Consider the following 57671-nt stretch of genomic DNA (forward strand, 5'->3'; position numbering starts at 1 on the left):
GGGGACGCCGCGCCGGTCTTGAATTCCAGCGTCTGCACCCGGGCGAACACCGGGTTGGCCTGCTGATGCTCGGCCAGGATCTGTTTGACGATGTCCGGCACCGACAGGTCCTGGAACACCCGCGAGCTGACGCGGTGACGCAGCAGCGCGAACGGCGGTTCGATGGTGAGCTGATAACGGCTGAAACCGCCGTCCGAGCCCAGGCTTTCCACTTTGGATACCACGCCGCAGCGCAAGGACTCGGCGCCGGCGGCGTCGAGGATGCCGATGCGGGCCGGCAGGCCGAGCAGGGTCTTGAGTTCGATGGCCCCGTCCGGCGACAGACAGGTGAGCTGATAGGCGTAAGGCCGGGACACGCCTTCTTCGCCGGCCAGGCTCAGGGGCAGCAGTTGCTCGGCCGCCACGCTGCCGTCGCCCAGGCTGAGGGTGAGCAGGCGTTGGTCTTGATTGAAGGCGGAGGCGAAGCTGGCGAGCAGGGTGCTGAGGTCCATGGGACGGTCCTTCGAACTATCCAAAATCAAAACACCCCCAAACCGGCCTTATGCAAAGCCCCCCATGGCGACGGGCTTCGACCTGGTCTGCGGATGGGGGCCGTGAGGCGTAATGGGGGTGGAGATGACAAAATTTGAGCCAAAACATTTTAGATAACCGGTACTTAGCGGGCAATCCAAGAAAATTGCCATTTTCACAAAACTGGCCAAAAGGACAGGTTTAAACTCTTAATCAATCAACTAAAGCGGCTTAAACCTTGTTTGCCGACATTAATAAAGTCAAAACAAGGAAAGTTATGGCTTGGTAAGAAAAGGTAAGAGGCGTTCAAAACCACGCTAAAGACCTGAATTAAATGTGTTTTTATCATGCCGTCTCCACCCAAGGCCCAGGCCAAGCACCTGCGCGCCGCAACCACTGGAGACCACAATGAAACAAAAGCACGCCCTCCTCACCCTGGCGGCCGTCTTTGCCGCAGCGCTGCCGCTGACGTCTCAGGCCGCCGCCGTCACCCGAACCGGCACCATCAAGTTCACTGGCAAAGTCACTGCGCCCAGTTGCTCGGTAAACGGCAGTGCGGCGATGGCGATTCCCGATATCAACGTGACTCTGGACGAGATCTCCATGGAAAAGGTGCAAGCCTTGGCGAGCAAACCCAGTCATCCCAAATCGCACTCAATAACCATTACCTGCACGGGCGCTAAGAATTTGACCGTGTCCCTCAAGGCTCTAGACAGCACCAACACGCTCACAGGCCAAACCAACATCCTGAAGAACATCGCCAGCGGCTCACCGGCGGCTGGCATTGGCATCGCGCTGTATCAGACGGGAACTGACACAAGCTACAACCTTGTGTCTGGACAACTGCTGAACAAGCCCACTCCAAGTACAAGCGAAACCATAAAGTTTGATGCCGCTTACGTTAAGGACCCGGCAGTTACCGCGATGACCGCAGGCAACGTACAAGCCGACCTCCCCTTCGAACTGAGCTACGACTAAGCCCTAGTTTCTTCCACCCACAGCGGCGGGCTTCCCGCCGTTGTCTATTTTCAGGGCCCCCATCATGAAAACCCTGCTGCACGCCGCCAGCTTGGCGGCCTGGCTGGCCATGTCCCAGGCCAGCGCCGGCATCAGCCTCAACGGCACCCGCATCATTTTCGACGGCGCGCATCCGGAAGCCTCCGTCACAGTGCGCAATCACGGCGCGGACATCCTGGTGCAATCCTGGCTGGAAGCGCAGGACGGCGACAAGGCCGAACTGCCCTTCGCCATCACTCCGCCGCTGACGCGGCTGCCGGCCGGGCAGGAGCAATTGCTGCGCATCCTCTACGCCGGCGCCGGCGCGTCCGATCAACAGGAAACCGCCTTCTGGCTCAATGTGCAGGAAATCCCTCAGGCCGCCGGAAAAGGCAATGTGCTGCAATTGGCGGTGCGCCAGCGCGTCAAGGTGTTCTACCGTCCGCCGGGCCTGGACGGCCACGCGCTGCAAGCGCCGGAACGCCTGCGTTGGCGGCTGCGGCGCGAGCGCGGCAACAGCTGGCTGCAAGCGGACAACCCCAGCCGCTACCACGTGACCGTGACCGGCCTGACCCTGCTCTCCGGCGGAAAATCCAAGGAAATCAGCCGCGCCCAAATGCTGGCACCCGGCTCCGGCGGACAATGGCCGCTGCCCGCCGACACCACAAACGATGCGCGCTTGCGCTACCAGATCATCAACGACTTTGGCGCCAGCCAGGCTTTTGAAGCCCAGCTGCAAGGCGTAGCGCCCGCTCAGCCGCGCCGGCTGGAGCCCTGAGCCGACCGTTGTACCGTGAGACGATGAGAAGCAAGCCGCTGATGCCCCATGCCCGCCGCAACGCCGCGCCTTCGCTGGCCTGCGCCTGCTGGCTGCTCGCCTGCGCGCAAGCGCTGGCGGCGGACGCACCGGCCTTCAACACCCGTTTTCTGAAGCTGGACGGACAAGCGGCGGATCTCAAAGCGGTACTGAACGCGGGCAACGACATCCTGCCCGGCAGTTATCGCGTGGACATCCTGCTCAACCATCAACTGGCCGACCGCCGCGACATCCTGTTCCGCCTGGAGCCGGACGGCAAAGTGCGCCCCTGCCTGGACCCCGCGCTGCTGCGCAAGCTGGGCGTCAAACTGCCCGCGTCCCGTGCCGGCGACGAGGTCTGCGTGGATCTGCCCCGGCGCCTGGAGCATGCGCAAGTACGCTACGACTCCACCCGGCTGCAACTTGAGCTGAGCGTGCCTCAGGCCCATCTACTGCGCCGCGCCGACGGCTATGTCGACCCGGCGCTATGGGACGCCGGCGTCAACGCCGCTTACGCCAATTATCAATTGAGCAGCCAATACAGCCGTGGCCAGGACGGCCGCGCCAGCCGTCAGTTTTATCTCGGCCTGCAAAACGGGCTCAACCTGGGCGACTGGCGCCTGCGCAACGACGCCACCCTCAGTTGGAATACGGGCCAAGCCGCAGAGATACGCAGCAACCGCACCCTGCTGCAACGCGACATCACCGCCCTGCGCAGCCAACTGACGCTGGGCGAGCAATACACCGACGCCGTTTTGTTCGACAGCGTGCGCATTCGCGGCGCGCAACTGAGCCAGGACGAGGCCATGCTGCCGGACAGCGAGCGCGGCTACCGACCGGTGGTCCGCGGCCAGGCACAGAGCCAGGCCACGGTGGAAGTGCGTCAGAACGGCTATGTGCTGCACCGCGCCGACGTGCCTCCCGGCCCGTTCGAATTCACCGACATCACCCCTTCCGGCTCCAACGGCGAACTGGAAATCACAGTGACCGAAGCCGACGGTAGCCGCCGCGTCAGCCATCAAAGCTTCTCCAGCCTGCCGCTGATGCAGGCCCGAGGCCGCTGGAAATACCACGCCGCGCTGGGCCAGTACCAGGGCGGCGAAGCGGCCCGCCCCGGGCTGGCCGCCGGCGCGCTGGTTTACGGCCTCAGCGACGACAGCACGGTGGCCGCCGGCTTCCAGCTTTCGCCGCGCTTCCAGGCAGCCAACCTGGGCTTGGGCGCCAACACGCCGCTGGGAGCGCTGTCGCTGGACCTAAGCCAATCCCTCAGCCGCGCCCAAGGCCCGCGCAGCCAGGGACAAAGCCTGCGTCTGCTGTACCACAAGGCCCTGCCCAGCACCCAGACCCAGTTCACCCTGGCGGCTTACCGCTACTCCACCGCCGGCTACCGCAGCTTCAACGACCACGCGGCGGACCTGGCCCGGCGCGCCAACCAACACCGCGCTCGCGCCCGGATAGACCTCAGCGCCCAACAAACCCTGGGCCGGGATGGCCGCCGCGGCAGCCTTTATCTCAGCCTCGGCCGCCAGAACTATTGGGGCCGGCCCGGCGCCAGCCACAGCCTCAACCTGGCTTACAGCCATCGCTGGAAACAGTTTCACTACCACCTCAGCCTCAGCCGGAGCCGCGACGGCCGCGGCCAAGGCGACAAGCAGATCATGCTGGGCTTCAGCCTGCCGCTGGACACAGGGAGACGCGCCCCGCAGCTCAGCGCCCAGCTTGGCCGCAACGCGCTGCACACCAGCCTCAGCGGCCAGTTGGGCGAGGCCGACAGCTACACCGTCTCCGTGAGCCGCGACAGCCAGGGCGGCGCCAGCCTGAGCGCCAGCGGCGTCCATCAGGGCGATGTCGCGCAGCTGAGCGCCGCTTACAGCACAGCGCGCAACCATCAATCCGCCAGCCTGGGCGCCAGCGGCGCCGTCGTCGTCCACGCCGGCGGCGTCAACCTCAGCCGCGCCGTCGGCGACACCTTCGCCCTGCTGCAAGTGGACGGCGCCGCCGGCCTGGGCGGCAACGGCTACACCGTACGCGCGGACGCCCAGCCATACCGCACCAACAGCCTGAGCCTGGACAGCCGCAAGCTGGGCGCCGCGCTGGAACTGGAAGACAGCGTCAAGCAAGTGGTGCCGCGCCGCGGCGCGGTGGTGAAGGCCGTGTTCAAGGCGCGCAGCGGACGCCGCATTCAATTCAGTCTGCGTCGCCGCGACGGCAGCGCGGTGCCGTTTGGCGCCAGCGTAGAAGATGTCACCGGCCAGCCGTTAGGCATCGCGGACCCGCAAGGCCGGACGCTGCTCTTGCTCCAGCAGCCGCAAGGCCTACTGGCCGTGAAATGGAGCGACGGCGGCTGCACCGCTCGCTATAAGCTGCCGCCCGCCAAGCCTGGGCGACATTACCAGCGGCTGGAGCTGCCCTGCCTCTAAGAAGCTGTTTACGATCTGCTGCGCGTCGGCGATACGGCGTTGGAAACCGCCTCGAAATGCTCATGTACCACGCGTACATTCCGCTTTCTCAGCTGTTTTCGCCTTGTCTCGCTCTAGCTCGCAAGATCGTAAATAGGTTCTACGCGCCGCGCTTAATCAAAGAAAGGATACCCAGATGCACACTCCGCCTACCCGCCGCCCGCTGCTGACCTGCCTCGTCTTGCTATTGACGCTGGGAAGCTGCAGCCGCCCAAGCCATGCCGATTGCATTGCAAGCTCGCAAATCATCACTTTTCCTGACCCATTACTCATTCCTTACGATGCCAAGCCCGGCTACCTCATCGCCGAGGTGACGATGCAAACCAAGGTCCAATGCAACGCCCAAAAAGCGAACAAGAAACTCAGTTGGGCCGTTTATCAAGCCTCTAGCAACACCGACCACGGCAAGGCGCCGGGAGACAATGTCAGACACAGCGGCACACAGGGCATTGGTATCCGCTGGCTCAATCGAAATGACCACAGCCACAAATCGCAGACCTTTAGCGCGACAGCCTTGAACAATGACAGCACCAATCTGCGCGGAATTAAACTCAGCGGACAGATCACCATCACGGATACGATTCAGCTCATCAAAACCGGCGACATCACCTCCAATGTATTGCTGGCTCAGCGCTACCTCATGCGCTACAAGAATGACAAACGCAATCCAACCATCGACGCCGAGTTGTTCAGCTACACCTTCAATCAGCCCGCCATCAGGGTGATCGGCTGCTCGTTCCGCAACGCCAGCCAGACTGTCCGCCTGCCCGACGTCAGCACCCTCGACTTCGCCGGCACCGGCCGCGCCGGCGATAAGCAGTTCAACATCGATCTGGACTGCGCGCCCGGCACCAGCATCAGCGCCAAATTGAGCGACGCCAACGCGCGAGGGAACACCGGCACGCTGCTGAGCATTGCCGGCGGGCGAAACAACGCCCAGGGCATTGGGCTGGAGCTGCAACGCCAGGGCGAAACCGGCGCGTATGTACTGGGCACCGAGTTCACCAGCCTGGCGGCCAGGCAACAGCACGCGCTGCCCATGGTGGTGCGCTATGCCGTCAACGGCGCCGCCATCCGGCCCGGTGAGGTCAATGCCGCCGCCACCGTGGAGCTGAGCTTTGATTGAACCGCCAGTTGACGCGACAAGGCCGGGCATGCCGCCCGGCCTTGAAACGCGACGCGGCGGCTTCAGTCCTCCACGCCCCAGCGGATGCTGCCCGGTTCCGGGCATTGCCAAGAAGCCATCAGCCGCTGCCGGATCTCCGCCAGCGATTGCCGCGCCAGCAGCTGGCCATCGCGGAACACCGGCCGCAACTCGCCGCCTTCCGCCTGCTCCGCCGTCTGTTGCTGATACAGCACGTAATGATCGCCCTCACGCTCCACCCGCAGCAGGCCCTTGGCGGATTTTTTGGTGCCGTCGTCGGTTGCCGGGTCCTTGTAGATATCCACCGCCTCACCCTCCACCTCCGCGTAAATCGCCTTCAGCGCGTAGCCGAAGGTGTCCCGCGAGTTCATGCCGTAGACAAAGCTGCCGATGCCGAACACCACATTGCCGGAGGCGAAACCCTTGGCCGCCAGCCGGCGCAGGATGGCACGGGCACGCGGCAGGGTGATGGAGTCGCCATAGATCAGACCCACGTGGCTGTCCAGCAGCCGGTAGCCGGCGGCGCTGACCGTGCCGCCGTAAATCTCCCACAAGCACTCCACCGCGCCCTTGCGCTCCGCCTCCGTCACCCGCAGGCCGCCGATCAGCGCTGTGTACGCGCCGTCCGCGTCCCGCACCGGCAGGCCGTCAACGCGGACCAGCTCGTCGTCGCGGTAGCCGGTGAGGATTTTCACCGGATCGCCGGAGTCCGGGCGGAACACCACCTTGGCGTTGCCCAGCGCGTCCGGCCGCCGCGCCAGGATATCGCCCTTCAGCTCGCGGGCAATCACCGTGACCACGTTCCAGAAATCAAAGGTGTCGCTGACAATGGACACCATGCCCTGCGGATAATCCTGGCTAACGAACTCGCGCACCACTTCCCGTTCCGCCAGCCGGCGCAGCGCTCCCTCCCCCAGCCCAGCGTGGGCCGGGTCGCGGCGTAGCCGCTGCAGCGTCAACAGGATGCGCAGCGCCATCACGCTGTGTTCCGACGCCGGGATGGAGCCGCCCACCAGTTCCCGTTCTGCGTCCGCGTCGTAAAAGTCCTCCAGATAGTCCAGCGCCGGAATGGTGTCGGTGCCGGTGAAGGACAGCAGATGGCCGGCGCCGCAGCGCATGGCGTCGTGCACCCCGCTCATGCCGCGCATGGAAAAATCGTGCCCCTGCCAATTGACGAACTCCAGGGCGCTGCCGGTGAGGCGGGCGAAGTAATCCAGCAGTTTGCGGAATTCAAACGCGATGGTGGCCACTGTGGACGGCTTCCAGGATTCGCAGCTGAACAGGGTTTCAAAATAGGTGGCCACCCAGGGGAAGTCCGGATGCGTGTTGCTGAAGATCACCGGCGGCACCTTGATATCCACCCGCGCGCCTTCCGGCAGGGAGCGAATCTCCAGCGGCAGATGACCCAGCGCGTGCAGTGCTTCCAGCCGGCTTGCTGGCACCGCGCCCGCACCCAACGCCGTGTCCATGCGGCGCTGGTATTTGCGCACCGCCTTGTCCCGCGGTTGGCGGAAGAACTCCTGGTCGAACAAGTCGATCAGGTATTGCTGAATGAAGCCCTGCAGGCCGAACCACACCACCTTGTTGTCGAACAGCTCCGGCAGCACCGGCGCGTACTTGGCCGAGCGTGGGGTGAAATTGGCCACCAGCTTGGTGGTGGCCGCCGGATACATGGATGGATGGCCGGTTTTGTAGAAGTCCGCCAGATTGAACGGCTGCAGTTGGTTCAGTTCACGGGCCAGGGGGCGAATGGGGGCGTTCATGATGTATTCCCTATCTAATGTGTAAGTCAAACCAGCTGGCAGCGGGTATCCGCAGTCCAGTTATTGCGGCTGAACACCTGCTGGTAATGCGCCAGCAGCGGTTCCAGGCCATGGCTGAAAATGCCGTGGGTCACGTACAGGTGCAGCGGCGCGTCCAGCCCCTGTTCCCGCTGGCGTTCGCGCAGCGCCTTGGCCAGCTCGGTGAAGGTGCGGCCGCCGTCGCAGATATCGTCCACCACCAATAGCGGCAGCACCGGCAAGGGGCCGGTCACCTGGGTGCCGCTGATGCGGCCGCTTTGGGTATCCCGCACCTTGTCAGCCAACACCGCCTCGCAGCCCAACTCCCGCGCCAGCTTCAGCACCCGCTTGCGCGCGCCGGCATCCGGCGCCACCAGCGCCGCCGGGCCTACCCGCTCCAGCACCCGACGTAGCGCCGGCAACGGGTCCTCCACTTCCACCCGGTCCAGCAAAGCGGTCACCACATCGCTGTGCGGATCCTGGATCACCACCCTGCTGTAGCCTTGGGCGTTGATCAACTGACAAAACACTTTGGCGCTCAACGCCTCGCCGGGATTGGCTACCCGGTCCTGACGCGCATACGGCACATAAGGCAGATGCAGCGCCAGCGGCCGGCCCGGATAAGCGCGGCGCAACGCGTCGCTCAGCATCAACAAGGTCATCACCGCTTGCGCGTCGGGCAGGTGGGCATGCAGCCGCAAGGCTTCCGCCGACGCGTCCAGTTCCACCGACACCTGAACCTCCCCACCGGGAAAGACCGTGCTTTGAAAAGCCAGCTGCTGGCTGACGCCCTGCTGCGAAACCGCGAAAACCTTGAACATGATGCCGACTCCTGCGCTGTGTTGGCTTACTTAGTTGATAATTTCAACTAACATGCGCGCAGTATAAATGCACTTAGTTGAGTTTTGCAACTATATGGCGGAAAATATCGAAAAACCAAACCGGAGACTGCATATGAGCACCTCTCGCCCCGCGCCCGCCGTCAGCGTGGACATCGTCCTGCTCACCCTGGGCGCCACCGGCCTGCAAGTGGCGCTGCACCGTCGCCGACATGCCCCCTGCCAACACCAGCTGGCGCTGCCCGGCGGCTATGTGCATGTGGACGAGGACGAAAGCTGCGAAGCCACCGCCATGCGCGTGTTGCGCGACAAGACCGGGCTGGAGCCACGCTACCTGGAACAGCTGCGCACCTTCGCCGGCCCGCGACGCGATCCGCGCGGCTGGTCGGTGGCCATCGCCCACGTGGCGCTGATCCCCTTGCAGCAGCTGCGGGACGCCGGCGACGGCGTGTTCCACTTTTACGATGTGGACCAGTTGCCGGAGCTGGCCTTCGACCACGCGGAGCAGGTGCGGGAAGCGGTACAGCGGGTACGCAACAAGGCCAGCTACTCCACCCTGCCCTGCTGGCTGCTGCCGGAGCTGTTCACCCTCACCCAGCTTCAGCGCACTTACGAGCAGATCTTTGGCGAAACCGTGTCCCGCGGCACCTTCCGCTCGCGGCTGGGCATCAAGGTGGCGGACGCCAAGCCCGGCGAATACGCGGACGAGGCCGCCATACTGGAGGCCACCGAAGAATTCCTGGGCGGCAAGCAGCGCCCGGCGCGTCTGTTCCGCATCAACCGGCTCAGCCTGTTCAAGCGAGCGCGCTGGTAAGCCGGCATCAGACGCGACAACGCCGCGGCCGAAGCCGCGGCGTTGACTCGCTTCCCTGCGCGCTTAGCGCCGGCTCACGCTCTCGCGAGCCAAGACGGCCCAAGGCGGAAACCACCGCGCAAGCGAAATCCCGCGACGCGCAGCGGATCGCAAGCAGGGCCTCAGAACGACAAAGTGCCGGACAGCAGCAAGGTCCGCGGCGCGCCCAGCCCCCCGGACAAGCCGCTGCCGTCGCCGCCGCTCCACGACCCTACCCAGTAAGCTCGGTTGGCGACGTTCTGCACCGTCGCACGCAGGGTGATTTCCTTGGCCGCCACTTTGGTGGTGTAACGCGCGCCCAGGTCAAACAGGGTGTAGGACGGCAAGGACAGTTGGTTGTTGTCGCGGACAAAGCGCTCGCCCACGTACTGGGCGTTGCCGGTGGCGGTCAGGCCCGGTAGAGCGGCGATATCGTATTCCACGCCCAACTTGGCCATCACCTTGGGCACGCCGGTGGCCTGCTTGCCCAGATGGGCCGGGTCCAGCGCCTTGGTCAGCTCGGCCTTGGTGTAAGACGCGCCGCCCATCAGGCGCAGGCCGCGGCTGGCCTCGCCCCAGAAGCTCCACTCCAAACCTCGGTTGCGCTGCTCGCCGTACACGCCAAAGACATTGCTGTCCGGGCTGGTGTAAGCGCTGGGCCGGGCGATCTGGAACAGGCTCAGGTTATGGGTGAGGCCGCCCCAATCCAGCTTGGCGCCCAGTTCATACTGCTCGGTCTGATACGGCTGCAGGCTTTCGCCGGCGTTCTTGGCCGTGTCCGGCGCCACGCCGCCCTGGTTCAGACCCTGGATGTAGTTGCCGTAAACCGAGAGCTGGTCCGATAGCTTGACCAGCAAGGCAGTGGCCGGGGACCAGCGGCTTTGGTCGTAGTTGGAGGTTTGCGCGCCGGCGGCGTTGTAGTTGCTGCTCTGCACATTCTGACGCCGCGTGCCCACTGTCCACTGCACCTTGCCGTCCATGAAGGAGAGGGTGTCCACCAGGGCGATGCTGCCCAGCTTGTCCTCAACGCTCCTGCCCATATACCGGAACGTCGGCTTGGGCCCGAAGGACGGCGCATAGTAATTGGTGGTGAAGCTTGGGCCCATTCCATCACGGTAGCTGCGCTCGGAGGTGAAGCGCGTGGCCGCCAGCGACCACTTATGCTGAATCTTGCCGGTGTCGAAATGACCGCGCACGCCGGCCTCGCCAGATTTCTGCGTGCCCTCGTTCACTAGGCGGTACACGCCCCCGCTGAGGTCGCCGGCGTTGTTGAGCAGGGTGGCGCGCGTGATCGTGGCGTCGAAGTCCGCCTTGCGATGGCCATAAGCGCCGTATAGGGTCAGCGCGTCGCTCAGCTCGTACTCCCCGCGCAGCACGGCCACCTGGGTGGTGTTGGTATTGGTGGCCCAATCCGGCGCAAACTGGTAATCGCCCTTCTTGGGCGTGGGCACTTGGGTCACTCCCGGGGCGATGGAGAAGATGCCGAAGTAGTTGATGCCGTCCATCTTCTCGCGCTGGCGGTAGAGGTCCAGCGAGACGCGGGCACGCTCTCCGCGCCAGTCCAGGCCCAGCGAGGCCAGGTTCATGCCCTGTTTCTGCTTGTCCACCGCGGTGTCGCCGTTGCGGTAAACACCGTTGAAGCGCACGCCCCATTGCTGCTTGTCGCCAAAGCGCCGGCCCACATCCACGTGCACGCCGGGCATATTGTCGGATTCATAAGTCGCGGTGATGGAAGTCAGCGGCGTGTTGCCCGCGCGCTTGGGCACGATGTTGACGCTGCCGCCCAGGCTCCCTTCAGGCGGCATGCCGTTGAGCAGGGTGGACGGCCCCTTGAGCACTTCCACCCGCGCCGCCATTTCGGTGGAGCCGCGCAGATTGGGCGCCATGCCGATCAGGCCGTTGAAGGTGATGTCGTTGGCGGAGGTGGGGAAGCCGCGGATATTGAATTTCTCGAGGATGGTGCCCTTGCTGGCCACGTGGACCGAGGGATCGGCGGCGCCGATCAGCGCGCCTATCTCGCGCGCTTGCTGATTGGCCACATAGTCCTCGGTGTAGCTGATGGTGCTGAACGGCGTGTCCATCACGTCCAGATTGCCCAGTACGCCCACTCGGCTATCGGTGGCCAATTGGCCGCCGGCGTAGACGCGGCGGCCTTGCACCACCACCGGCTCCAGCCGTTCCGGCGCGCCGTTGCCGGCTTGGGCCTTGGCCGGCGCGGCGTCCGTGCCTTGCGCCAGCGCCGCCGGCACCACGGCCATGCCGCCAAAGCCCACCAACAGGGCCAGGCGGGTGGCGGAGAGAAGTTTATTCAGCGGGAAGGCGGATTGCGGCGCGAGTCGGCGTGTAGTTGATATGGGGGAAGCCGACCGTTTCTGACTCAACATCCAAGTTCCTTTCTACGTGAGGAGATTGTTTCACTTCACTATGTATTCCGAAGCAAAGTGAGAAACCCTCAAATAGAAATGAAAATCATTTTTGATAGCACATCGTCAAGCCGCCCGCGCCGCGTCCGGTTTAGAGCCGCTAACAAAACCGCGCAGCGTACCTGAGCCAAGGCGCGCCGACGCAGAAAACGAAGTTTCTGCGAAGCTACAGTACAAGTCGTACGACAAGGAGGCGCAACGCAGGATCAGGGGTTTTGTTAGCGGGTCTTAACTACGGTAGCCCTTGATCACCTCATCCCCAATCCGGTTCAGGCAGCTCAGGCTGGCCGTGCACAGATACCAGGTTTCGGCGTCGGCAAAGATCACCTTGCCCTTGCGCCAGGCCTTGGTTTGCCGCAACAGCGGGTTGTCCAGGGTTTTCAGATTCAAGGCCGGACGCCGCTCCATTACCGCGGTGCGGTCTATCACGTAAAGGATGTCCGGGTCCGCCTGCTGGATGAATTCATTGGAGATGGGCTGGCCGTGCAAGCCGCTGCTGGTTTCGTTGCTGGCCGGCGTCACCCCCAGGGTGTCGAAGATGTAACCGTAGCGCGAACGCACGCCGTAGGAGGTAAAGGCCCCGTTGTTGTGCAGCACAATCAACGCCTTTTCCGGACGGCCGGCGGTCACCTCGCGCACCTGCTTGATCTTGGCGTCGATCTCGCCGGCTTTCTCGCGCGCCAGCGCCTCCTTGCCCAAAATCCGGCCCAGGGTCAGCAAATGCTCCTTGGCCGTGTCCAGGGTATGGCCGGGGCGGTTATTGAGGTCGATGTCGTAATGCAGCGTCGGCGCGATGCGGCTCAGCTCCGGGTAGCTTTGCGCCTGCAGCGGGGAGATCAGGATCAGGTCCGGCTTGAGGGCGTGCAGCCGCTCCAGATTGGGCTGGATGGTGGTGCCCACGTCCATCACCTTGGGGTCCTGCTCGTACTTCTTCAGGAAGCCTGCCACGTAATCTTTGGAGATGCCCGCCACCGGCGCGCCCAGCTGATCCAGCGCGTCCAGCTCGCTCATGTCGAAGGCCACCACCCGCTCCGGCCGCTTGTTGATCTGCGTGGTGCCCAGTTCGTGCTTGACGGTGACCGGGGCGTAAGCGGCCTGGGCCGTCGGCGCGGCGGCGGTTTCGGATGTCGCCTGACGGGCGTCGCAGCCCAGCAGGCCGCCGGCCACGGCCAGCGCCAGCAGGGCCGCGCGCGCGCGCGGCTTCTTATCGTTGCTCATACGGGTTCTCCAGTGGGGGTAGGGTTGAAGTAATTACAGACGAAGCCGCGCTCGCTGGGCAGGATGTCCACGGCCAGGCCGTAGAGGTCGCGCAGCCGCGCCTGGGTGACCACCTCCGCCACCGGGCCGCTGCCGTGCACCGCGCCCGCCTTCATGGCGACGATGTGGTCCGAGTAATTGGCCGCGAAGTTGATGTCGTGCACCACCAGGATCACGGTGCGGCCTTGTTCCTCGCTCAGCCGGCGTATGGCCTGCATGATGTGCACCGCGTGCTTCATGTCCAGGTTGTTGAGCGGCTCGTCCAGCAGCAGATAATCGGACTGCTGGGCGATGCACATCGCCAAAAAAGCCATCTGCCGCTGGCCGCCGCTAAGCTCGTCCAGATAACGGACGCGCAGCGGTTCCAGCTCCAGGAAGGCCAGCGCCTCGTCCACCGCGCGGCGGTCGTCCCGGCTCAGCAGGCCCTGGCTGTAGGGAAAGCGGCCGAAGCCCACCAGCTCCTCCACCGTCAGGCGCAGGCCGATATTGGGGTGCTGACGCAGCGTGGCCACGCGCTTGGCGTAACTGCGCAGCGGGATCCGCTCTATCTCCTCCCCGTCCATCAGGATGCGTCCGGCGCTGGGCTTCAACAGCCGGGCGATGGACATCAGCAGCGTGCTCTTGCCGGCCCCGTTGGGGCCGATCAGCGAGGTGACTTGCCGGGAGGGAAAACTGAGATTGACGTCGCGCAGCACCTGTTTGTCGCCATAGGCCTTGTAGACGCGCTCAAGCGTGATCATGCATGTCCTCTGCTACGCACCATCAGCGCCAGGAAATAGGCGCCGCACACCAGGTTGACCAGGATGCTGACGGTGGTTTTGTAATTGAACAGCTGCTCCACCAGCAGTTGGGCAGCAATAAAAATGGCGATGGCGATGGCGCAGGCCATGGGCAGCGTGACCCGGTGCCGGAAAGTCCGCGCCAGCGCGTAAGTGATGTTGGCCACGAAGACGCCCATGAAGGCGGTGGGCCCCACCAGGCTGGTGGACACCGCCGCCAGCACCACAATCAGCGCCAGCTGCATGCGCACATTGCCGGGGTAATCCACGCCCAGGGAGATCGCCTGCTCGCGCCCCAGCAGCAGCACGTCCAGCACCGCCAGCCGCCGGCTCACCAGCCAGGCCGCGGCCGCGGTCAGCAGCGCGGCGAACAGCAACGCCCCTGGCTGAACCCGGTTGAAGGAGGCGTAGCTGAAGCCCTGCAGAATGGCGAACTCGCCCGGGCTGGTCTTGAGCTGGATGAACTGGGTAAAGGTGCCCAGCACCATGGTCAGCACCAGGCCGGTCAGCAGCAGCAGATAGAGATCATTGCGCTCCTTGCGGAACAGCGCGCGGTGTATGGCCCAGGAATAAGCCAGCATCACCGCGATGGACAGCAGCGCGTTGCCGTGGCGGCCCAGCAGCGCCAGGCTGTGCGCGCCCAGCGCCATCACCAGCAGGGACTGCAGCAGCAGGTAGATCGCCTCGTAGCCCATGATGGCCGGGGTGAGGATGCGGTTGCCGGTCAGCGTCTGAAAGGTGAGCGCGGACACGGCGATGCAGACCCCGGCCACCACCATCGCCGCCAGGCGGATCAGCCGGTTGGGAATCACGTAATCAAAATCCAGGCCGGAGCCCAGCAGCAGGAACACGAGCGCCAGCGCCGCCGCCAGCGCCCAGACGCCGCGGCGGATCAGGGCGTCCCTCATTTGTGCTTCCATAGAATCATCATCAGGAACAGGACGCCGCCCACGCTGCCCGCGGTCAGGCCGATGGGCACTTCAAACGGGTAGATCAGCAGGCGGCCCATGATGTCGCAAACCAACATCAACAAGGCGCCGCAAGCGGCGACGATGGGCAGCGTGCGCTGCAGGTTCTCGCCCCAGCGCAGCGCCACCAGATTGGGAATGACCAGGCCGACAAAGGGAATCGCGCCCACGGTGATAACGGTGGCGGCCACCGTCACCGCCACCAGCACCAGGCCTAGCGCCGCGGTGGCCGCGTAGCTCAGGCCCAGGCTGGCGGCCATCTCCTCGCCCATGCCCAGCACGGTGAAGCGGTGGGCGTAGCAATAAGCCAGCGCGACGATGGGCAGGATCAGGTAGACGATCTCGTAATTGCCTTCGACGATCTTGGAAAAATCGCCCAGCAGCCAGCCCTGCATGCTTTGCAGGATGTTGTGGCGGTAGGCGTAGAACTCGGCCACGGCGCTGAGCACGCTGCCGTACATCAGCCCTATCACCGGCACCAGCACGGTGTTCTTGAACTGGATGCGGCGGATGATGGCGATGAAGACCAGGCTGGACGCAAAACAGAAAGCCAGCGCAAACAGCATCCGTCCCAGGTTGTCGGCCTCCGGGACCAGGCTCAGCCCCACCAGAATGCCCAGCTTGGCCGCGTCCAGCCCGCCTGAGGTGGCCGGCTCCACAAAACGGTTGCGCACGATCTGCTGCAAAATCACCCCGCACACCGACAGCCCCACCCCCACCAGCAGCAGCGCCGCCAAGCGCGGCAACCGGCTGGCGGTGAGGGTCAGCCAACTGTCGTCGGACAGGGCCAGCGGCCCGGTCCAGGCCATCTGCTTGGCCCCCACCATCAAAGACAGGCCGCTGCAAGCCAAGAGCAGCAGCGGCAAGGCAAGTCGTTTCAAGACACGGCCTCTGCGACGGGCGCCGCGGTGATGCGCCAGCCCTTGGCGCTTCTGCGCTGCTCCAGGAAATGAGCGTAGAGGCCGGAGCGCGCGCTCAGCTCGGCATGGCTGCCTTGCTCGCGCACCTTGCCGTCCTCCAACACCACGATCTGGTCCGCCATCTCCACCGTGGACAGCTGGTGGGCGATGACGATCAGAGTGCGTTTGCCGCGCAGCCGCGCCAGCGCCTGGGCGATGGCGGCCTGGTTTTCGGTGTCCAGCGCCGCCGTGGCTTCATCCACCAGCAGGATGGGCGCGTCCTTGATCAGCGCGCGCGCAATGGAGATGCGCTGGCGCTCGCCGCCGGACAAGCGCGCGCCGCCCTCGCCCACCGGGGTATCCAGGCCCTGCGGGAGCCGCTCGATGATTTCCTCCACCCCGGCCAGCCGGGCCGCCGCCAACACTTCGGCGTCGCTGGCGTCCGGCTTGCCGATGCGGATGTTGTCGCCAATGCTGCCCTGGAACAGATAGGCGTCCTGGAAGATCTGGCTGATCTGGCCGGCCAGCCGTTCGCTGGACAGATCGCGGACATCCACGCCGCCCACTTTCACCTCGCCTTGGTCCACGTCGAAGAAACGGGCGATCAAGCGCAGCAAAGTGGTTTTGCCGGAGCCGGACGCGCCCACCAGCGCGGTCATGCTGCCCGGCGCTATGCGCAGGTTGAGCCCGTTCAGCACCGGCGCCTGTTCCGGCCCGTAGCGGAAGCTCACCCGGTTCAGCTCCACCGAGGCGTCCGCCGGCGCGCCGGAACGGGCCGGTTCCGCCATGGGCGCCACCTCAAACAGCTTGGCCACCGCCTGCAACTGGCCGCGCGCGCCGCGCAATACCTCGCTGTAGCCGGCCACGTCCAGCAGCGGGTCGATGAAGCGGCTCATCAGCATCAGCGCCACCAGCGCCGGAATCACCGTGGCCGGGGTCAGGCCCAGGCCGGCGTGGTCGCCCAGCCACAAGGCGGCCACCAGCAACAGCGCGGCGAAGCTGGCCTGCACCGCCCACACATTGAGCACCGAGGACAGCGCCGACAACCGGATCAAATGCCGGCCGGATTGCTGCTGCTGGGCGATGGCCTGCTCCAGAAAACGCGTGCCGCCGCTTTCGCCGTTAAAGGCGCGCAGCACCGATTGGGCCTGCGCGAACTCCACCATGCGCTGGCTGCTCTGAGCCGTGCTTTGCTGATAAGCCTGGTCAGCGCGCTGGCTCAGCCGCGCGGTCAGCCCAAACACCAGCAGCAGGCAAGGCAGGCTGGCCAGCCCCACCCAGCCCATCAACGGATTGACGGCGAACAGCGCGCCCAGCACCACCACCGGCGTCACCACGCCGACAAACAGCGGGGTGAATACATGGGCCGGCAGCTGGGCCATTTCCATCATGCCCTGAGTGGCGATGTGGTTGAGCCGGGCGGTGTTGCTCGCGCTGAACCAACCCACCGGCAGGCTGCCAACATGCTCGGCCAGCCGGTGGCGCCCGCCTTGCAGCACGGCGATGCCAACAGCGATGCCGGCTTTTTCCACCTTGCGCCGCAGGCCCCAGCACAGCGCCACGCCCAGCGCCTGCGCTGCCAGCCACATGCCGGCCGCGCGCGCCTCGCCGGCCAGCAAATGGCTAAGCACCGGCGCCAGCAGCACAATGGTCACGCCGCACAGCAGGCTGTAAATCAAGGCCAGCCACGCGTAGCGGCGCAATTTGGCCGCATCGTCCCCCAGCAGCCGAATAAAAGTTTTCAACATTGCGGCACCCATCCTTCCTGTTCTACTTCCTCGGTCTTGCCGTAATGGCCCTGCGCCCACAACCGCGCGTAGCAGCCGCCCTGCGCCAGCAGCTCTTGATGGCGGCCGCGCTCAATCAGCCGGCCCTTGTCCACCACCAGGATCTGGTCCGCCTGCATCACCGTATCCAGCCGGTGGGCGATCACCACCAGGGTGCGGCCGCGAGCGAAGGCGGACAGCGCCTGCTGCAGCTTCACCTCGTTTTCCGCGTCGGCCGCCGCTGTTGCCTCGTCCAGCACCAGCACCGGCGGGTCCAGCAACACCGCGCGGGCAATGCTCAGCCGCTGGGCCTCGCCGCCGGAGAACTGCACGTCCTCGCCAATCACCGAGTCATAGCCGCGCGGCAGGCTGAGAATGCGTTCGTGGATATTGGCGGTGCGCGCGGCCTCTTCGATCTCCGCCTGGCTGGCCGAGGGCCGGCCCAGCGCGATGTTGTCGCGCACGCTGGCGTGGATCAGGCGCACGTCCTGCAGGACGAAGCCGATGCGCCGGTACAACTCCGCGCTGTCCAACTGCCGCAAATCCACGCCGCCCAGGGTGATGCGCCCGGCGCTGGGGTCGAAGAAGCGCAGCAGCAGCCGCGCCAGCGTGGACTTGCCGGCGCCGGAGGGGCCGACGATGGCCGTCACCGTGCCGGGAGCCAGCGTGAAATCGATGCCGGACAACACCGGCTCTTGCTCGGAATAACCGTAACTCAGCCCTTCCACGCGGATTTCGGCGTCGGCCGGCCGCGCCTTGCCGGCGGCGGTTTCCAGCACCGGGGTCTGCAGCAGCGCGTGCACGCGCTGGGCCGCGCCGGTAGCGTGGTTAAGGTCATGGGTGATGTAGCTCAGCATCAAGAGCGGCGAGCTCAGCCCCGGCGCCACCAGGGCGAAGGGCAAGACGTCCACCGGGGCGATCCAGCCCAGGCCCACCATCAGCGCGCCAAAAGCCAGCACCACGCCCAGCACCGACACCGGCGCGATGATGGCGTTGGCGTTGGCCATTGCGCTGACCAGCGGCCGGGTGAAATCCGTGAAAGCGCTGGCGAAGGCGTCTATCGCCGCGCGGTAGCTGCCGTGCGCCTTGTGCTGCGCGCCAAAAGCCTTCACCACCGGAATGCCGTTGACGAACTCCACCACCGCGTTGTTGATGCGCGCCATGCCCGCGCCAAAGCTCTCCATATTGGCCGCGCTGGCCTTGTGCGCCCGCGCGAAAAACAGGAAGAACAGCGGGAAGGGCAGCAGCGAGGCGATGGCCATGCGCCAATCCATCGCAAACATGTAGACGATTGACGCCAGCACCGCGCCCACGCTGCGCCCCAGCGTAGTGTAGAAATGGGCGGTCAGGCTGTGCAGGATGCCGATATCGTCGTGCATCGCCTGCTTGACCTCGCCCGAGGCGCGGCTGGTGAACCAGCCCAGCGGCACCTTGGCCAGCCGGCGGGTAATGGCCAGGCGCAGCAGGCCGGTGATGCGGTTGTCCGCCAGGTGGGCCACCACATCGCCGGCCAGGATCAGCGTCATGCCGGCAAACAGGCAGAGCAGGCTCAGGCCCACCACCCGCCACAAGTCATCGCCGCCCAGTGCGGCCGCGCCCTGGCCCAGCGCCAGCTGCGCGATATGGGCGACGCCGGCCAGCGGCGCCAGGCTCAGCATGGCGCCCAGCCCCGCCAGCAGGCCGGCGGCGATCAGCCGGCCGCGTATCGGCGCCAACACGCGGGCGATAGGCCCGGCGGCGGCCTCTCCCAAAACCTCTTCCTCAACACTCATGACAACTCCTCTACAACACGGATTAATGGTTGTTGCTTGCACGCGCCCGGCCCCAGGCCGGCCTCCACGCTGCGCCGGCAGGCTTGCAGGCCCAGCGCAACGTACTTCTCCACCGAAGACACCGACACCTGAAGCTCCGCGGCGATATCGCCGTAGCTCATGCCGTTGAGCCGGGACAGCAGCAGCGCCTGGCGCACCTTGAACGACTTGCCCATCAGCGCCAGGTCCACCCCCTTGATCTCCTCCTTCACCAGCGCGCGCGCCTCTTCCGACTGCGCGCGCGGCTCCGGCTGCTGGGCCTGGCTTTCCAGATAGCTGGCCTCCAAGCGGCGGCGGCGCAGCAAATCAATCACCTTGCCTTTGGCGATCTGCGCCAAGTGGCAACGGGATTCATCCGCCGGCGGAATCCGCCCTTTCTGAATGAGGTGCAGGTAAATGTCGTGAGCCAGATCCGTCGCATCGTTTGGATTGCCCAACTTGCGCTGCAGCAAACCGCACAGCCAGCCGTGGTGATCCAGGTACAAGCTCTGCAATTGCGACTGAAAAGTGATCGGGCCATTGTCCACGCCCCTCTCCTTTTCACTTGAATTTGCAAATGATAATCATTTTTATTATTATCATCGACATTGTCAATACGTCATACCCAACGCAAACACACAATGTCTTTTGCATTAATTATGCCGAAAAGCCAGTTTACGGCCGCCGGGCATGACGTATAAGCGCCCTCTCAGCCCGATGGGGCCATGACTGAAACGGCCGGAATCCCGTCGCCGTCCATGCCGTAAACATCTCATCGCAAGAACCAGCCGCACCCATTCCCAGGGCCGTCATCTCCCGACGACGCCCTAGAGAACAGGCGACCACCAAGCAACTCCAGTCGCCGCCCGCAACGATTATTGGCCGTTGAATTCCAGAAGGAGACTACCCTTGTCGCACCCCCACCCCGACATCCCGTCGCAGCGCCTGTCCCTGAGCCTTCACGAAGAACAATGCTGGCTATTGCAGCAGCAACACCCGGAACGCCTGAGCCGCCACATCGACGCCTGGCGGCTGGACCCGCAGACGGACCTCTCCCTGCTCACCCTGGCGCTGCAACAGCTGATCCAGGCCCGGCCGGAGCTGAACACCCGTTACGAGTTCAGCGACGACGGCGATCTGTGCAAATCCCACGTGGACGGCTGGCACCCTTGCATCGCCTTCCCCCGTATGAAGGAAGCCGAACTGGCCGACCGCCTGCAGGCGCTGCGCGCGGCGCCTTGGGACGCGGCAACGCAGCCGCCGTTTCAGGCCCTGATCATCCATACCGAGCACAGCGCCGTGCTGGCTTTGAGCCTGCACCCCATCCTGGACCCCGCCCAGCCGTTCAACGCCTTGGCGGACGCGCTGACCCAGGGTTATCAGCAACTGGAGCCCACGCGCCGGCCGCTGACCCTGACGCCGCTAGAGGCCGGCGAAGCCGCTGACCGCCCGCCGGCGGCCGGCCAGCCCGCAGCCGATGGCGTGGACGCGGTCGCCGCCGTCATCCTGGGCGAACTGCGCGCCGTGCTAGCCGAACCCGGCATGAAGCCGGACGACAACTTCTTCGATTTCGGCGGCCATTCCCTGCTGGCCACCCGCATCATCGGCACCCTGCAAAGCAAGCACGGCATTCAGATCCGCTTCAACGACTTCTTTGAAGCGCCCACCGCCGCCGCGCTGGCCGCCCGCGCCACCGTCAGCGAACAACGCCGCCAGGCCGCGCCGTCCGGCGAAGTCCGCCAAGCCCCGCTGGCGCTGGCGCAGGCCTCGCTGTGGCGCGCCTACGCCGCCTACGACTTCGGCACCATCTTCAACCTGCCTTTCGCGCTGGATTTCCTGGACCCGGTGGATGAAAACCTGTTCCGCCTGGCCTTCACGGACTTGCTGGAACGCCATGCCAGCCTGCGCACCACCTTCCATGAAGAAGACGGCGCCGCGCTCCAGCGCATCGTGCCGCTGACGGAAATCGGCGGGTACAAGTGGTTCTGGAGCAGCGCGGAGAGCGAAGGGCTGACGCTGGCCGACGAAGCCGCCCACCGCTTCGACCTGGGCCGCGAACTGCCGCTGCGGATACGCTTCCTGCGCCACCCGGCCACCGGCCGCCAAACCTTGTCCTTCCTGGTGCACCACATGGCAATCGACGAATGGTCGCTGAATGTGATGATGGACGAGCTGGCGCTGGCCTATCGCGCCCGCGCCGCCGGGCAGGCGCCGCGATGGACCGCCCCGGCGCCCTCCTTCCACGCCTTCGCGCTGGAACAACAGAGCCAAGGCGTCAACCCGCGCCACATGGACTACTGGACCTCGATGTTGCGCGGCGCCACGCCGGGCCTGCGCCTGCCGGACCCGGCCGCGTCGGCCGCCGCGCCCAACCAGCCCGCCGGCTTCAAAGCCAAATGGCTGGAGTTCAAGCCCGAGCCGGGCGCGCTGGAAGCCATCACCGCTTTCGCCAAGCGTCACGATTCCTCGCTGTTCAGCGTGGTCTACACCGCCATTGCGCTGGCCCTGCATAAGCTGGGCGATCTACCGGAAATCGTGATCGGCACCTCGTCCTCCGGCCGCACCGACGCGGCGTATTTCGACACCGTCGGCTACTTCACCACCATGGTGGCGCACCGGGTGCGCTTCGACCGCAGGCAGTCGCTGGGCAGCCTGCTCAAGGACGTGACCCTGACCATCAACGACTCCATGGCCTACGCCGACATTCCGCTGGAACTGGTGCAAAACGCGCTGGGCATGACGCCGGCGGACGGCCTGCTGTTCGACGTCTACATCCAGGTCCACGCCAACAACGCACTCAACGGCGCGCTGCCGGCCCCGGACGGCGGCGAGATCCGCTACCGCCAGATCGACCCGGACAAGAGCGAATCCATGTTCGGCCTGCAGTTCGAGATCATGGAAGACGCGCACGACGGCTCGCTGCGCCTGGTCATCACCTACCGCGCGGAGCGCTACTCCGCCGCCCAGCTCGAGGCCATCTGCGCCACGCTGCACCGCTTGTTCGCGCTCTTGAGCGCGGGCGACGCCAGCGAGCGGAGGCTAGAAGAGCTGCTGGGCTAAGGCCTGTTCCATGTCCGCTGCGCGCCGGTGATAAGGCGCGCAAGATCTGACGCCCCCGCCCTCAAACGAGAGCGGGGGCGTCAATTCCATTCGGCTTCAGAACCCGTTTTCGATCTTTCTTTCGCGCAGCGGATTCAAAACCCGCTAGCCAGAAACAAGCTACCCCCGCGGCAGCCCATAATGCTGGAACGCCGAACGCTGCGGCAGGCGATAACGCGGCTGGCCCAGCAACTGATTGATGATGGCCGCGTTGCGGATCGGGCCTATGCCCAGGTCCGGCGAACCCACCCCGTGCTGGAAAATCTCCGCGTTCTGCACAAAGACCCGGCCCGGCCCCTGATCGCGGCGGCGGGCGGTGAAATCCTCCTCCACGATGCAATCGCCCTGCGCGTCCACCTCCAGCACCGTCTCCTTCAGCCGCTCAAACCACTGCGGCCAAGCGTGCGCGTAGCCGGTGGCGGCCACGATGGCGTCGGTCTCCAGTTGGCAGCGCTGGCCCAGTTGCCGGTGATGGCAAGTCATGCGCAGCGCGCCGTCCGCGCCCAGTTCCTCCAGTGCTTCCACATCGCAATTGGAATACAGCTTCAGGCCCGGATCGCGGCCGCCTATCGAACGCTCGTAGAGCAAGTCGAAGATATCGCCGATGGTGGAGAAGCTGATGCCCTTGTACAGCAGGCCCTGGCCGGCCACCACCTCGCGGCGCTTCTCCCGCGGAATGCTGTGGAAGTACTGCATATAAGCCGGGGTGAAGCACTCCTGCCCCAGCTTGGAAAACTCCATCGGGTGGAAACCCGGCGCGCGCGTGATCCACTGGATGGACGCCCCGGCCGCCACCTGCTCCGGGCTTAGCTCGCGGAACAACGCCAGCACACACTCCGCCGCGCTCTGGCCGGAGCCGATCACGGTGACGCGCCGGCATTGCGACAGCGCCTGTTGATTGGGGATGAACTGGGCGGAATGAATCACCCGCGGGTGGCGGCTGGCGCGCGCCCACGCCGGCAGCCACGGCGAAGTGCCCACCCCCACCACCAGATCGCGGCCGGCATAGCGGCGCATCCCGCCGGACGCCGATTCGCTGTCCACCACAAAACGCCCCGCGCCGGCGTCGTAAGCCACATCCCGCACCTCCTCGCCAAAACGGCAGGCCGGCAACTGCTGCGCGGCCCAGCGGCAGTAATCGTCGTATTCGATGCGCGGCACCAGGGTGTTGTCGTAGTAGTAGAACTGGTAAAGCCTGTCGTGCTGGTGCAGATAGTTCAGATAGCTGAGCGGATGCGTGGGGTCCGCCAGCGTGACCAAGTCGGCCAGGAACGGCACTTGCAGCGTGGTGCCCGGCAACAACAAACCCTCATGCCAGCGGAACGCCGGTTTGCGCTCCAGAAACACTCCTTTGATGTCCGAGTGGCGCGACAACAAGGCCGCCAAGCCCAGATTGAACGGCCCGATGCCAACGCCGGCAACATCTACGTTCGCCATTTCCATATACGAAAAACTCCCAAGGTTCTATCGGTTGTCCCCAGGGCTGAGAAGCCGCCCCGGGATGAGTTTGATCAAGGCTGACCAGCCACCAGCAAGCGCTCCACATCCGCCACATTGCGGCAACGCAGCAGCTGTCCGGGCGACAGCTCCACGGCGAAGGTTTCCCGCATGCGCGCCGCAATGGCTTTCAGATGCTGGGGCAGCAAGCCCATGCTGCTGAAATCCAGCAACTCGTCGGCCAGTTCCTGATAGGAACGCCCCAGCACGCCCAGATAAATGTCCAGCACCGAGCGCCGGTGCCGTGTCGCCGGGGCCGGAGCCTCGGCAACGGCGGCAGCGGGCGCGGGCGGCGCCACAGAGTTCTGAGCCGGAACCTGGGCCGGCGCCTGCAACAGCGCGCGCGCGCTGCGGCGGTCCGGCTTGCCGTTTTGCGACAAAGGCAGCTGCTCCACCCGCAGGAAGCGCGTGGGCACATGAGATTGCGGCAGGACGCGGCGCGCGTGCTCGCGCAGATCCGCCGCGCTCGCCTCCGCGCCGGGCTTGGCCACGTAAAGCGCGCCGATGCCCAGCTCCCCCTGCCGCTCGTCGCCCACATCCACCACCAGCACATGGGCCAGCGCCGGATGCTTGATCAGCTCCATCTCGATGTCCGGCAGCGACACCCGCACGCCGCGCACCTTGATGTAGCCGTTCACCCGGCTGTCGAACATCATCACCCCGTCCGGCCGGTAGCGGCCGCAGTCGCTCGTGCGGAAGGCCCGCGCCTCCTGGCCGGTCTCGTCCCGCACCGTGACGAAGTCGTGCTGGGTCAGCTCGCCGTTTTCCAGATAGCCCAGCGCCAGATTGACGCCGGCGGTGTGGATGCGGCCGGCCACGCCGGCCGGGCAATGCTCGCCGCGCTCGTTCAGCAGCCAATAGCGGTTGCCGGGCAGAGGCCGGCCATAGGGCACCTTGGCGCAATCCTCGGCGAGGATGTCGTGCCAGATGCTCCAGATCGTGGTTTCCGTCGGCCCGCCCAAGGACAGCAGCCGCGCCGCCGGCAGGGCGGCGCGCAAATCCGCGATGATGGACGGCTTGATATAATCCCCGCCCTGGGCCACCAGCCGCAGGCTTTGCAGCCCGCCTTCCCGCCGGCAAGACAGCAACATCTCCAGCATGGCCGGCACCGTGCACCACAGCGTGACGCCGTGCTCGTCCACCAGCTGGTTCCAGCGCACCGCGTCCTTCTCCTCGCCCGCCTCCGGCAACACCAGCGTGGCGCCGGCGCTCAGGCTGCCCAGCACGTCGAACACCGACATATCGTGATGCAGCGGCGTCACCGACATGCACACATCGCGCTGGCTCACCTGCCAGTGCTCCAGCGTGGAGCCAATGACATTGGCCGTGGCCCGGTTGCACAACACCACGCACTTGGGCTTGCCGGTGGTGCCCGAGGTGTACAGGTAATACGCCGGCGTCTCGCTCAGGGACAGCGCCTGCCAGCCGCCGCGCGCGGCGAGCGGCGCGGGCTCGGCCAGCAGTTGTTCCGGCGTGGCCCGCGCATGCTCCGTCGGCAAGGGCTGGGCCGCCACCACCAGGTTTGGCCGGCAGTTATCCAGCAGATAACGCAGCCGCTCCTCCGGGGACGCCGCGTCTATCGGCACCCACACCACGCCGCTGAAGGCGCACGCCAGGGTGAGGATGGTGTGCTCCGGGCTGCGCGGCAGGCATACCGCCACCACCTGGCCCGCGCTCACGCCGCGTGCCTTCAGCGCCGCCATTGCCCGGGACACCGCCTCGCCCAGCTCGCCGTAGCGTATCCGCCGCTGGCCGCTGATCAACGCCACCCTGGCGTTGTCCGGGTCAAAGATATGGGCGGCGATGCGGCCGAGGAAATCCTCGCGCCGCGCCTCGGCTTCCACGCTGTTCAGCCGATAATGGCCGTAATCCAGCACCCGCCCGGCCGGCGCCTCGAACACGCCGCTGTCCACCACCTGCTCGATGGCCCGCTCCAGCGCGCTCAGCACCGCGCCCACCAGCGCCGGCTCCAATGCGTCGCGCGCATAGTCGATATCAAACACCAGCGCGCCGTCCGCCCGCGCGGAAAAGCGCAGATCCATCGCCACCTGCGGCGTCTGGGTCAGCCCGCCTATCTGGCGCATTGCGCCCTCCGCTGCCGCAGGCCACGACAAGCCATTGGTCACCACCACCGGCAGCGCCGGGCCGGGGCCATGACTTTCAAACAACATCCGCGCCAGGTCCACGCCGGAGAAGGCCAGGTGCTGCAAGCCCTCCATCACGTCCGCCTGCAAGCGGCGGCCGCGCTCCGCCAGGCTGTCCAGCCCCGCCTGCCACGCCACCGCGATGAAGCTGGAACGGTTGGAGAAACCGCCGGACGGCAGCGGCGCCACCGGCACCGCCACGCACAAGCCGCCCTCGTCCAGCCAGTGCGACAGCACCTCCAACACCAGCGCCATCACCGTGGTGTTCTTGAAAAAGCGTTGGCCGTTGCCCAGCTTGCTCAGCCGCTCGAAACGCTCCGCGCTCACCGTCAGGCTTTGCCGCTCATAGCGCGCCACGCCCAATTGATCCAAGGGCTTGCGCCAGGGCAGCCTCGGCGCGCCGCCGCAATCGGCCAGCTTGTTTTTCCAATACAGCGCGTCCGCCTTGCGCGCTTCCGCGGACACCTCGGCCGCCGTGGCGGTGGCCGGCCTGCTCGGCTCCACCACACCCTGGAACAGCTCCAGCATCAGCGCGGCGATGGAACGGCCGTCTACGATCAAGGCGTCAAAACGCGCAAACACCGTCAATGAGCCGTCCGGCAGCAGGAACAGCGTCAGCTCCCACGGGGAGTGCTCCAGATCAAACAGCGCGTGGGCGTAATCCTCACGCGCCGCCGCCACCCGCTCCTGGGCCGCCGCCGGCGACAAGGCGCGCAAATCCACCTCCCGCAGATTCACCCGCGGCTGCGCGCGGACCCGCTGCCGCAAGCGCGCAACGTCTATCACCGTGCGCAGGCAATCATGCCGCCGCACCATCTCGGCCAGCCGGGCGCGCAACAACGCCGGATCCATGGCGCCGTGGTATTCGCGGAATTCCTGCATCGCCACCCCGCCCAGCGGCAGCTGCGCGGTGCGGCCCAGCAGATACGCCTGCTGCAACACCGACAGCGGCGTTTCCGCCTCCGGCTGCGCCAGCGGCCGCTCCAGCGCGGCCGGGTCCGCCGCCACAGCGGTGGCCAGCGCCACGAAATCGTTGAATAGCTGCGTGACCCAGTCTTGCGGCAAGGCGTCCAGACGGATGTCCCAATTGATCAACACCCCGCCGTCCGCGCTGACGATCTGCGCGTCCAGCGCCACCTGCGGCCCTTGCGAAATCACCCAGTTCATCGCGCCGAAGGAGCGCCGCACCCGCTCCGAGAACAGCTCCCCGCCCGGTATGTCCAGCGCCGCGGTGAACACCACCGGCGCAATTTGCGGAGAACGGTGATGGCGGGACAGATCCCGCATCAGGTTGACGCCCGGATAAGCGCAATGGCCGGCGCGCTCCAGCAACTGCGCGGCCAGGCTTCGGCACAGCGCGCCCGTAGTTGGCGCCGCGTCCAAATCCACATTCAGCAACACCAGGTTGGCAAACTCCCCGATAATGCGTTCCGCGCCCTCCAGCAACGGCGGCCGCCAGAACACCGGCACATTCAGCCGGAAGCGCCGGTCCCCGGTGGCCGCGCCCAAGGCCTGGGCGAACAAGCCCAGCATCAGGCCGGACAGCGTCAGCCGCTGCGCCTTGGCCAAGCGCCGCAAAGCCTGGCGCTGCTCCGGCTCCAACCAGGCGCACAGGCGATGGCTGGACGCCGCGCCCGCCGGCGCCGCCCGGCGCGGCAAGGACGGAGCCGGCGCGATATTGGGCAATTGCTCCCGCCACCAATCGCGGTCCCGTTCCCGAGCCGCCTTGAGCCAGGGCTCGTCCCGCGCCCGGTCGCACCACTCAAAGAAAGACGGCGTGGGCGGCAGCTCCGCATCCGGGGATTCGTAAAACAGCGCCAAATCCTCCATCAGCACACGGAAGCTGGACGGGTCCACGGCGATCATGTCCGCGTCCACATGCAGCCGGCTATCCCCCGCGCCAAACAAGCTGATGGAAAAACGAACGGCTTGACCCGTTGCCAGGTCAAGCCGCTGATGTGTCCACTGCTGGCGCTTGGCTTCCAGGCGCTGCGCCAGCGCCTCGCCCTCCAGGGCGGTGAAATCCTCCATCTCCAAATGAGGCGCCTTATCCGCCGCCGCCAGCGCCTGCATGCCGTCCGCCGTTACGCAGGCGCGCAGCATCCCGTGCTCACGCCCCAGCCTGCCCAGCGCGGCCACCAAACGCGGCAGATCAATGGCTTGGCCGTCAAACTCCGCATACAAATGCGCAGAGACGCCACCCAGATCCGAATGATCGCCCCGGCCCATCCAGCAGGCCGCTTGCATTGAAGTCAGCTCTCTCATTTCACGCCCTTGAAAATTGACAAATGGATTTCTTGCATTTCTTTCATCTCCATATGGCATCTCTAAATGCGAATGATTATAATTTACACCATTAGCGTGATGCAATGATCAAGGTGAAATCGTCATGACGAATGAAAAACCAGCCAAACCATCGCCAACGGAAGCCACCAGCCCGCGCCAATGGCTGCATGACCGGCTGCGGCAACTGATAGCGGAAGACGGGGTACTGAACCCCACGGAAAACCTGATGTATTACGGCCTGGATTCCCTGCGCCTGATGACGCTGGCCGCGGAGCTCAACGCCCGCGGCATCCCCGTGCGCACGGAAGAACTGAGCCGCTCCCCCACCCTGGCGGACTGGGAAGCGCTGCTGGACGCCCGGCAAGCGGGCGCTTGAAGAGTGGCTGCGGCCGGCACGCAGAACCGGCCCTTAGAACCTGTTTACGACCTGCTGCGCTGCGGCGATACCGCGTTGAAAACGGCTTCGAAATGCTCATGTACCACTAGTACATTCCGCTTCCTCAGCCATTTTCGCCTTGTCTCGCCCTTGCTCGCGAGATCGTAAACACGCTCTAAGAACCACTAACAGAACCCCTAAAACAGACAAAACCGGGCGCCAACCCACGCCCAGTCAACAAGGAAAAACACCCGGTAATACCCACCCACTGAGGATCTATTCACGATCTTGCGAGCTAAGACGAGACAAGGCGAGAACAGCTGAGAAAGCGGAATGCGCACAGGGTGCATGAGCATTTCGAAGGTGTTCTCAACGCTCTGTCTAAACTATCCCGTCGACGCGCAGCGGATCGTGAGCAGGTTCTGAGAAACCACGGAGCTATCCCATGTCGCTGTCTTCTCTAGACCAAAACCGTATCGAATCTTTTTGGCAGTACTGCTTGCAGCATCAATATTTCAATCTTGCTTACCCGGAATCGGCCGACTTCGACTACACCCCCTTGCACCGCTTCCTGCGCTTCTCCATCAACAACTGCGGCGACTGGAACGAAAGCAGCAACTACCTGCTGAACTCCTTCGACTTCGAACGCGAAGTCATGCACTTCTTCGCCGAACTGTTCCACATCCCCTTTGACGAAAGCTGGGGCTACGTGACCAACGGCGGCACCGAAGGCAATATGTTTGGCTGCTACCTCGCCCGAGAACTGTTCCCGGACGCCACCCTGTACTACTCCAAGGACAGCCACTACTCCGTGGCCAAGATCATCAAGCTGCTGCGCATCAAATCCCGCGCGGTGGACTCCCTGCCCAGCGGCGAAATCGACTACGACGACCTGGTGGCCAAAATCCAGCAAGACCAGGAACGCCACCCCATCGTCTTCGTCAACGTGGGCACCACCATGAAAGGCGCCGTGGACGACATCGGCATCATCCAGGACAAACTGGCTAAGGCCGGCATCCCGCGGCAGGACTACTACCTGCACGCGGACGCCGCGCTCAGCGGCATGATCCTGCCCTTTGTCGACGCCCCGCAGCCCTATTCCTTCGCCGACGGTATCGACTCCATCAGCGTGTCCGGCCACAAGATGATAGGTTCGCCCATGCCATGCGGCATCGTGCTGGCCAAACGCAGCAATGTGTCGCGCATCTCCGTGGAAATCGACTACATCTCCGCCAAAGACCAGACCATCAGCGGCTCCCGCAACGGCCACACCCCCATGATGCTGTGGGCGGCCATCAAGAGCCGGCCGCTGGCGGAATGGCGTCGCAAAGTGCGCCACTGCCTGGACATGGCCCAATACGCGATAGACCGCTTCCAGGCCGCCGGCATCCAGGCCTGGCGCTGCCAGAATTCCATCACCGTGGTTTTCCCCAGCCCGTCCGAACCGGTGTGCAACAAACACGGCCTGGCCCGATCCGGCGGCGCGGCCCACCTGATCACCACGCCCCACCACCACGACAGCCAGCGGCTGGACCGCCTGATTGACGACATCATCCAGGACCTGGGCGCCGTAACGGTTCCGGCCGGCGCCGCCATGAGCGCGGCTTAGAGCCGGCTTAGATCCGCCACCTTGTGGCAATGCCACGTAAAAAGCCGCCCGGAAAGGGCGGCTTTCTGCTGTAACGCCTCCGTCGTATCGCCGACGCGAGGCAGACTTTGAACAGGTGCTTACTCCGCCTCCAACAACACCGCCTCCACCCCCTGCGGACACGCCACACGTCCCGCGGGCGATGAGGAAAGATCAGCCAGCCTCAACCGGCATTCCCCCTTTGCGTCACTGACGCAGCTGGCTCCCGTAGCAGCCGGCGCCAGCTTGCAAGCCGCCCCCGGACCAGCTGGCATGCGGATCACCACCCGCTGCAAGCTCGGCGCCAGCCGCGCCACCCACCAGCCCGCCTCCCGCATTGCCGCCTGATACTGTCGCCGCCCCTGCTCCAATTGCGACACCGACACACCATCAACGCCGTGCCGCTTGAGGCGAACCTCTACCCCAAGCTGCAAGCCCGCCTTGGCCGGCACCGTAATCCGCACGGGGGGATTCTCGTGATACAAAGCCGCGCTGATAGGTATGGCTGCCGAGCCAAAACGGTCCAAACGCATGCTGATGGGCGCGGCTGCCGTTCTAATCTCCAGCGTACTGCCCTCCAAGGGCAAAGCACGCTCCAATGGAGACAAACGCAGACGAAACGCCAGGGCCGGATACGTTTGCGGATTGACCTTGAACAGGTATTTGAGATTCACCCCGTCGGCGATGCGCCGATAGTCCAACTCGTAGACATGTTGGCCCTGAACGGCTGGCGACAAACCCAGGCCAACAACCGTCAGGTATGCCCACCGGCAGAAACACTTCAGGGACTGAGCCATCGTTTGCCCATCCGGAACAAACCATCGAGAAAAGGCCACGTCACAGCGGACACGACGGAAGCGGGCTCCACAAAACGCAGCAAAGGCGCGCCATGCCCCGCCAAACGTCCGCATTCCGCCACCGCGGAATAAAATCCGCCCACCACGTCGGCCAGCCCCAAAGCAGCGGCCTCCGTGCCATTGACCACCTGCCCGGCAGCCAAACGCTCTAACCCTTCTGGACTCAAGGCCGGCCGGCACTGCAGGATGGTCGCCATGAACTGCCGCCCGTTTTTCTGCACCAGCTCATGCAAGGTCTGCTCCGCCTCAGGCGCCAGATCGGAACAATGGCTGAACATATCTTTCAAGGCATTGCTGGCATAAGCGGTGTAGCGCAAGCCAAGCTTCGACAACAGCGCGGACGGGGACAATAAGCGCACAATCGCCCCCGCACCGCCCAAAGTGGCGCTGGGTGTGACCACGACCCGGTCCGCCGCCAGCGCGATCAACAAGCCCGCCGACAAGGCCGTCTCCATCACCAGGGCGACAATAGGCAAACCCAACTCCTCGCGGCATAGCTTTACCGCTTCGATAATGGCTTCCGCGCTGCCGGCTGCGCCCCCATTAGAAGAGACGCGCAGCAATACCGCGCAAGCCGCCGGCTTCCGTCCCGGCAGTTCTCGTAGCCGCATGGCAAACTCCAGAGCGCAAGCCTCGGTGATAGGCCCGGCAATGGAGAAAACATAAATACAAGACGGTCGACGCGGCCATATCACGGCATGATCTCCATCCGAACCATCGGAAACGCCAATACGGTTCCAATGCACATATCTGTTGTTACATGAGCGATAAAGGCGGCGGCCAATCCCCCGCTCCAGGCTCTAAGCCCTCCCAAGGCCAAGCCGTACAACAAGGTCAAGCCAACGCCTGCCAAGCCATTTGGCACGCCACCGGCGTAATGCGCGGCAGAGAAAGCCATCGCCTGAACCGTCAGAACGATAGGCAAGGACAAACCCGCTTCAATCAAACTGCTTTGTACCATGCCGCGATAAATGACTTCTTCCATCCAGCTGTTCAACAACGCAAACCCCAGAATCACCGCCAGCAAAGCCGTAGCCGGCCAAGCCGGCATCAAACCTGCCTGCACCCGCAAATCCGGAGCGAACCCACGCATCCACAGCAGCAAAACACCGCTACCAATCAAGCCCACCAGCATACCCAGCACGGCATGACACACCCTCACGCGCCCCATGCGCATGGCTTCCAGCAAGAGCGGCCGGTTCCAGCGCCAAAACATCAGAGACGTGGCTAAGATAGGCAACAGCATGATCAGCGGCCAGGTTTGCCACCCCGGCAGCAGCATGCGATTGAGCAAGTACGCCGACACCAACAGACTGACCATCCGCGCCAAGGGCTCGGCATGAGACCATGAACGCCAGACACACCAGGCAGCCAGCAACGCAGGGCCCCATAACACCGCTCCACTGCTCAACTGCGCCCCTGCCAGCGCGGCTATCACACCAAGCAGCGCAGCGCTCTCGCGGCTGCGTAGCAACGGCATACGCATATCAAGCGTTCCTCAAGATTAGGCCTGGCTTGATTATGAAAGAGGCATGGACACCCTGACTCACCCCGCTGTCGCGCTTTCCGCAAGCTTGCGCTGCAAAAGCGCCTCAAAATCCAGCAAAGTGTGCAATTGACCGGCTTCCTCATCGGAAATCTCCACCTGAAACGCTTTTTCCAACTCAAACAACACATCGGACAAAGACAGGGAATCCAACCCCAAGGTCTCCACATCCGCGGCCTCAAGAATGGCCTCCACCGGCAAATCCGCAGCCTCTGCCAAAATGGCCGCCACTTTTTCACGCAGTTCCATATTCGCCTCCATCAGAAAGAGCCTGCTCAATCTCCTGCGCCAAGCGCCAACGTTCCGCTACCGCATGCCAAGCCGTGTATTGCTCGGGATAACGAGCAATCAATGCGCCTATCGCGCCATCAATGCGGCAGGCCAGCTCCGCCAGCTCCTCACCTGAAGACTGGCTCGGCACGGAAAGACGCAAATGGCTGGCGGTACGAAACACGCCTCCCTCTCTCACTACGCTGAGCACAACCAAGTCCACCTCCAGCCTCTTGGCGATCTCCAGAATGCTCAATGGAAACATCGCGGCTTTGCCGCAGAGCCGAGACCCCACCATGCGCACCGTTTCCGTTGGCATGCTGTCCACCCTCATCGCCACGGAATAACCTTGACGCACCGCCCTGGCTATCTGCCTTGCCACCAATGGCTGGTCAGCGGCAATCCCTTCTATTTTTTGCCCGGTCATGGTGGATAAAAATGGATAAAAGCCAATATCCTGCAGGGGCTCCAAAGCGCAGCGTGGCTGCACCACCGCAATTTTCCTGGCATTGGCATATTGCTGCTTCACTGGCACCAGCATGCCAAAATAGTGCAACGCGAATGAAACAAGCAGATAAATAACCGGCTTTTCCGGAGCAGAGCCCTTTGGCACCTGGATATCCACATGCGTATGCTTTCGACCCCAACGCAATAATTGATCTCTGGGCAGCCGGCAGAGAGTGGAAAAAGTAAGAGTGTTCCTAGCGTGATTAATCTGTATTTTCCAATAGACCTGCCAGCTCCGAAAATACGATACGCTCATCACATGGGAAATGGCAGACAGCGTCAAACTCGCTTTACCTGTATTCCTTAAAGCCTTTAACGTCCATGCGGTCCCAACAAAAAAAGCCAGCACCATTTGCATAGAATAAGGCCACTTACCACCAAGCCAGGCCCAACGAGGAATGAGGCCCATCAAATCCGAGAACTTCACGGCAACAGGCATGGCATAAGCTGGCGGCGTAGACGATACCGTGTTTAGACTCTCCATTACCCTCCCCCAAAGCCCAAAAATGCCAGATAAAGTGAGCCCTTATAGCCTGTTTACCACCACATGAGCCAAGACGAGACAAGATGAAACCGCTGAGAACGCGGGGTACATATAATGCACATAAGCGTTTCAAAGGGATTTTCAACGCTGTATCGCCCACGCACAGTAGATCGTAAAAAGCTCTTACCAGCAGGGCTCACTTTATTTACCTCATGACTAGTTGGCAATAATCAAGCATGTTGCAGAGGACTGAACCGGAGTAACGGCGGACTTGGTCACCAGAACTACTTTCCCGCCAATCAACACCTTTACAACCGGAGGTTTAACCGGGCTAGCTGGTTTGTTTAATGGCATGAGTGCTCTCCAAATAAAATAGTGTTGAAATCAACAAGCCTGCTAGCAGCGCAGGCAATTAGCACTCTGCTCGCGCATTCCTCTAAGTGTCAATTCAACATCTCCCTCTCAGCCCTCCACATCGGGCAGGCAGAAATACAACCACCCACATTATTAGAAAAACTCATCCCCAAATAAAATTCCATAATTTCAACTAAAACCAAAAATACCAAAGTCATGTGAAATAAAAAATTCGACTCAGCAAAAACTGGCTATTGCATAATAGAGCTGAAGCACAGCACGTATTACGGGAATAGCCTGCCAACTTAATCTAACCACCCCCATAAAATACCAATATCATTTAAATATCTTCCGCAAGCCTATCGCCATAATCACACCCCCGCTTCATCCCTTGCATGGCTTTATCGCAAGAGCCTCCGGGAAAAATAATGATGGGAAAATGCAACATGGCAAAAGCCGGGCTTATCCATCCATACAGAAAACGCCAACACAGCCGCTTTACTCTCCTCAATCCGCACGCCCTAGCCTTGACGCCCCTGTCATCCCCCCTTACTCTGCCCATGCGCTGCGCCAAATAACGCAGCCATGGGCTGGGAGGCCCTTTCACACATTCGGACGAACCGCTTGGCCGTGGTTCGCCGTGTTCATGCGTTAGCCACAACCGGGCGGGCGCATGGCATTGAGCCCTCCGGGGCTGCCGTTAATGTGTCGGTCCTCCCACTTTGTCATGCGCCTGCCCACGCCTCCCGTGCGTGCCGCGCAGGCTTCCTTAAGCAAATGTTTGTGGAGGCCATAGTGAATATGTTTAATATCAGCCAAACCAATCCTGAGCCTAGCGCCTTGGCCGAGACCATCACCGCCAGCGCCAGCGACACACCCATCCTGCAACAGCTGCAAGACCTGCTGACAGCGCTGCGCGTCAGCGCCCAAGGCCAGCCGGAACTGGAAACACTGAGCCAACAACTGGACCGGCACTACCTGGACGTGGACGAAAGCATCACCTGCGGCACCATGCACCTCCACTACGCCAACCGAAGCCTGCACGCACTGCTGACCCTGCTGCAAAGCTGCCCGGAAGACAAAACGCTGAACTGCGACCAGATCGTGACCTTGCTGGAGCCCGTGCAGCAAGAACTACAAACCAGCCACAGACTGATTTGCTCGGTGATGTAGGTGTGGAAACGCCGCAGCGGAGCTGCGGCGTTTCCTTATTCATACCCCATGGCGGGACCAGCAAAATTTTGGAAACCACGCACAGATAATTTTTGGGTTTCAGCGGATCATGGAGCGCTGCCTAGAACAAGGATCTGTTTGTATTGGTCAGGACTCAACATACGATTTACAACCAAGACAAGCAGAATAAAGGATCAAAGTAACCTGCTCACCCGATACCAAATCAACATAAAATCATTTATTTTCAATATCTTATCAAAATTCATTCAGAGCAAACCCAACTAGGTGTTTCGACCAAGATCAATACCAATCTCATCACGCCAACCCCAATCCGCACAAGTCACTAGAAGTCTTCTACGCATTCTGTAAGTTGCAGGAGATGAAGACCTACGCAAGTCGTCGCGCCTATGTGGAAGAGCTGTACGCAGATGTCTTGTTGGACCTCAAGCGAATTCAACGTCATGCACCTACCTCAAAGAATTGGGGTAAAGCAAACGACGCACTCACCGACGAACTGAATCCAACTCGGACTCAGTGGCTGAAGGCAAAGAACTTTATCTACTCTGCAACACCTGACTTCGAGAATTCGATAAAGGAATCCATAAACGCCATCGAGTCATGCCTGATGGTGTTGCTCAACGAGCCCAATGGAACGCTGGGAAAAATAATCAAGCGAGCAAATCTCGACCCCGATATTGAGCGGCTCGTAAGTCAGGCATATGGGGCAACAAGCAATAAGGCTTTCGTTCGGCATGGCGCAGTTGCGTAATTGCATAGACTTGCACACTCAATTGCATTGCATCTGATCAGCCAGTTGCACGGTGTTGCTGCTGAATTCGGGCTATAAACCCTAATGAAATTCGTTGGGCGTTGTGATGCCCCCCGGTTCTAGGTTGGGCTTTCGGAGGGCCATCAAAATTGAAAAAGCCAACCTCTTTTCGGTAGTTGGCTTTTTTGGTGATGTTGCCATGTAAAAACATTGCGTCATCTTTTTTCCTTGCTTGTCGATACCTGCTTTGCCTCCAAGGGAAGAGTATTGATTTTGCCCTCCAGAACAGCAATGGCCGAAGAGAGTCGCAGCATTTGATCCCGGAGCAACTGATTTTCAGTCTGGATCGACGCTCCACGCTCGTTTGAAGCCTTCAACTCGCTTAGTACCGCTAACTGCCATTCGTCGCCCGACTTGTTGCTGGTTCGATCTTGAATGAATGAGGCTCCGGCTAAAATGGCGGACACAACCACAGAGCCAACAGCAATCCATAGCTGAGTCTTGGTAGTTCGCTTTGCGTCCGCATCCCGTTCATCGAGCTTTTCCAGCATCATGCTCGCAGCATCCGCAAGCTCCTGGAGAGTCTTTGCCGACTTAGCAGATGTCTCAGCCGTCAGTCTAAGCATCTCGCGGTCCTCAGCTCTTTCCCGCGCCATCCGCGCTGTGTGCTCAGCCATGTGGTTGCTGAACTCTAGCGATTTGGTATCGAAGGCTGGGGTAATACTCTTCGAGATGGTGCTTGCCTTGGTCAGTCGTTCCAGCTGCCTCCAGCTATCGCCAAGCTCTAGGCTGCTCTTTCGTACCTGATCGAAAATGCCTTGTGTCGAGCCACGCATCGACTCCATCATTTTGTGCGATTGCTTCCCCTGCTCCCCAATCTCATTCCGCAGAAGCTTGTCCAGGTAAGCCGTTGCAGCCTCTCCAGGCTCCCGAGCAACAGGGGATCGATCTTTTGACCCTTCTCGTGCCTCCCAAAATACGCTCGACGAGGCATAGACCTCTGCGAGCGCTTCAGCCTCGTCATCCGATAGCTGATCTACTTGCTCTGCAGTGATGGCCACGCGCTCTTGGTCGAGCGAGTAGTCCGCCGACAAGCTTGCAATACAAGGCAAGTAACATCGAATGCGCTCAGCGGATGGCAGGTCAGGCAGCTTTTCGAACGCGCCGATGTCAGATACCCGCAAACGGAACAGGAAAACCCGCCCAATCGATGTATCGGCTTCCGCAACATGCTTCAGGAAGATGCTGATGTCGAGCCCCTTCTGCGGGGGCTTGACCTCAGCATTCGATTCTTCTTTGCCGGTGTCGTCCGTCACTTCACCAGCTCCATCAGCTTCCCGAAGCTATTCACCACGTCGTACTTCACGTTCTCCGGCGCGTATTTCTTGTTGATCTCGTCGAAGAACTTACGGGCGCAACGGATCTTGGTTTTCTCGATCTCATTGAGAACCATCGACGACATGGAGCCCTTGGTTTCCGCCACGAAGTACACGTGCTTGACGGCCCCTTCCTTGAAGGAAATGGCCCAGTCCGGGTTGTAGTCGCCAACGGGGGTAGGAATCAGGAAGCCACGCGGCAGCTTGGCGTAAACAACCACATCGGTGCACGTGTCCAGCTCCTTCACGAACTCGCGTTCGATGTTGGAGTCGGTCAGCACGTAGTCGTAGATGTGGCGTTGGAGCTTGCCCCCGGCTTTGCTGAAGTCCTGCTTGGTCTGCCCAGCCGTGAAGATGTCCAGGTCAAACTGATCGGCGACTGGGTCGTAGGCGAGGTGCTCGATGATCACCGTCGCCTTCTGCTCGTTGATTAAACGTACCGTTTCGGCGATGAAGTTCTCGGGGTTAGTCTTGAACTGAGCAAACACGGCCACGTTGATGCCGCGCAGAATGTCTGCCACTGTACGCCGCGTGAGCTGCGTACCTTCGGCCAGTTTGCCGATGAGGTCGTACTTCACTGCGGAATGGATGGAGTGGGTGTTTTTCTCCGTCTCCGTTGCTTTCAGCACGAAGGCGTCACCGTTTTTCATGCCGTCGTACGTAACCTGCGCAGACTGCTCACCACGCTGGATGGTGTACTGCAACGGCGTCACGCGCAGATGCTCATCCAGGGCTTTGACTGCCTTGGCAACAAGCTCGCCAGAATCGAACTGCACGCTGTAGGCCGCCTTGCGGTTGATCCTGGCCCATAGCTCTTTGAATTCCTGCTTTTCGAAGTTGGCGTTGGGCTCCAGCTTCTTCGCCTTGCGGCCATCCTCCGGCTGCATGATCTGGCTTTCGCTGAACACGCTGTCGATCAGTTGGAAAACCTGCTCAGCATGCGGCAGCAGTTCGTCCGGCAACGCTTCGAGCGTGCCTTCCTTCTTGGCCTGATGGTATTTCTCGGTGATGTTGCGCTTCTTATCTACGTACCCGTTCTGGATCAGGTAGAACTCGATGTCTGTGGCTTGATCATCGGAAACCGTAACCGGGCCATCCGTGGTGTTGAGCACTTTGCCGGTGAAGTAAGCCTTATCAGCGACACGCGGACGTGCCGACAGCGATTCGCTGATATCCCTTTGCAGTGCGGCCACGAAGTCCTTGTAGCTTTCGCTCGCCACAACGGTCAGCACGTTCACATCGTGGACGATGGAAGGGTGGTCAATCCGATCACCATGCTGGTTCACCGACAAGCGTAGGCCACGGCCCACTTCCTGGCGGCGGGAAATCGTGTTGTCACTGTGCTTGAGGGCGCAGATGACAAACACGTTCGGGTTGTCCCAACCTTCACGCAGGGCCGAATGCGAGAAGATGAACCGTACCGGCTCGCTCAAGGAGAGCAGGCGCTCTTTGTCCTTCAGGATCAGGTCATAGGCATCCACATCGTCGGCTTCGGTGGACTTCTTGCCCACCTCCGGGTCCACCAGCTTCTTGGTTTTCTTGTCGATCGAGAAATAGCCGCTGTGAGTCTTCTCGACGGCAATACCCTTGAGGTGCTTGATATAAGGCGTTTCGTCCAGGTCCAGCACCTCATTCAGGTAGAGCTGGTATTCCTCTTCGAATACCCGGGCGTATTCGCCCTTTTCATCGGCAGCGCTGTAGTCACGGTACTTCGCGACTTCGTCGATGAAGAACAGGGTCAGTACCTTGATGCCCTGCTGGAACAAAGCCTGCTCCTTGTCGAAGTGGGCTTTGATTGCTTCGCGAATCTGTATGCGGCGAAGCGCGGCTTCGTTCACGTCGCCATCTGCTTCGCCTACCTGCAGCTCGACCCCGTTAGTGAAGCTCAGGGTATCGGTAATGGCATTGATATCGGACACCACATAGCCACGGTACTGATCCAGCTCGTTCGACAGCACAAAAAGGTTGTCGCCCTTGGAGAGCTTCTTCACTACGGGCTTGATGATCCCGCTCTCGAACTTACGCTCGAACTCGACACGCGCCTCGGGTGGCTTCTTGGTGGAAACGTCGATGCCTTGCAAGTAGAGATAGGCGTTGGTGCCCGCCAAACCCTTGACCGAGATGCCGCGCACGGCAATCCTCTTCACCAGCTTCTGGTTGTAGGCATCCAGGGCGTCCAAGCGGTGAATTTTGTTGTGCGTGGTCTTGTGTGTCGCCGAGTAGCGTAGCACCATCAATGGCTTGAAATTAACCAGCGAATCCAGCGTCTTTCCACCCTCCATCTTCTGGGGCTCGTCCAGGATGAGGATGGGGCGATTGGCGCTGATCACGTCGATCGGCCTACGTGACTGGAAGTCGTCCAGCTCTTCGTAGATGCGGCGGGCGTCCTTGCCCGTCGCATTGAAGGCTTGGACGTTGATCACCATCACGTTGATGCCCGCATCCGACGAAAAGCTCTCCAGATGGTGCAACGCCTTGGAGTTGTAAATGAAGAAGTGTGCCTTCTTTTTGTACGTTTCCAGGAAATGATCTGCTGTGATTTCCAGCGACTTCGCTACCCCTTCACGAATGGCGATGCTGGGCACCACGATGATGAACTTGCTCCACCCATACTGCTTGTTCAGATCGAAGATCGTCTTGATATAGCAGTAGGTTTTGCCCGTGCCGGTTTCCATCTCTATGTCGAGATGAATCCTCGAAATCGCTTTGGCATTGTCTTTGTACTGTTTTGTGGCGGGAACACGCTCCTTATTTCCATTTGTCGTGAAAAAATCGTCAAGCGAACCCGATACAGGCAGGTTTTGTAAGCGCTGCACCTGCTGGATGTTGTCCAGCAGGGCAGACTCGGACAAGGTTACGTCGGCGTTGCGGAAAGCCGCCTCTTGGTTGGCGACTGCTTCCGCTTCGAGATCGAGCGCAGATTGAGGGCTCTCCGGAGGCGCTTTTTTCACGCCGGGGTCTAGGCGATAGCGAACCCCGCCATGCTGCGGTGTTTGTCCCTTGAAGCAATCCACCACTGCCTGTACGGCAGCGGTTTGATAGGGCTGTGTCTTGAATTTCAGTTTCATCGTCAGCCCCTTAGATGCATTTCACTTCGGTGGAGGGCGAGAGCGACTTGAAAATCTGTTCGACGTTGATCTTGACGGCACTGTCCTTGAAACCTGCGTCACGGAACACCACACGCAGGGGCTGATGCTTCGCCAGTTCCTTGACGAAGCCTTCATCGATGCCTCCATGGGCATCGAAGCAGGCGACCAGTGCATTGCCATCGACGAAGAAAACGTCTTTGCCCTGGATGGCTTGCTTAGAGATAGGTAAGGCCAGATCGATGCCCCAATCCAACATTACCTGGAACAACAGGTCTTCAGGAGTGCGATCAGGCTTGATGTTGTCAACGAACATATCGAGGTTGGGCTTCTCCAATGCATCGGGTGTATAGAAGATGTCGGCCAGGTTCGATGAATCAATCTTCAACGCCCGGAAGCCAACATCCCCGGCGCCAATTGCGCCGCCAGTTGAGATCTTCTTGCCGGCCTCTCCCAGACGCTTTTTCGTGATGTCTGCAATCGTGGCATAGCCCGTACGCCCTGTTTCCTCGGGAATCTGAACCAGGATAAAGCGTCGCTTGGACCCGTGCGCCTGGTTCACTTTCATGACTGCATGCCCTGTGCTGCCTGAACCGGCAAAGAAGTCAAGAATGATGTCGTCGGGCTTGGTGACCAGCTCGATCAACTCACTCAAGACATCGGTGTTCTTCGGGAAAGGAAACCAGCCTTTGCCGACAAGTTCTTCGACTTCCAGCGTTGCTGAACGGCCATCCCGGTAGAACACGGACGAGTACGGCTCGCTGTCGATTTCAAACAAGTAGCTTTTCCGTGTCGGGATCGTCGTCTCGTCGGGCCCAAAGTGAATCCGTGGGGGGGTCTGGGCAAGGGCCCACTTGGTCTTTTCCTCGTCCCACCGCCAACCTGTTGACGGCTTCTTGCACGACTTTCCGGTGACTGGGTGCAGGATGTCGTGGCGTGGCCGAGATTCGCGGCCGTCATCTGGGCCTGCAAAGTTGTCTGCGAAGTACAAGCCGCGATCATCCGACCAGTTGTAGTGCTTGTGGGCCTTACGAGAATCGTCGTTGGGGAGTTGCTTGTACCAAGCCTGCATTTCCGACCGGATGGCCTCATGGTTGGTCCCCAGGCTAGCTCGCAACTCTGCATACTTCGCCAGCACTTGATCGGCACCTTCCTTCGGACGGCGCCAGGGTCCATTGGCGAGTACAGAGTACTTGTCCCGGACGTAGCAGAGGATGTATTCGTGGACCTTGGCAATCAGCTTCGAATCGCCCTTCTTTGACCGCTGCCAGACAATCTGACCCACGAAGTTCTCTTCCCCAAAGACTTCGTCGCAAACCTTGCGAAGGTTGTCGGCCTCGTTGTCGTCGATTGAGATCAGGATCGCTCCGTCGTCCCGCAGCAGATTGCGTGCGAGCTTCAGTCGCGGGTAGATCATGCTCAGCCAGTCAGAGTGAAAGCGACCGTTTGCCTCAGTGTTGGCGACCAATCGACCACCCTCTGAATCGGTCTGACTGGATTGCTGCAGGTAGTCGCCAACGTCGGCGCGGAAGTCGTCCTTGTAGATAAAGTCCTTTCCGGTGTTGTACGGAGGGTCGATGTAGACCAGCTTGATCTTCCCAAGGTACGTCTCTTGGAGCAGCTTCAGTGCGTCCAGGTTGTCGCCTTCGATGAAGAGGTTCCTGGTCGAGTCGAAGTCAACGCTTTCGTTGCGGCTGGGTCGCAGCGTCTTGGCAATCGGCGCATTGGCTGCTAACAGCGCTTCACGCTTGCCAGGCCAGTTCAAGTGGTAACGCTCTTGCGGCCCTTCAACAATCGACTCAGAAAGCTCTTGGCGCAGCTGATCAAAATCCACAGCCAGTCTCACGCTACCGTCACTCCCCTTGGCCTCGGTCACACAACCGGGGAACAGCTTACCAATGCGAGCGATGTTGTCTTGTGTCAGATCGGGAGAATGCATTTTCAGTTTGTCCATATTCTTTTCCTCTGGCCATCAGCTTCAGTGGCTCAGTTCCTCAAGTTCGTTGTTCAGTTGCCGCAAAGTGGCGTTGATCTCTACTTTGCGGTTGAATTGCTTTTCCTTTGCCAGCTTGGCGTGTACTTTTTCGATTTCACGCTGCTTGGCCCTCACGCCCTCCAAGCGCTCGACCAAGGCAGAAAAGCTCTCTCGGTCGCGAGGGACCAGCGGAATCAGCCTTTGTAGTAAGGCCTCGTAGAGCCCAGCCAAATCCAGTACCACGGGCATCTCCACTCGTGGGCTGTTGGCTGGCATCCATGCGGTCGAAAAATAATCGCTAACGACCCATTTGCTGGCATCGGCTTCACTGGGGCGCTTGTGGGCGGCAATAACCTTGATCTTGCCCTCGTGCTCTAGCTCGAAGACGATGGGAAACTGCACGGCACCATCGATGCACTTGAGTACATCGACGGACAGCTCTCCCGTTTTCAGAACGATGCGGAAAACCTGCACCTCCGGTACGCCCGGCTTGGCAGGCAGGTTGATGGTTTCCGGTGCAAGCTTGTACTGCCACACAATCTGCTCGACCTGTTCCACGAACAGGTCTTTCAGGCGGGTGTTGGCCCCGCTGTGCTCGTAAATCTTGTTCTTGGGCAGTACGCGCCCGAACGTGGCCTGCTTCGGGTAGTTAATCAGCGCCGGATGCTGGGCTGGAGATACGCTCATCCAGCCTCCTGTATCACAAGGAAAGTGATGAGTTCGAAGTCATCCAGACCCGAGATGGTATTGGTCAGCGCAGTGGTCTTGCCGCCGCTGAAGAGGCTGTCCAGGTCCTTATCTTCCTTCACTTCGATCATCGAGCTAATGGCCTTGCTCAGCAGCTCGGAGTAGCTTTGCATGTTCCTGCCGTCGCTTGTCTCCTTATTGAAGGATTGGCAGGCTATGGGAATGGGGTCAGCATGCCCCTTACAGCCGCTGCGCACGAGGTCCAGCAGGCGCTTTACTTCGGTGTGATCGTTAATGACCTTGCCGTCGCACCCGATGTAGATGAGGTAGTACGGGTGCAGTCGGTTGTGCTGGTTCACGTTGACCTCGGGGTTGCGGTTGCGCAAGGTAAAGATCACCCCCGGCTCCAGACCCAAGGCAGAATTCGCAGGTACTACGGCATGCATACCGTTAGGCACATGGCTGGGTTCGCCATGTGCCTTCACGTAGTTGAGCAAGTCCATGCGGAAGTCGTTGAGCCCCAGGTCGGTGATTGACACGCCGGTTTTCAGGTCTTCCAGCTCGATCACCTCCTCCTGAAGGCGGCGCAGCTGTTCTTTGCGGTAGGTAACATCGTTGGCCTGTGCGGAAAGCACGTTGTCGTCCCCGGTGGCCGTCACATCGGCAATCATCATCCGGCTCTCAACCCGCTCTTTCAGGTTGATGTATTCGTCGAGCGAGATGTCGGGCCAATAGTTCACCAACTGGATGCAGGCGTTCGGCGAGCCGATACGATCCACACGCCCGAAGCGCTGAATGATGCGGACTGGGTTCCAGTGAATGTCGTAATTGATCAAGTAGTCGCAGTCTTGCAGGTTCTGGCCTTCGGATATGCAGTCCGTCCCGATCAGCAAGTCGATCTCAGCGGGCTCTTGCGGCAGCACTTGTGCCTTCGACTTGGAACGTGGCGAGAACAGTGTCAGCAGTTCCTGGAAGTCGTAGCTCTTCTTGAGCGTGGACTTGGGCGAGCCTGTACCCGTGACTTTGGCGCTATGGAGTTGCTGCCGTGCCAGCAACTCCGGTGCAAGGTTGGCATAGAGATAATCGGCGGTATCGGCGAAAGCCGTAAAGATGATGATTTTCTTGTTGCCGGGGTTGATCGGGTTGGATATCTTGCCCAGCACTTGTGTTTTCAGGTGCTGCAACTTGGCATCGTCCTCGGGGGTGATCTTGTCCATCGAGGCCAGCAGGGCATCGATGATCTCCAGATCAACGCTCAGGTCATGCTCCCAAGAGGGCAAGTCCATGTCGGCCAAGCTGATCTTGACCTTGCCGCCGATCTCGCCTCCGTTCAGCATCGACAGATCATCGTCTTCGGCATCCAGGTTTTCTAGGACTTCGGAGAGGTCCGCGATATCGGCGGCACCGCCACCTTCGTTGAAGCGGCGGATAGTCGCCAGCGTGTTGGCGTGATTGCCACGCAGGGAGCGCAAGGTCAGCCGGAACGATTCGATGGAACTTTCCAGGCGTTTGAGCAAGTTCGTGGTCATCAGGGCCTGCAGGCCCTTCTCTCGACCATACAGGCTGAGGTTTTCCTTCTTGTCGCCCGATTGGGTGTTGTAGAGGTCGATGTACTTCTTGACCCGGCTTTGAAGGATGTAGGCCGCTGGGGTGTAAACGCAGAGCTTGAGCAACGACAGTTGCTCGAAAATCTCGTTGAAGCCCATCACGTCCGAGCGCGAAGTCAGCGGGCAATGGAAGGAAAGCGGCTTGCGGCGCTCCGGGAATTGGCCGATGTCCTTCGTGTCGTAGAAGGTCTGGATGTGCTTGCGAGAGCGTGCGATGGTTACGCTGTCCAGCAGCTCGAAGAAATCAAAGTCCAGCGAGTCCAGAATGGCGCGGGCTGTACGTTCCTCGGGGGGCAATTTCGACCAAACAGTGAATGCCGCCTGTGCGCTTCGGAAAACCTCTTCCACGCTCTTGCTGATCTTGAGTTTCTTGCTGAGGTTTTCCGACTCACCCTCATAGGCCAAGGCCAGCTGATTACGCAGGTCGGCAAAGCGGTTGTTAACCGGGGTAGCCGAGAGCATCAGTACTTTGGTCTTCACCCCCTCTCTGATGACCTTGTTCATCAGCTTCTGGTAGCGTGTCTCCTTGTCCTTGTAGGCATCGTTGTTGCGGAAATTATGCGACTCATCGATGACCACGAGGTCGTAGTTGCCCCAGTTGATGCGGTTCAGCGGTGTGCCAAACGACTCACCGCTGGTGCGGCTGAGGTCGGTATGGCACAGCACGTCGTAGTTGAAACGATCCTTCGCGAAGATGTTGGTCTTCAGGTTACGGTTGTAGTTGAGCCAGTTGTCCGCCAGCTTCTTCGGGCAAAGAACCAGCACGGAGCGGTTGCGCAGCTCGTAATACTTCACCACTGCCAGCGCAGTGAAGGTCTTGCCCAAGCCAACGCTGTCGGCCAGGATGCAACCGCTGTAGGTTTCCAGCTTGTTGATGATGCCGGTGGCGGCATCCTTCTGGTAATTGAATAGCTTCTGCCAGATCAGGGTGCTCTGGTAGCCGGTGCGATCGTTGGGCAGTACGTCCTCGTCGATATCGTCCAGAAACTCGCTGAAGATGTTGTAGAGCATCATGAAGTAGATGCTTTCGGGCGAGTTCTCCTGATAGACAGAGGCGATGTGCTCACAGATTTGCTGCGTCACATCTTCCAGCTTCTCGGGGTCGTTCCAGATTTGGTCGAACAGGCTGAGATAAGTGGCCGCAAAGGTCGGCTCGTTCATCTTGTTGACGAGGTTCGACACGGCGTTGCCTGGCTGGTAACCCAGATCGACTGCCGTAAAGCCATGCAGCGGCATGTAGGCGGTGTCGCCACTGTCGCCAGCCCGTGCCTGCACACAAGCAAATTGCTGCATTGGGGCTTTGGTCCGGTTGCTCTTGAACCGGGCTTTGCGTCGCATCCAGTCGGCGCACTCTTTGGCAATCGCGCGCTGAGTCAGCTTGTTGCGCAACTGGATTTCAAACTCACTGCCGTACAGGCTGCGCTCTCGATCCACCTTGGGGATATGGAACTCCCGTCGCTCCTTGCGGATTTTGTCGGTTACTTCATTGGCAACAAAAGTCGGGGAGGTGAAGATGAAATTCAGCTCTTCAATCTTCTCCAGTTCCGCCTTCAGGGCCTCGAAGGCATACATCGAAAAGCAGGAGGCAGCAATCTTCAATCGCGCCCCCGGTTTTAGCGTTTGCTTCAGGTCGTCCCCGAGAAGGCGACTAATATTGTCAATGAGTTCCATCGCTTCCCTTCTTCTTTTTTGTACCTTCCGTGAGCTGCTCGTCCGCCTTCAGACCGTGCTCTTTGGCGTAGTTCAGGATCAGCACTTCCATCATCGATGCGATGGAGCGGTGTTCTTTTTCAGCAGCAATGCGCAGTAGTTGCTTGATGTCTGCTGACGTGCGGATGGACAAGGTTTTGTCCTTTGGGCACTTCATGACGGAGTCCTAGATTAATTGTCCGCAAATGTACTGCGTTTTTCCGGGACTGAACAGAAGAAAAGTCCCCTTTCAGCCCAAAACAGGTGAGGGGGCAGAGGCGGCATCTCCGAAATTCTGAGTCTGCTAGCCCTTGTTCATTTCCATGTGAATAGGCAGCTTTGGCCAAGCTCCGGATATTTCCCGAATGCAGATTAAAATTGAGCCCTATCCACACTAGGGTCTAGAAATGGTCAGACTGCCACCTGCATAGGTACCAGCGTCACTGGAAGCAGCGGAAGGTGAACGGCAACTGAGAGATTGCCTTCCCACTTAGGCCGGAGGCCACTGCCCATATTCATAGATGGCACATGTGCCTGTAAAGCTTGAGGTATCTCGCAGCAATGGCCAGCCAAGACTACTGGCGCGAACTCGCTCACGATACAAATACCTTCCGGGTACTTCTGCTTCCTCTGGGGGGAACTTGCCTTGTACTCCTTTGAAAATACAATCCCATCCCCAAGCCCAGTAGCGCCGATCCGTTTCCCAAGAGGCCCACTCACTCAGGGTTGGAGGTCCAGCCTCCCATGCAGGGAGGCAAAAAGGTCGCATGGCAAACATAACGTCGAAGCCTTTGTTGCCGGCAAGTAGCTTTAGCATCTGGCCAACGTGCTCTCGCCAGCGAGGTGTTTTGATTGGATCATCGGCAGGATGGGCCATGTGGTGCAATGCCAAGAGGCTGATTTTAAAAGACTTGGCATCCACCCCAAAGTGCCCACCTGGCCATAGCGTGAGGTCGAATATTCTGGCGGTGAACAATAACAGCAGTTCGGCGCCCAAATTACGCTTATGGAAATCCAGGCCGACTATCAACAGCAGGTGGTAGATCATTCCCGCAATCTCGTGCATCTGCTCAGCATTATCTTGCCGATCCGCCTCGATCCAGTACAGCACCAGCGCAGCCAAGGCATCCAGATCGCCACGGCGTAACAGCCTATTCCCCTGACGACGATTGAAGGGGGCCAACTCACGTGGCGCACCAAAATAGTCATGCCGGGCCTGCAGCATGATGGATTGAACACCAGGATCTAACCGACCTACCCAGTCTGCCATCGATGCCGTTTTTCTCCCCATAGTCTTCAGGATTGCCCACAACGGATGATTGAGCTCACGAGCCGACCCTGCTGCGTGGACGTCAACCTTTCGAACCAGTCGAATCTGAGGGGTGTTTTCCCCGGCGCCGTAACGATTCCATTTGCTAGGGTAAACCGTACGCTGGTGCTGTCGCCGGAAATGCTCCGGCTCTAAGAGCTTCTCAAGCTGGTATGCCGTTTGGCAATCCAATGCCTTGAGAACCCCCTGAAACCAGTAGCGGACACGCAAGACATCGACTGGGTGACGGTTGGGGTTCTTCGATTCGAGGAGTGTCATGGTGGCTATGGCGTTTCGCACGCCGATGCGAAATTGGCAAATTATGAAAAAATATTATTAAAAATCAGTTATTTATAAAAAATAAGTACAGTCAGAATTGAGCGAAATTCTATGGGATAGCCACCACGCTGTCACCTGGTTAGGCTATGCACCATGAACGTAACAGGCCGTAACCCATGCTTTCCCTGAGTAACCTGACTGCTGAATTGGAAAAAGAGCTGATGGACCGATACGGTCCGATGCTGCCAAGCCGTGTGCTTTGGAAGGTGCTCGGCTACTCATCACCCGCTGCCTGGCGCCAGTCGATCAGCCGACGCACAGTACCTGTACCGATTTTCCCTTTGGAAGGCCGCAGCGGCTATTTCGCCTTGTCGCGCGACGTGGCGGCATGGATGGCAGAGCAACGAATGAAGGCGTTGGAGAAGATGGACAACAAAGGAGAGACATCATGCGGATGAAATAAGCAGGACACTTAATTCATCGCAGGCTGTTAGAAAGACAAAAGCCCGGGGTTGCCGCCCCAGGCTTCTGCTGAATCTCGTCAAGAAATGCCCCCTGACGGAATCATTGTCGATCTGACGCGCGATGGCGTCAAGCCATCCTCCTGCATTTCTTTCAATGCAATTTGCCCATCGCGACGAGCGAGGGGGTCGCTCGTCCATGGTGTCTGGATAGACAATGAAGTTACCGATAGAAACGCTGCGCCAAGTGCTCCGCTTGGCGTGTGATATGAATTACTCCAACCGGGCGGTTGGACGGTTGTCAGGCGTGGCTCCCAATACGGTGAGAGCCGTTCGTGACTTGTTACGTCTGGGGCAGTACGGCTGGGATGATCTGAAAGATCTGGACAACGACGGGTTGCGCCAAGCGCTGCTCGGCCCGGTACAGCAGCCACCATCACGAAAACCGCAACCTGACTGGCTGATGGTCCATGCGGAACTGCAAAAGCGAGACGTTACGCTGGAACTGCTCTGGGACGAGTATCGAGCCGTCACACCAGAAGGTATTTCCTACGCCCAATTTACGCGTGCATACCGGAAATGGCGCAAGACCTGCAAGCTTAGCCTGCGCTACGTGTATCACCCCGGTGAGATGCTGTTCGTGGACTTTTGTGGCAAAACCATGCCGATACGGGATCGTGACACAGGAGAAATCCGCAAGGTTCAGATCTTTGTCGGGACACTGGGCGCATCTGGCTATCTGTTTGCCACTGCGGTCGAAACACAAACTATCGAAGATTGGTTAAAGGCACATGTTCGTATGCTGGAGCACATTGGCGGTGTGCCACGCTTTATCGTGCCGGACAACCTGAAATCAGCGGTCACAAAACATACGCGTTCTACCATTGTGCTCAATCCGGCTTATCAGGAACTGGCTGAACACTATGGTTTCGTGATTCTGCCTGCACGGCCACGACAACCCAAGGATAAAGCGCTGGCCGAGGTCGGCGTTCAGATCGTTCAGCGATGGGTATTGGCTCGCTTGCGTCACCAAGTGTTCTTTAGCCTGGACGAACTGAACCATGCGCTGGATTACTGGATGCGCCAGCTGAACCACAAAACTACCCGCACCTATCCGCAAAGCCGTATATCACGCCTGGCCGAACTTGATACGCCGGCATTGGCACCACTGCGTGATGATCGCTACCCCTACAGCCAATGGCGATATCGGGTTCGTGTCGATGAGCGTTACCATGTGCGGTTTGTTGATCATTACTACTCGGTGCCGTACACCCTTGCTCACCAGTTGGTTGACCTGCGTGCCAGCAATGAGCGATTGGACATTTACAGCCAGCGCCGACGGGTGGCCAGCCATGAGATCAAACCTGGTGCCGGCATCAGTACCGATCCCGCACATCAGCCGCCACACCACCGTCATCATGTTGGCGATTCTCCTGATGCATTACGTGCTTGGGCCAAAGACATCGGCCCAGCGACACTGCAGTTGGTACAGCGCAACCTAGAGGAACGCCGTGACTTTGCCAATGGCCTCAAAGGGATACGGGCATTGCGGCGTGACGTGCGCCGTGAGGGGTGGCAGGAGCGCCTTGAACAAGCGTGTAGCTATGCGCTTGCCCGCAACATCCTGACCTATGACCGATTGCGCTCAATTCTGCGACACGAACCCTACCGGCGAGACAAAGCATCATCAGCCACCACGCCGCACCACGAAAATCTACGCGGCGCATCCTATTTCGCTGTTCAGCTAGAAGGAGGCAAAGCATGCTAAGCCTGACAACTACAACCCAAAAACTAATCGAACTTGGCTTGCATGGCATGGCTACCGCCCTGGTAAAGCAGCAAGGTGAGCCAGGAAGCACCACCATGCCATTTGAGCAGCGATTGGGCCTCCTGCTGGATGAAGAGCTGGCCAGCCGGGACAACCGCCGTATCAGCCGACTACTGAAGCAATCGAAGCTGCGCTACAACCAAGCTGTGCTTGAAGATGTGGATTACCGCAGCAGTCGTGGCTTGGACCGTTTGCAGATTCAGACCCTGGCCGGTGGCGAGTGGATGCGTCAAAAGCAGAACCTGATTCTGACCGGTCCGACCGGAACAGGGAAAAGCTGGCTGGCGTGCGCGTTTGGTCAGCAAGCCTGCCGGCAAGGCATTGCAACCTACTACACCACGGCCACACGCTTATTTGAGGATTTGAGCGTCAGCCAAGCAGATGGCACGCTCCCAAGAAAACGGCGTCAGCTTTCCCGTATGCCGCTGCTGATTATTGATGACTTGGGGATTGGAGGCATAGACGTTCAACTCGGTCCGATCCTGCTGGACATCCTGGATCAGCAGTCGATGGAAGGTGCCTTGATCATCACTAGCCAGTACCCTCCAGAGAAATGGTACGACCTATTCGGTGATCCTACCGTGGCAGATGCCATCCTTGACCGGGTCGTACATCGCGCCCACGCGATTAGCTTGAAGGGCGAGTCGATGCGTAAGCTGAAGGCCAAAAAGGTCAGTTAGTAACCATAGCTTCTTGCGCACTCCAAAACGGGTGCGCAAGTGCTGTGCAAGTTGGTGCGCAAGTCCTGTGCAACTGTCCGATCATGTTCCATGCGATTTGGTGATCAGAGAAGAGAGTTTTCGCGTCGCATCAAGCTTGACAAAGGCTGAAGCCGAGTTCTTCCTAGAGTTCGCAGCAGCGTCCATCATTTACATTACGCAAAAGCTCAGGCATCAGTAGCCCGCCCCCTCGCTTACGGCTGCTGACCTGCACATCATGGACTAAGTTGAGCCGGACTGCCAACGGCAGCAAAGGTCGAAAAGCAGCAGTTTGATCCATCGTGAAAAAACCCACCGAGACTATCCGGTGGGTTTTTTCATTATCTGTGTCAGCATTTTTTCACTAACCTGACACAAATTTCACTTTGAGTGTCACCCTACAACCTTACACGTCAATATTCCGCGCAATCAAGGCATTGCCCTCGATGAAGTTCCGGCGCGGTTCCACTTCGTCGCCCATCAGGGTGGTGAACACGTCGTCCGCGCTCATCACGTCTTCAATGCGCACCTTCAGCAGGCGGCGCACGGTGGGGTCCATCGTGGTTTCCCACAGCTGTTCCGGGTTCATCTCGCCCAGGCCTTTATAGCGCTGGATGTTCATGCCCTTCTTCACTTCCGCCAGCAGCCAGTCCAGCGCTTCGCCAAACTCCGCCACCGGTTTCACGGTTTCGCCGCGTTTGACGTGGGCGCCTTCGCGCAGCAGGCCGCTGAGCATGTCGCCGGTTTTCTTCATTTCCGCGTAGTCGCCGGATTCCAGGAAGTCCTGGTCCATCACCGTTACCATCACGTTGCCGTGCAGTTTGCGGATGATCTTGATCAGGTGGCCGTCGTTCTTTTCGTCGCGCAGCAGTTGCAGTTCGATGGCGTCCGCCGGCAGCAGCGCGCTCAGTTTGGCCAGCGCGGCGTCCGCTTCTTGCTGGCTGCTGAGGGACAGCGGGCCGGTTTTGAGCATGGCTTCCAGCACCAGCGGGTCTATCACGCGGCTTTCGCGTTCAATCACGGAGCGGGTCAGCAGGAACTGGCGGGCAATTTCGCCCAAGGTGTCGCCGGACAATGCGGCGGCGCCTTCCGCCGGGATCAGTTCGGCTTTTTCCAACGCCAGTTGCAGCAGGAACTGGTTGAGCTCGGAGTCGTCCTTGAGGTAGCGCTCTTGCTTGCCCAGTTTGGCCTTGTACAGCGGCGGCTGGGCAATGTAGATGTGGCCACGCTCCACCAGTTCGCTCATTTGGCGGTAGAAGAAGGTGAGCAGCAGGGTGCGGATGTGGGCGCCGTCCACGTCGGCATCGGTCATGATGATGATGCGGTGGTAGCGCAGTTTGTCCGGGTTGTATTCGTCTTTGCCAATGCCGCAGCCCATGGCGGTGATCAGGGTGGCCACTTCCTGGCTTTGCAGCATTTTGTCGAAGCGGGCGCGTTCCACGTTCAGGATCTTGCCCTTCAGCGGCAGGATGGCCTGGAATTTGCGGTCGCGGCCTTGTTTGGCGGAGCCGCCGGCGGAGTCACCCTCCACCAGATACAGTTCACACAGCTTGGGGTCTTTTTCCTGGCAGTCCGCCAGTTTACCGGGCAGGCCCAGGCCGTCCATGATGCCTTTGCGGCGGGTGATTTCACGGGCCTTGCGCGCGGCTTCGCGGGCGCGGGCGGCTTCCACAATCTTGCCGCAGATGATTTTGGCGTCGTTGGGGTGTTCCAGCAGATAGGTTTTCAGTGCTTCGCTGATCACTTCATTGACCACCGGGCCAATTTCGCTGGAAACCAGTTTGTCCTTGGTTTGGCTGGAGAACTTGGGGTCCGGCAGTTTGACGGAGAGCACGCAGGTCAGGCCTTCGCGCATGTCGTCGCCGGAGGTGTCCACCTTGGCCTTTTTGGCCACTTCGGATTCTTCGATGTACTGGTTCAGCGTGCGGGTCATCACCTGGCGCAGCGCGGTCATGTGGGTGCCGCCGTCGCGCTGGGGGATGTTGTTGGTGAAGCACTGGACGCTTTCCTGGTAGGAGTCGTTCCACTGCATCGCCACTTCCACGCTCATGCCGTCTTTTTCGCCAATGCCGTAGAACACTTTGGGGTGCAGCACGGTCTTGTTGCGGTTCATGTATTCCACGAAGCCGGCCACGCCGCCGGAGAAGGCGAAGTTTTCTTCCTTGCCGGTGCGCTTGTCTATCAGCTGGATGCCCACGCCCTGATTCAGGAAGGACAGTTCGCGGATGCGCTTGGCCAGGATGTCGAAGTGGAATTCCACCAGGCCGAAGGTTTCTTCGCTGGCGCGGAAGGTCACTTCCGTGCCGCGGTGGTTGGTGTGGCCGGTCACGGTGAGCGGGGCCACGGCGTCGCCGCGGCGGAATTCCATTTCATGGACTTTGCCGTCGCGCCAGATTTTCAGTTTCAGCCAATCGGACAGCGCGTTCACCACGGAGACGCCCACGCCGTGCAGGCCGCCGGAGATCTTGTAGCTGTTGCTGTCGAATTTGCCGCCGGCGTGCAGGATGGTCATGATCACTTCCGCCGCCGATCGCCCTTCTTCCGGGTGGATGTCGGTGGGGATGCCCCGGCCGTTGTCTTCCACGGTGATGGAGTTGTCGGGGTTGATGATGACCTTGATGGTGTCGGCATGGCCGGCCAGCGCTTCGTCAATGGCGTTGTCCAGCACTTCAAACACCATGTGGTGCAAGCCGGTGCCGTCCGAGGTGTCGCCAATATACATGCCGGGGCGTTTGCGTACGGCATCCAATCCTTTGAGGACTTTGATGCTATCCGCGCCGTATTCCTGTTCGCTCATCTGCTGCTTTCTGTATGGAGAGGGGCCGGGCGGGCCGGGAGTGATTCCTGGCACCGCGCGGCCGGCCTCTGCCGGTCAATCTGAAAATCCGTTTGCCGGGGCGGGGGCGGGGCCTCCGCCGCCGGCGGGCTGCCGGGTGGCGGCCGGCGTCAAATCCGCATGGGCATGACGATGTATTTGAAGTTGCTCACGTCCGGTATGGTGACCAGGGTGCTGCGGTTGGAGTCGCCAAAGGCCATTTGCAGGGTGTCCGCCGGCAGGTTGGTCAGCACGTCCATCAGGTAGTTGATGTTGAAGCCGATTTCCAGCTCGCCGCCCTGGTAGGCGATTTCCAGTTCTTCTTCCGCTTCTTCCTGCTCGCTGTTGGTGCAGAGGATGGACATGGAGCCGGGCTTGAGCACCAGGCGCACGCCGCGGAATTTCTCGTTGGCCAGGATGGCGGCGCGCTGCAAGGCGTGCAGGAATTCCAGGCGTTCGATCAGGAAGATCTTGTCGTTGTCCAGCGGGATGACGCGGTTGTAGTCCGGGAACTTGCCGTCCACCACTTTGCTGATGATGACGGTGGAGCCAAAGCTGAAACGCACCTGGTTGGCCAGCACTTCGATGTTGATCGGGTCGTCGATGTCCTGCAGCAGCTTGTACAGCTCGATGATGGTCTTGCGCGGCAGGATCACTTCGGATTTGGGCAGGTTGGCTTCCACGTCCGCGCTGGCGAAGGCCAGGCGGTGGCCATCGGTGGCCACCAGGCGCACTTGGTTGCCGTCGGTCTGCATCAGCAGGCCGTTCAGGTAGTAGCGGATGTCCTGCACCGCCATTGCGTATTGCACCTGGGAGATCAGGCGCTTGAGTTCGCGCTGGCTCAGGCTGAAGCTGGAGTCGCTGGCGCTGCCCACGGACAAGAGCGGGAAGTCGTCGGCCGGCAGGGTTTGCAGGTTGAAGCGGCTCTTGCCGGCTTTCAGGGTCAGGCGGCCGCCGTCCAGTTGTTCCAGGGTCACGGTGGCGTTGCCCGGGATGGCGCGCAGGATGTCCTGCAGCTTTTTGGCGGAGGTGGTCAGGCGGAAGTCTTCGCCCGGTAATTCATCGCTGCTGGCGGTGGTGATCTGGATTTCCAGGTCCGTGGCCAGGAAGCCCACTTGTCCGCCTTTTTTCTCTATCAGCACATTGGACAGGATGGGCAGGGTGTGACGACGCTCGACAATGCCGGTGACTGCCAGCAGTGGCTTGAGCAGGGCATCGCGTTCGGCTTGCAGGATCAGCATGGGGCGGGCTCCCGTTGGGTGTTTGTGAGTCGGTTCAAGTTAGGCTTCATGGTCTTAGTTACGCAGCATGGCCAGCAGCGTGTCGTAATCGTGAGCGATATCGGCGTCGTTGCCGCGCATTTCGGCAATGGTCTTGCAGGCGTGCAGCACGGTGGTGTGGTCGCGGCCGCCAAAGGCGTCGCCGATATTGGGCAGGGACAGCTGGGTCAGTTCCTTGGCCAGCGCCATCGCCACCTGGCGCGGCCGGGCGATGTCGCGGCTGCGCTTTTTGCTGTGCATGTCGGACAGCTTGATCTTGTAGTACTCGGCCACGGTTTTCTGGATGGCGTCCACGGTCACCTGGCGGTTGCCGGCGGCCAGGATGTCCTTGAGCGCTTCCTTGACCAGTTCCAGCGAGATGTTCTGATTGGTGAAGCGGGCGTAAGCCACCACGCGCTTGAGCGCGCCTTCCAGTTCGCGCACGTTGGAGCGCACGTTCTGGGCAATGAAGAAGGCCACGTTGTGATCCAGCTTGATGCTGTCGGCCTCGGCCTTTTTCATCAAGATGGCCACGCGCATTTCCAGCTCCGGCGGCTGGATTTCCACGGTCAGGCCCCAGGAGAAGCGGGAGATCAGCCGCTCTTCCATGCCTTCTATCTGCTTGGGGTAGCTGTCACAGGTCATGATGACCTGCTTGCCGCCCTCGATCAGCGCGTTGAAGGCGTAGAAGAATTCTTCCTGGGTGCGGTTCTTGCCGGCGAAGAACTGGATGTCGTCGATCAGCAGCAGGTCCAGCGAGTGGTAGTAGCGCTTAAATTCGTCAAAGGCCTTGTGCTGGTAGGCGCGCATGATGTCGGCCACGTAGCGTTCGGCGTGGATGTAGCGGATCTTGGCTTGCGGGTTCTTTTGGAACACGTGGTTGCCGATGGCCTGGATCAAGTGGGTCTTACCCAGGCCCACGCCGCCGTAGACAAACAGCGGGTTGTAGGCTTGGTCGCCCGGGTTTTCCGCAATTTGCATGGCCGCGGCGCGCGCCAGCTGGTTGCCCTTGCCGGTCACCAGGGTGTCGAAGGTGAACGAGGGGTTGAGCCGGGTGCTTTCGTGGCTGCCGCCAATGGCTTTGACCGCGGCCTGCTTGGCCTGGGACGGCGCGCTGGGCGCCGGCACGCTGGGTGCGGGCTTGGCTTTGGCCGGCGCCATCGCGGGCGCGGCCAGCGGCCGGCCGGCGGGCGCGCCCAGGCGCAGCTCCACCAAGCATTCGCCCACCAGTTCCACCGCCAGTTCTTCAATGCGCGCCAGGAAGCGGTCCTTGATGAACTGCATGATGAAGCGGTTGGGCGCAAACAGCGCGATGCCCTCTTCCGTGGTTTCGGCCGATAGCGGCTTGATCCAGGTATTGAACTGTTGCGAAGACAGTTCGGCCTCCAGGCGGGCCAGGCAGCCAGGCCAAAATTGATCCAGTTCGGTCATTACATATACGCAAGTAAAAGCGAAAAACCCGCTGTCGGCGTTACGGCCAAGCGGCGGGAGAAGCCGCCGCGCCCCGTACGCGGGGCGGACGACGTGTGTTCGGCATGATTCAAGGGCCGCGGGCCGCGCATCGCCGGGCCGCAAGGCGGGCGATGCATGGATGGGGCGGCCCCCGAGAACCGCTGGCAAAATTCCTGGATCGGCCCGCGCCGCGCTTGCGCGGGCGCGCGTTGCTCCAGTGGGTGGGGCTGAATTTTGGCAGTGCTTCTCTAGGGTTGGCGTTCCGCACCGGCGCGCGTTCAATAATTGCGCAGCGAACTCGGAACGGTAAGCCTTGGCATTCTAACGGTTTTTCTCAAAGTTATCCACAGGTGCTTAGAAAATTCCTCATTGACAAACCGGCGTTTATCCTGTCAAATCACGCGTTTATTTCCGTTTCGAAACAGGAATTCCAATCATGAAGCGTACTTACCAGCCCTCCAATACCCGTCGTAAACGCACTCACGGCTTTCTGGTCCGCATGAAGTCCCGCGGCGGCCGTGCTGTGATCGCAGCTCGTCGTTCCAAAGGCCGCAAGCGTCTGGCCGTATAAGCCTTTGTCGGCTTACCGCTTTCGCCGTGCGCACCGGCTATTAAAAACGGATGAGTTCTCATCCGTTTTTAGTTTGCGGATGTCGCGCAGCAACGCCACGTTTCAGGTATCGGCCCGACCCAATGAATTGGGGCACGCGCGGCTGGGCCTGGTGGTGGGCCGCAAGGTCCACAAGCGGGCCGTGCGTCGCAACTACATCAAGCGCACGGTGCGCGAATGGTTCCGCCTGAACCGGCAAACGCTGCCGGACATGGACTTCGTGGTCCGCGCCAAGGTGCCTTTTACGCGCGCCGAGCGAACTGAAGTGATCACGGCTTTGTCTTCTCTGTTTGCTAAACTGGCACGATGTCG

General features: G+C 61.0%; 44 protein-coding genes (2 of these 44 only partly in view). 16 read left to right on the forward strand and 28 right to left on the reverse strand.

Annotated features, from left to right (window positions below; translation table 11 throughout):
* Window positions 1–491 (reverse strand): contractile injection system protein, VgrG/Pvc8 family (locus tag BR71_RS15945; RefSeq protein ID WP_043639709.1); only part of this gene is annotated, 491 nt, incomplete at its 3' end.
* Window positions 492–918: 427 nt separating this feature from the next.
* Between BR71_RS15945 and BR71_RS15950 the strand changes: the two genes are divergently transcribed.
* From BR71_RS15950 to BR71_RS15965, 4 genes are all read left to right on the forward strand, one after another.
* Window positions 919–1488 carry a fimbrial protein gene (locus tag BR71_RS15950; RefSeq protein WP_043639712.1) on the forward strand — a complete coding sequence of 190 codons (570 nt, stop codon included), beginning with the start codon at window positions 919–921 and terminating at the stop codon, window positions 1486–1488.
* Window positions 1489–1552: 64 nt separating this feature from the next.
* On the forward strand, window positions 1553–2284 hold the full coding sequence (locus BR71_RS15955) for a fimbrial biogenesis chaperone (protein ID WP_043639715.1): 732 nt from the start codon (window positions 1553–1555) through the stop codon (window positions 2282–2284).
* A gap of 41 nt (window positions 2285–2325) precedes the next feature.
* Window positions 2326–4722 carry a fimbria/pilus outer membrane usher protein gene (locus tag BR71_RS15960; RefSeq protein WP_043639718.1) on the forward strand — a complete coding sequence of 799 codons (2397 nt, stop codon included), beginning with the start codon at window positions 2326–2328 and terminating at the stop codon, window positions 4720–4722.
* Between the two features lie 220 nt (window positions 4723–4942).
* Window positions 4943–5887 (forward strand): fimbrial protein, encoded by a 945-nt coding sequence (locus BR71_RS15965; RefSeq protein WP_162179227.1) that lies wholly within the window; start codon window positions 4943–4945, stop codon window positions 5885–5887.
* Between the two features lie 62 nt (window positions 5888–5949).
* On the opposite strand, the gene BR71_RS15970 is transcribed toward BR71_RS15965, so the two are convergent.
* Entirely contained in the window at window positions 5950–7668 is a 1719-nt protein-coding gene (locus tag BR71_RS15970; RefSeq protein ID WP_052370688.1) for a nicotinate phosphoribosyltransferase, read from the reverse strand.
* Between the two features lie 26 nt (window positions 7669–7694).
* A complete protein-coding gene (prs, locus tag BR71_RS25015) occupies window positions 7695–8507 on the reverse strand; it encodes a ribose-phosphate diphosphokinase (protein WP_043639725.1) in 813 nt (270 codons plus the stop codon).
* A 133-nt stretch (window positions 8508–8640) separates the two neighbouring features.
* Between prs and BR71_RS15980 the strand changes: the two genes are divergently transcribed.
* Window positions 8641–9339, forward strand: a complete 699-nt coding sequence (locus BR71_RS15980) for an NUDIX hydrolase (RefSeq protein ID WP_043639728.1) — start codon at window positions 8641–8643, stop codon at window positions 9337–9339.
* Window positions 9340–9500: 161 nt separating this feature from the next.
* Here the strand turns inward: BR71_RS15980 and BR71_RS15985 are convergent, their stop codons facing one another.
* From BR71_RS15985 to BR71_RS16020, 8 genes are all read right to left on the reverse strand, one after another.
* Entirely contained in the window at window positions 9501–11741 is a 2241-nt protein-coding gene (locus BR71_RS15985) for a TonB-dependent receptor (RefSeq protein WP_081862705.1), read from the reverse strand.
* 267 nt (window positions 11742–12008) lie between these two features.
* Window positions 12009–12998: a siderophore ABC transporter substrate-binding protein gene (locus BR71_RS15990; protein WP_043639731.1), complete on the reverse strand. Its 990-nt coding sequence runs from the start codon at window positions 12996–12998 to the stop codon at window positions 12009–12011.
* Window positions 12995–13777, reverse strand: coding sequence for an iron ABC transporter ATP-binding protein (locus BR71_RS15995; protein ID WP_043639733.1), 783 nt, complete (start codon window positions 13775–13777; stop codon window positions 12995–12997). Before BR71_RS15995 ends, BR71_RS15990 begins: the two co-directional genes overlap by 4 nt.
* A complete protein-coding gene (locus BR71_RS16000) occupies window positions 13774–14724 on the reverse strand; it encodes an iron chelate uptake ABC transporter family permease subunit (RefSeq protein ID WP_043639737.1) in 951 nt (316 codons plus the stop codon). The genes BR71_RS15995 and BR71_RS16000 overlap by 4 nt, the downstream gene beginning before the upstream one ends.
* The gene (locus BR71_RS16005) at window positions 14721–15665 is read right to left on the reverse strand and encodes an ABC transporter permease (protein ID WP_043639740.1); all 945 of its coding nucleotides are present in this window, start codon (window positions 15663–15665) and stop codon (window positions 14721–14723) included. Before BR71_RS16005 ends, BR71_RS16000 begins: the two co-directional genes overlap by 4 nt.
* The gene (locus BR71_RS16010; RefSeq protein WP_043639743.1) at window positions 15662–17431 is read right to left on the reverse strand and encodes an ABC transporter ATP-binding protein; all 1770 of its coding nucleotides are present in this window, start codon (window positions 17429–17431) and stop codon (window positions 15662–15664) included. The genes BR71_RS16005 and BR71_RS16010 overlap by 4 nt, the downstream gene beginning before the upstream one ends.
* Window positions 17425–19221 (reverse strand): ABC transporter ATP-binding protein, encoded by a 1797-nt coding sequence (locus tag BR71_RS16015; protein ID WP_043639746.1) that lies wholly within the window; start codon window positions 19219–19221, stop codon window positions 17425–17427. The genes BR71_RS16010 and BR71_RS16015 overlap by 7 nt, the downstream gene beginning before the upstream one ends.
* Window positions 19218–19787 carry a sigma-70 family RNA polymerase sigma factor gene (locus BR71_RS16020; RefSeq protein WP_052370690.1) on the reverse strand — a complete coding sequence of 190 codons (570 nt, stop codon included), beginning with the start codon at window positions 19785–19787 and terminating at the stop codon, window positions 19218–19220. The genes BR71_RS16015 and BR71_RS16020 overlap by 4 nt, the downstream gene beginning before the upstream one ends.
* Before the next feature lie 361 nt (window positions 19788–20148).
* On the opposite strand from BR71_RS16020, the gene BR71_RS16025 reads away from it, so the two are divergent.
* Entirely contained in the window at window positions 20149–22299 is a 2151-nt protein-coding gene (locus tag BR71_RS16025; RefSeq protein WP_043639747.1) for a condensation domain-containing protein, read from the forward strand.
* Window positions 22300–22458: 159 nt separating this feature from the next.
* Here BR71_RS16025 and basC read toward each other — a convergent pair whose 3' ends face one another.
* Together basC and BR71_RS16035 are read right to left on the reverse strand one after the other, a co-directional pair.
* The gene (basC, locus tag BR71_RS16030) at window positions 22459–23775 is read right to left on the reverse strand and encodes a putative histamine N-monooxygenase (protein ID WP_043639833.1); all 1317 of its coding nucleotides are present in this window, start codon (window positions 23773–23775) and stop codon (window positions 22459–22461) included.
* Between the two features lie 74 nt (window positions 23776–23849).
* On the reverse strand, window positions 23850–28244 hold the full coding sequence (locus BR71_RS16035; RefSeq protein WP_043639750.1) for an amino acid adenylation domain-containing protein: 4395 nt from the start codon (window positions 28242–28244) through the stop codon (window positions 23850–23852).
* Between the two features lie 124 nt (window positions 28245–28368).
* On the opposite strand from BR71_RS16035, the gene BR71_RS16040 reads away from it, so the two are divergent.
* Complete coding sequence (locus BR71_RS16040; protein WP_043639752.1) at window positions 28369–28641, forward strand: phosphopantetheine-binding protein; 273 nt, start codon at window positions 28369–28371, stop codon at window positions 28639–28641.
* A gap of 445 nt (window positions 28642–29086) precedes the next feature.
* A complete protein-coding gene (locus tag BR71_RS16045; RefSeq protein ID WP_052370694.1) occupies window positions 29087–30250 on the forward strand; it encodes a histidine decarboxylase in 1164 nt (387 codons plus the stop codon).
* Between the two features lie 119 nt (window positions 30251–30369).
* Here BR71_RS16045 and BR71_RS16050 read toward each other — a convergent pair whose 3' ends face one another.
* The 5 genes from BR71_RS16050 to BR71_RS24250 form a co-directional block, all read right to left on the reverse strand.
* Window positions 30370–31065: a hypothetical protein gene (locus tag BR71_RS16050; protein ID WP_043639757.1), complete on the reverse strand. Its 696-nt coding sequence runs from the start codon at window positions 31063–31065 to the stop codon at window positions 30370–30372.
* Complete coding sequence (locus BR71_RS16055; protein WP_043639760.1) at window positions 31050–31736, reverse strand: S49 family peptidase; 687 nt, start codon at window positions 31734–31736, stop codon at window positions 31050–31052. The genes BR71_RS16050 and BR71_RS16055 overlap by 16 nt, the downstream gene beginning before the upstream one ends.
* An 80-nt stretch (window positions 31737–31816) precedes the next feature.
* Complete coding sequence (locus BR71_RS23035; protein ID WP_052370696.1) at window positions 31817–32611, reverse strand: CPBP family intramembrane glutamic endopeptidase; 795 nt, start codon at window positions 32609–32611, stop codon at window positions 31817–31819.
* A 60-nt stretch (window positions 32612–32671) separates the two neighbouring features.
* The gene (locus tag BR71_RS16065; RefSeq protein WP_043639763.1) at window positions 32672–32920 is read right to left on the reverse strand and encodes an acyl carrier protein; all 249 of its coding nucleotides are present in this window, start codon (window positions 32918–32920) and stop codon (window positions 32672–32674) included.
* On the reverse strand, window positions 32907–33932 hold the full coding sequence (locus BR71_RS24250) for a lysophospholipid acyltransferase family protein (protein WP_156039008.1): 1026 nt from the start codon (window positions 33930–33932) through the stop codon (window positions 32907–32909). Before BR71_RS24250 ends, BR71_RS16065 begins: the two co-directional genes overlap by 14 nt.
* 1149 nt (window positions 33933–35081) lie before the next feature.
* Here BR71_RS24250 and BR71_RS16075 point away from each other — a divergent pair.
* Together BR71_RS16075 and BR71_RS16080 are read left to right on the forward strand one after the other, a co-directional pair.
* Window positions 35082–35459, forward strand: coding sequence for a DUF1484 family protein (locus BR71_RS16075; RefSeq protein WP_156039009.1), 378 nt, complete (start codon window positions 35082–35084; stop codon window positions 35457–35459).
* Between the two features lie 379 nt (window positions 35460–35838).
* Entirely contained in the window at window positions 35839–36228 is a 390-nt protein-coding gene (locus BR71_RS16080; protein ID WP_043639772.1) for a hypothetical protein, read from the forward strand.
* A gap of 215 nt (window positions 36229–36443) precedes the next feature.
* On the opposite strand, the gene BR71_RS16085 is transcribed toward BR71_RS16080, so the two are convergent.
* The 7 genes from BR71_RS16085 to BR71_RS16115 all read right to left on the reverse strand — a co-directional run bounded on the left by BR71_RS16085 (window position 36444) and on the right by BR71_RS16115 (window position 48236).
* Entirely contained in the window at window positions 36444–37544 is a 1101-nt protein-coding gene (locus BR71_RS16085) for a hypothetical protein (protein WP_052370697.1), read from the reverse strand.
* On the reverse strand, window positions 37541–40672 hold the full coding sequence (locus BR71_RS16090) for a type III restriction-modification system endonuclease (protein ID WP_043639773.1): 3132 nt from the start codon (window positions 40670–40672) through the stop codon (window positions 37541–37543). The genes BR71_RS16085 and BR71_RS16090 overlap by 4 nt, the downstream gene beginning before the upstream one ends.
* A gap of 10 nt (window positions 40673–40682) precedes the next feature.
* Entirely contained in the window at window positions 40683–42644 is a 1962-nt protein-coding gene (locus BR71_RS16095; protein WP_043639785.1) for a site-specific DNA-methyltransferase, read from the reverse strand.
* Window positions 42645–42668: 24 nt separating this feature from the next.
* Window positions 42669–43352 carry a DUF4391 domain-containing protein gene (locus tag BR71_RS16100; RefSeq protein ID WP_043639789.1) on the reverse strand — a complete coding sequence of 228 codons (684 nt, stop codon included), beginning with the start codon at window positions 43350–43352 and terminating at the stop codon, window positions 42669–42671.
* Window positions 43349–46630 carry a helicase-related protein gene (locus BR71_RS16105; RefSeq protein ID WP_043639792.1) on the reverse strand — a complete coding sequence of 1094 codons (3282 nt, stop codon included), beginning with the start codon at window positions 46628–46630 and terminating at the stop codon, window positions 43349–43351. Before BR71_RS16105 ends, BR71_RS16100 begins: the two co-directional genes overlap by 4 nt.
* A complete protein-coding gene (locus BR71_RS16110) occupies window positions 46617–46802 on the reverse strand; it encodes a hypothetical protein (RefSeq protein ID WP_244269653.1) in 186 nt (61 codons plus the stop codon). Before BR71_RS16110 ends, BR71_RS16105 begins: the two co-directional genes overlap by 14 nt.
* A 336-nt stretch (window positions 46803–47138) precedes the next feature.
* Entirely contained in the window at window positions 47139–48236 is a 1098-nt protein-coding gene (locus tag BR71_RS16115) for a hypothetical protein (protein WP_043639798.1), read from the reverse strand.
* Between the two features lie 176 nt (window positions 48237–48412).
* On the opposite strand from BR71_RS16115, the gene BR71_RS16120 reads away from it, so the two are divergent.
* The 3 genes from BR71_RS16120 (at window position 48413) to istB (ending at window position 51205) form a co-directional block, all read left to right on the forward strand.
* Window positions 48413–48694 (forward strand): hypothetical protein, encoded by a 282-nt coding sequence (locus BR71_RS16120; protein WP_043639803.1) that lies wholly within the window; start codon window positions 48413–48415, stop codon window positions 48692–48694.
* 220 nt (window positions 48695–48914) lie between these two features.
* Complete coding sequence (istA, locus tag BR71_RS23695) at window positions 48915–50465, forward strand: IS21 family transposase (RefSeq protein ID WP_081862707.1); 1551 nt, start codon at window positions 48915–48917, stop codon at window positions 50463–50465.
* Window positions 50459–51205 carry an IS21-like element helper ATPase IstB gene (gene istB, locus BR71_RS16135; RefSeq protein WP_043639814.1) on the forward strand — a complete coding sequence of 249 codons (747 nt, stop codon included), beginning with the start codon at window positions 50459–50461 and terminating at the stop codon, window positions 51203–51205. Before istA ends, istB begins: the two co-directional genes overlap by 7 nt.
* Before the next feature lie 424 nt (window positions 51206–51629).
* On the opposite strand, the gene gyrB is transcribed toward istB, so the two are convergent.
* From gyrB to dnaA, 3 genes are all read right to left on the reverse strand, one after another.
* On the reverse strand, window positions 51630–54020 hold the full coding sequence (gene gyrB, locus BR71_RS16140; RefSeq protein WP_043592544.1) for a DNA topoisomerase (ATP-hydrolyzing) subunit B: 2391 nt from the start codon (window positions 54018–54020) through the stop codon (window positions 51630–51632).
* A 149-nt stretch (window positions 54021–54169) separates the two neighbouring features.
* Window positions 54170–55279, reverse strand: a complete 1110-nt coding sequence (gene dnaN / locus BR71_RS16145) for a DNA polymerase III subunit beta (RefSeq protein ID WP_043592545.1) — start codon at window positions 55277–55279, stop codon at window positions 54170–54172.
* A gap of 54 nt (window positions 55280–55333) precedes the next feature.
* On the reverse strand, window positions 55334–56728 hold the full coding sequence (gene dnaA / locus BR71_RS16150; protein WP_043592546.1) for a chromosomal replication initiator protein DnaA: 1395 nt from the start codon (window positions 56726–56728) through the stop codon (window positions 55334–55336).
* Window positions 56729–57185: 457 nt separating this feature from the next.
* On the opposite strand from dnaA, the gene rpmH reads away from it, so the two are divergent.
* Window positions 57186–57320, forward strand: a complete 135-nt coding sequence (gene rpmH / locus BR71_RS23700) for a 50S ribosomal protein L34 (RefSeq protein ID WP_019100333.1) — start codon at window positions 57186–57188, stop codon at window positions 57318–57320.
* A gap of 4 nt (window positions 57321–57324) precedes the next feature.
* A protein-coding gene (gene rnpA, locus BR71_RS16155; RefSeq protein ID WP_039753648.1) for a ribonuclease P protein component crosses the window boundary here: on the forward strand, window positions 57325–57671 show its 5' portion. It continues 19 nt past the right edge of the window; the window shows 347 of its 366 coding nt (coding positions 1–347); the start codon lies at window positions 57325–57327; its stop codon lies beyond the right edge, outside the window.
* Window positions 57666–57671: the 5' end (the start) of a membrane protein insertion efficiency factor YidD gene (gene yidD / locus BR71_RS16160; RefSeq protein WP_043639818.1), read on the forward strand. 204 nt of this gene lie beyond the right edge of the window; 6 of the gene's 210 nt are visible here — the first part of the coding sequence; its start codon is at window positions 57666–57668; its stop codon lies beyond the right edge, outside the window. Before rnpA ends, yidD begins: the two co-directional genes overlap by 25 nt.

Source organism: Chromobacterium haemolyticum DSM 19808, from assembly GCF_000711885.1.
In the GTDB taxonomy this organism is placed as follows: Bacteria; Pseudomonadota; Gammaproteobacteria; order Burkholderiales; family Chromobacteriaceae; genus Chromobacterium; species Chromobacterium haemolyticum.

What these genes read in the sequence shown, in the direction of transcription:
- BR71_RS15950 (WP_043639712.1), top strand. Translation starts at nt 919, where the DNA reads ATGAAACAAAAGCACGCCCTCCTCACCCTGGCGGCCGTCTTTGCCGCA.
- BR71_RS15955 (WP_043639715.1), top strand. Translation starts at nt 1,553, where the DNA reads ATGAAAACCCTGCTGCACGCCGCCAGCTTGGCGGCCTGGCTGGCCATG.
- BR71_RS15960 (WP_043639718.1), top strand. Translation starts at nt 2,326, where the DNA reads ATGCCCCATGCCCGCCGCAACGCCGCGCCTTCGCTGGCCTGCGCCTGC.
- BR71_RS15970 (WP_052370688.1), bottom strand. Translation starts at nt 7,668, where the DNA reads ATGAACGCCCCCATTCGCCCCCTGGCCCGTGAACTGAACCAACTGCAG.
- prs (WP_043639725.1), bottom strand. Translation starts at nt 8,507, where the DNA reads ATGTTCAAGGTTTTCGCGGTTTCGCAGCAGGGCGTCAGCCAGCAGCTG.
- BR71_RS15980 (WP_043639728.1), top strand. Translation starts at nt 8,641, where the DNA reads ATGAGCACCTCTCGCCCCGCGCCCGCCGTCAGCGTGGACATCGTCCTG.
- BR71_RS15985 (WP_081862705.1), bottom strand. Translation starts at nt 11,741, where the DNA reads ATGTTGAGTCAGAAACGGTCGGCTTCCCCCATATCAACTACACGCCGA.
- BR71_RS15990 (WP_043639731.1), bottom strand. Translation starts at nt 12,998, where the DNA reads ATGAGCAACGATAAGAAGCCGCGCGCGCGCGCGGCCCTGCTGGCGCTG.
- BR71_RS15995 (WP_043639733.1), bottom strand. Translation starts at nt 13,777, where the DNA reads ATGATCACGCTTGAGCGCGTCTACAAGGCCTATGGCGACAAACAGGTG.
- BR71_RS16000 (WP_043639737.1), bottom strand. Translation starts at nt 14,724, where the DNA reads ATGAGGGACGCCCTGATCCGCCGCGGCGTCTGGGCGCTGGCGGCGGCG.
- BR71_RS16010 (WP_043639743.1), bottom strand. Translation starts at nt 17,431, where the DNA reads ATGTTGAAAACTTTTATTCGGCTGCTGGGGGACGATGCGGCCAAATTG.
- BR71_RS16015 (WP_043639746.1), bottom strand. Translation starts at nt 19,221, where the DNA reads ATGAGTGTTGAGGAAGAGGTTTTGGGAGAGGCCGCCGCCGGGCCTATC.
- basC (WP_043639833.1), bottom strand. Translation starts at nt 23,775, where the DNA reads ATGGCGAACGTAGATGTTGCCGGCGTTGGCATCGGGCCGTTCAATCTG.
- BR71_RS16035 (WP_043639750.1), bottom strand. Translation starts at nt 28,244, where the DNA reads ATGAGAGAGCTGACTTCAATGCAAGCGGCCTGCTGGATGGGCCGGGGC.
- BR71_RS16040 (WP_043639752.1), top strand. Translation starts at nt 28,369, where the DNA reads ATGACGAATGAAAAACCAGCCAAACCATCGCCAACGGAAGCCACCAGC.
- BR71_RS16045 (WP_052370694.1), top strand. Translation starts at nt 29,087, where the DNA reads ATGTCGCTGTCTTCTCTAGACCAAAACCGTATCGAATCTTTTTGGCAG.
- BR71_RS16050 (WP_043639757.1), bottom strand. Translation starts at nt 31,065, where the DNA reads ATGGCTCAGTCCCTGAAGTGTTTCTGCCGGTGGGCATACCTGACGGTT.
- BR71_RS16055 (WP_043639760.1), bottom strand. Translation starts at nt 31,736, where the DNA reads ATGCGGCTACGAGAACTGCCGGGACGGAAGCCGGCGGCTTGCGCGGTA.
- BR71_RS23035 (WP_052370696.1), bottom strand. Translation starts at nt 32,611, where the DNA reads ATGCGTATGCCGTTGCTACGCAGCCGCGAGAGCGCTGCGCTGCTTGGT.
- BR71_RS16065 (WP_043639763.1), bottom strand. Translation starts at nt 32,920, where the DNA reads ATGGAACTGCGTGAAAAAGTGGCGGCCATTTTGGCAGAGGCTGCGGAT.
- BR71_RS24250 (WP_156039008.1), bottom strand. Translation starts at nt 33,932, where the DNA reads ATGGAGAGTCTAAACACGGTATCGTCTACGCCGCCAGCTTATGCCATG.
- BR71_RS16080 (WP_043639772.1), top strand. Translation starts at nt 35,839, where the DNA reads ATGAAGACCTACGCAAGTCGTCGCGCCTATGTGGAAGAGCTGTACGCA.
- BR71_RS16090 (WP_043639773.1), bottom strand. Translation starts at nt 40,672, where the DNA reads ATGAAACTGAAATTCAAGACACAGCCCTATCAAACCGCTGCCGTACAG.
- BR71_RS16095 (WP_043639785.1), bottom strand. Translation starts at nt 42,644, where the DNA reads ATGGACAAACTGAAAATGCATTCTCCCGATCTGACACAAGACAACATC.
- BR71_RS16100 (WP_043639789.1), bottom strand. Translation starts at nt 43,352, where the DNA reads ATGAGCGTATCTCCAGCCCAGCATCCGGCGCTGATTAACTACCCGAAG.
- BR71_RS16105 (WP_043639792.1), bottom strand. Translation starts at nt 46,630, where the DNA reads ATGGAACTCATTGACAATATTAGTCGCCTTCTCGGGGACGACCTGAAG.
- BR71_RS16115 (WP_043639798.1), bottom strand. Translation starts at nt 48,236, where the DNA reads ATGACACTCCTCGAATCGAAGAACCCCAACCGTCACCCAGTCGATGTC.
- BR71_RS16120 (WP_043639803.1), top strand. Translation starts at nt 48,413, where the DNA reads ATGCTTTCCCTGAGTAACCTGACTGCTGAATTGGAAAAAGAGCTGATG.
- istA (WP_081862707.1), top strand. Translation starts at nt 48,915, where the DNA reads ATGAAGTTACCGATAGAAACGCTGCGCCAAGTGCTCCGCTTGGCGTGT.
- istB (WP_043639814.1), top strand. Translation starts at nt 50,459, where the DNA reads ATGCTAAGCCTGACAACTACAACCCAAAAACTAATCGAACTTGGCTTG.
- gyrB (WP_043592544.1), bottom strand. Translation starts at nt 54,020, where the DNA reads ATGAGCGAACAGGAATACGGCGCGGATAGCATCAAAGTCCTCAAAGGA.
- dnaN (WP_043592545.1), bottom strand. Translation starts at nt 55,279, where the DNA reads ATGCTGATCCTGCAAGCCGAACGCGATGCCCTGCTCAAGCCACTGCTG.
- dnaA (WP_043592546.1), bottom strand. Translation starts at nt 56,728, where the DNA reads ATGACCGAACTGGATCAATTTTGGCCTGGCTGCCTGGCCCGCCTGGAG.
- rpmH (WP_019100333.1), top strand. Translation starts at nt 57,186, where the DNA reads ATGAAGCGTACTTACCAGCCCTCCAATACCCGTCGTAAACGCACTCAC.